This window comes from Streptomyces sp. NPDC029152 (assembly GCF_055564355.1).
In genome coordinates, this window is sequence record NZ_JBVHWR010000001.1 from 641456 (window position 1) to 697613 (window position 56158).

Here is a 56158-nt window from a genome sequence, read left to right on the forward strand (position 1 = left end):
GGCGACCCGATCCGGTATGCGGCCGTCGACGGCGCCCGTGAGGCGGGCGGAGGGTGGGAGGCCGAGCGGGGCGACGGCGCCGTCCACGGCGTGCTGGAGGTGCTGCGCAGGTCCAGGCCGGTGCCGGCGCCGAGGACGGCGTCGAGGGGGCGGGAGAGCCGGGACGCGGGCCGCGCGGCCGGGCCGTCGGCCTCCCCGTCGGGTCAGTCGGCCAGCGGGTCCAGTACGAGAGGCTCGATGCGGCCCTCCAGCATGGTGCCGAGACCCTGGACGGCGCACACGTCGGGCCGTTCCGCGATGTGCACCGGCATGCCGGTCGCCTGACGGAGCATCTGGTCGAAGCCGGGCAGCAGCGCGCTGCCGCCCACCATCATGATCCCGCGGTCGGCGAGGTCCGCGACCAGGTCCGGCGGGCAGTCGCGCAGCACCTTGCCGATGCCGTCGAGCACGGCCGTCAGCGGCGTCTGGATGGCGTGGCGCACCGCGGCGGTGTCGACCTTCACACTGCGCGCCAGGCCGGTCGCCACGTCCCGCCCGTGGATCTCGGTGGAGGCCGGGCCCTGCGGGGTGAGCCCGTTGCCGGACAGGGCGAGCTGCAGCGGGCGCACCGACTGGCTGGGCAGCACCAGCGCGTGCTGGTGGCGCAGGTGCTGCACGATCGCGTGGTCGACGGCCTCGCCGCCGACCGGGACGCGTTCGGCGGTCACGATGGAGCCGAGGGAGAGCACCGCGACCTGCGTGGCGTGGGCCCCGCACACCATGACCATCGTGGCCTCGGGCCGCTCCACGGGCAGCCCGCAGCCGACCGCCGCGGCGATCAGGGTGTCGACGAGCTCCACCCGCCGGGCGCCGAGCCCGACCAGCGTCTCGATCGCCGCCCGCTGGGCCAGCGGGTCGGCGTCGTGCGGCGTGCAGACGGCCGCGCGCAGCCGGGGCTTGCGGCGCAGCGTCCGGCGGATCTTGTCGCCGAGCAGGTGCCGCAGCATGCGCTGGGCCATCTCGATGTCGACGACCGTGCCGCCCGAGACCGGTCGCACGACGCGGATGTAGCCGGGGGTGCGGCCGGTCATCTTCTCCGCGAGCTCGCCCACCGCGATCAGCGCGCCGGTGCGGGTGTTGACCGCGGCGGCCGACGGCTGGTCGACGACGAGTCCGGTGCCCTTCACGTAGACCCGGGTCCTCGACGCGCCGAGATCGACGCCGAAATGGCAGCGGCGCAGCTGCTCCAGAGTGGCGGTCATGGCAGTTCCTCCCGAGAGCGCAGACCGTGCGGTGCCGGCGGGTGGCCGGTCTCCAGGCATCGTGCGCGCAGGCGGGAGCGGGCGCCTTCCGGAGGGGGCCGGGTGGGGGGCCGCTGAATGGGGGTCACCTGGAGGGCCCTGCCGGCGGCGGGCCGCCGCCGGCCGCAGGTCCGCCGGCCCCGTGGCGGGAACCCGCCGAGTCGCCGATCCGCCACGTCTGGACAACTCCTTTTCCGCACCTGGCTCCTGACACTCTTTCGCAGCACTCCACGAAGAGAGGCGATGATGAGCAGAGGACCAGTCAGACGCGGGGCGACCCTCCTGTCGGCCGGGCTTGTGATCGGGCTGCTGCCGGTCGGGCCGGCGGCGACGGCGCAGGAGGCCCCCGGGGGCACGCACGGCCAGGCGGTCACCCGCACCGTCACCCTCGTCACCGGCGACCGGGTGACCGTCACCGACCTCGGCGGCGGCAGGAGGACCGTCACCGTCGAACGGCCGGCGGGCGCCACCGGCGCCGTACGCACCCAGAACGCGAACGGCGGGATCAGCGTCGTACCGGACGAGGCCCTGCCCTACCTGCGCGACGGGCGGCTCGACGAACGACTCTTCGACGTCGACGGGTTGATACGCCAGGGGCTCGCCGACACCGAGACCGGCGAACTGCCGCTGATCGTGACGTACGAGAAGGACGCGCGGACCCTCACCCCGCGCGGCGCCGAGCGGACGCGGGCGCTGCCCAGCGTGCGCGGTGCCGCCGTCGAGGCCGACAAGGGGCGTACCTTCTGGCGGGCGTTCACCGGGCAGGCCGGCATCGACGGCGTGTGGCTCGACGGACGGGTCACCGCCGCGATGGCCGAGAGCAACGCCCAGATCGGCACCCCCGAGGCCTGGCGGACCGGGCTGACCGGCAAGGGTGTCACCGTCGCCGTGCTGGACAGCGGCGTGGACGCCGGCCACCCCGACCTCGCCGGACGGATAGCGCAGAGCCGCAGCTTCATCGCGGGGGAGGAGGTCGCCGACCGGCACGGCCACGGCACGCACGTCACCTCCACCGTCGGCGGCAGCGGCGCCGCCTCCGACGGCAGGGAGAAGGGCGTCGCCCCCGGCGCCACGCTCGCCGTCGGCAAGGTCCTGAACGACCAGGGCTCGGGCAGCGAGTCCGAGATCATCGCCGGGATGGAGTGGGCCGCCCGGGACGTGGACGCCGACATCGTCTCGATGAGCCTGGGGTCGACCGAGGCGAGCGACGGCACCGATCCCATGGCGCGGGCCGTGGACACCCTCTCCCGGGAGACCGGCGCGCTGTTCGTGATCGCCGCAGGGAACACCGGCGCGCCCTCCTCCATTGGCTCGCCGGGTGCCGCCGACGCGGCGCTGACCGTCGGCGCCGTCGACTCCGCCGACCGGGCGGCCTGGTTCACCAGCGCCGGCCCCCGCCACGGGGACAACGCCCTCAAGCCCGACCTCTCCGCCCCCGGCGTCGGCATCCTCGCCGCCCGGTCCCGGCTCGGCGAGGGCACCGGCGACTACACCTCCATGGACGGCACGTCGATGGCGACCCCGCACGTCGCCGGGGTGGCCGCCCTGCTCGCCGAGAAGCACCCCGACTGGACCGGCGCGCAGCTCAAGGACGCGCTGATGTCCACGTCGAAGCGGCTCGACGCCTCCGCCTACCAGCTCGGCGCGGGCCGGGTCAGCGTGCCGGACGCCGTCGGCGCGCAGATCACCGCGACGGGCAGCGCCGACCTCGGCTTCCACGCCTGGCCCTACGACGGCGACAAGCCGGTCACCCGCACCGTCACCTACACCAACTCCTCCGACGCCCCCGTCGCACTGAGCCTGTCCGTGCAGGGGGCGTCCGACGGTGTCGCCGTCCTCGCCGACACCGCCCTCACCGTGCCCGCGCACGGCACGGCGTCCACGACCGTGACCGGGGACGGCGCCGAGGCGCCGGTCGGCGGCACCAGCGGGCAGATCGTGGCCTCGGCCGCCGGCACACCCGTCGCGCACACCGCGTTCGGGCTGGTCAAGGAGGAGGAGCGGTACACGCTCACCGTCCACGTCAAGGACCGGTCGGGCGCGGCGACCCCCGCCGACCTCACCGTCCAGCGGCTGGCCGAGGGCGTCGACCCCGTGCCCGCCCACGTCGGCGACTCCGGCACCCTCACGATGCGGCTCGTCCCGGGGACGTACAGCCTCACCTCCTTCCTCGACGTGCGCGGCAGCCACGGCGCCGACTCGCTCGGCCTCGGCTTCCTCGCGGCGCCCGAGGTCGTCCTCGACCGGGACCGGGAGATCACCCTCGACGGCCGCGGGCTGCGCGAGCTCCGCGCGGACGTCGGCCGGCGCACCGAGACGCGTCAGCTGCTCATGGAGTACGACCGCAGCGCGAACGGCTCCGACCTGTTCGGCGCGGTGCAGGTGCCCCTGACGTACGACAGCGTCTTCGCCGCGCCCACCGGGAAGGTCACCCGGGGCGGCTTCGAGTACCGGACCGTGTGGCGGCTCGGCAAGCCGTTGCTGGAGGTCGAGGGGATCGGCGAGGCCGTCGTGCAGCCGGGCGGCACGCTCGCCGAGGGCCGGACCCGGCTGCCGCTCGTCGACGCCGGCACCGGCCCGTTCACCGGGGTGAGGGGCAAGGCGGTCCTCGCCCGGCTCACCGAGGGCACCGAACCGGCCGCCCTCGCCCGGGCCGCCCAGGACGCGGGCGCCGAGGCCCTGTTCGTGACGGACGACGAGCCGGGCCGGCTGACGGCGTGGTGGGGCACGGACGACAACGCCGACCGCCCGCTGACGATCGCCACGGTGAACACCGCGGACGCGGCACGGCTGCGGAGGGCGGGCCGGGTCGACATGACCGGCACGCGCAACACGCCGTACGTGTACGACCTGTCCGAGGGACACCCCGGCGCGGTGCCCGACCGGGACCTGACGTACGCGCCGGGGAAGCGGGAGCTGGCCGCCGTGCGCACGAGGTACCACGGCACCGAGCCGGCGAGCGGCGGCGAGTTCCGGTACTCGATCACCGGCACCTTCCCGGTCGGCCTCGGCTTCAAGGAGCGGATCGACTACCCCGTCGAGCGGACCGAGTACGTCTCGACCGGCCCCGGCCAGCTGTGGCACGAGTCCGTGGACTCCGCGGGCGGCGCCCTGGAGGAGCGCGGCGGACTGGTCCGGTACGAGGGCGGTTCGCGCCCGGAGCTGAACTGGTTCAAGCCCGTCTGGCACCCGTGGCTCGGCACCGGGCTCGGCTGGGGCCAGCAGCGTGCCGGCGACCGGCTCCGGTTCAACGCCCCCGGCTGGGGCGACTCCGGTCCCGACCACACCGGCTTCGGCGACGTGTGGAGCGAGGACAGCGGGATGACGCAGACCACGGCGGTGTACCTGGACGGCGAGCTGGTCGACGAGGGGCCGTCGTCCGCCGCGTACGTGTGGGACGCGCCCGCCGACGAGCGCACGTACCGGCTGGTCACGGACACCGCGCTGGACGCGGACCGCTGGGGGCTGGGGACGAGGGGCCACGCCGAGTGGACCTTCCGGTCGGCCGCGACCCCCGCGGACCGCTGGACCTTCCTGCCGCTGATCAACCTGTCCTTCGACGTCGGCACCGACCTCGCGGGCGAGGTGCGCGGCGGGCGGAAGCTGTCGGTCGGGATCGGCGCCGAGTACGTGGCCGGCGCTCCGGACACCGGGACGATCGGCGGCGGGACGCTCCAGGTGTCCTACGACGGCGGCACGTCCTGGACGTCCGTCCGGCTGACCGGCGAGGGCGCCTCCTGGCACGGGACGCTGGACGTGCCGCGCGGCGCCGGGCACGTCTCGCTGCGGGCCTCGGCGCGCGACGACCGGGGCGGCTCGGTCACGCAGGAGATCGTGCGGGCCGTGGGCGTCCGGTAGCACGCGGACGGCGCCGCCCCCCTGGGACGGGGAGGCGGCGCCGTCCGTTCTCCCGGACCGTCAGACCAGCCAGCCGACGAAGTGGGCGAGGCCGGCGAGGATGTCGGTGAGAAGGTTCATGTTCGTGCAGCTCCTTGCGTCGTGCATGGTGTGGGACCTGCGCTCGACCACGGTCTGCAGCCCGTCGCTCGCGCCCCGTAAGTGTCTCCGGGAACTCGGGCCCCATGCGATCTCATGACCGACGATCACCTGTTCCAGGGAACACCTGCTCCCCTGTTCGAAGCCGCAGTACGCCCAGTTCGGCCAAGTCCTGTGGTCTCACCCGTAGTTGGCACGCCGTCACCTCCACCTCGTCCGGTGGGCGCTTCAGGATCGCCGCGGCGAGCTCCGGCGCGATGACGGAGAAGTAACTGTCCGGCGTGGCCCAGGTGTTGCCGGGCGCGGCCAGCGCCAGCGCACCGCCCGAGCCGCCCTCCCCGACCACCAGCGTGGTCACCGGGGTCCGGGCCGAGGCCACGGCGTCGAACAGGTCGGCGATCGCGGCACCGGCCCCCTGCCGTTCGGCCTCCGCGTCGTTCGCCGCGCCCGGCGTGTCCACCAGGGTCAGCACCGGGACGCCGAGCCGGTCCGCGAGGCGGACCAGCCGGGCGGCGGTGCGGAACCCGGCGGGTCTGGTCGCCGTGCCGGTCTGGGCGGCGTACGCGACCGTCCGCCCCGCGTGCTCGCCGAAGCCGCACAGCATGCCCTCGGTGTCCGTGCCGCCGCAGCGGTCGCCGGACAGGGTGACGCGGTGGGTGAAGTAGGCGTCGAGGTAGGCCCCGGCGCGGGGCCGTTCGGGCGCCCGGGCCCGCCGGACCGCGTCCCACCCGGTGGCCGGCAGGTCCGTCGCGCCCAGCGGCTCGGGCACCGGCGCCGGGTCGTGGGACGGCGCCGTCAGCAGCCGCAGCCAGCGCCCCAGCGTGCCGCGCAGCTCCCCGGGCGGCACGACGGCGTCCGCGCTGCCCGCCGCCACCTGCGCCTCGGCCGTGTACGCCGCCGGGTCGGCGTCCGGCGGCCGGACCCGGGAACCGGCGAAGCCCACCTGGGCGCCGGGCAGCGCGAGGACCACGTCGGCGCCCGCGCCCAGCGTCGCCCAGCCGCCCCCGGTGGCCGGGTCCCGCAGGACGGCGACCTGGGCGAGGCCCGCCCGGCGGGTGAGGGCCGACTGCCGGGCCACGCGCTGGAGCTGGGTCAGCGCGAGCATGCCCTCCTGCATCCGGCTGCCCCCGGTGGCGACCAGCGGCACGACGGGCAGCCGGTGCTCCCGCGCGTACGCGTACGCCGCCTCCAGCCGGTCGCCCGTGCGCCGGCCGAGCGAGCCGCCGAGGAAGGCGAACTCGAAGGCGAGCAGCACGGCCCGGACCCCCTCGACGTGCCCGGTCCCGCAGACGACGGACTCCGTCTCGCCGGTGCGTCCGGCGGCGCGGGCGCGCTGGTCGTCGTAGCCGGGCCAGCCGAGCGGGCCGTCGGGTTCCGGGCCGTCGGGTCCCGGGTCGCCGTCCGGGCGGGGGAGTTCGGTGAAGTCGTCGGTGAGGAGCGCGAGGAACGCGCGCGCGGAGAGCCGTTCAGCCATGGGTCAGCGCCCGCTTCATGATCTTCCCCATGTCGTTGCGGGGCAGGGAGTCGAGGTGCCGGACGGCGCGGGGCCGCTTGTGCGGGGCGAGCCGGCCGGCGACGTGGTCCGCCAGCTCGCCGAGGGTGGGCGGCGACTGGGGGTCCGCCGGGACGATCCAGGCCACGATCCGCTCGCCCAGGTCCGGGTCGGGTTCCCCGGTGACGGCCGCCTCCCGCACCCCCGGGTGTTCCAGCAGCGCGTTCTCGATCTCCCCGGCCCCGATCTTGTACCCACCGCTCTTGATCAGGTCGGTGGCCTTGCGGCCGACGATGCGGACACAGCCGTCCGGGTCGCGCACCGCCATGTCGCCGGTGCGGAAGAACCCGTCCCCGGTGAACGCGGCGGCGGTGGCGTCGGGACGGTTCAGGTACTCCGTGAACAGGTTCGGGCCGCGCACCTGGATCTCGCCGACGCTCTCCCCGTCGTACGCCGTGACCGGCGTGCCGTCCTCCTCCACGAGCCGCAGCTCGACCCCGGGCAGCGGCACGCCCACGGTGCCGGGCCGGGACTCGCCGTCGGCGCGGACGCTGGTGTTCATGAGCGTCTCGGTCATGCCGTACCGCTCGATCACGCGCCGTCCGGTCGCGGCGGCGATCCGCTCGTGGTCGTGCACGGGCAGCGCGGCCGACCCGGACACCAGCAGCCGGGCGCCCGCGAGCGCCTTCGCCAGCTCCGCGTCGCCGGGCAGGGCCTCGGCGATGCGGTGGTACATCGTCGGCACCCCGAACAGCATGGTCGCGCCGCCGCTGAGCTCCCGTGCCGCGCCCCCGGTGCTGAACCCGCCGAGGTGCCGCACCGATCCGCCGCGCCGCAGCGGGCCGAGGACGCCGAGCACCAGCCCGTGCACGTGGAACAGCGGCAGCCCGTGCACCAGCACGTCGTCACCGGTCCACCGCCAGGCGTCGGCGAGCGCGTCCAGGGTGGAGGCGATGGCCCGCCGGGGGAGGACGGCCCCCTTGGGCGGGCCGGTGGTGCCGGAGGTGTAGACGATCAACGCGGGATCCTCCGGGCCGCCGTCGTCCTCGGGGACGGGCCCGGCGGCGCGCACGTCGACGTCCACGCGCGGCAGCCCGGCCACCGGCCCGGGCAGCTCGTCGCCGGGTGCGGCCAGCACCAGGGACGGGGCGCTGTCGGACAGGATGTGGCCGAGCTCCTTCCCGCCCGACCTCGGGTTGAGCGGCACGGCGGCGGCGCCGGCGAGCAGCGTGCCGACGACGGCGACGGCGGTCTCCGGCGACGGCGTCGCCCACACGGCGACCCGGCCGGCGCCCCGCACCCGCTCGCCGACGGCCCCGGCCGCCGCGGCCAGCTCCGCGTAGGTGAGGGAGCGCTCGCCGAACCGCAGGGCGACGTGGTCGCCCGGGGCGCGGGTGAGGGCGGGGAAGAGGGAGGACACGCGGCACTCCTGGGGATTCGGGGAACGGACATCCCGTTCCTACCCAGCCCCCGGGACGATCCGACGCCGCCGGAGGTTGACGCCGGTCACGTCCCTTGCCCGCTCTCGCCGGGCCGTCGCCGTGTCCCCACCAGCGCGGCCGGGTCCGGGGCCAGGGCCGGCTCGACCGTGCGCAGCGCCGGGTGCTCCAGCCGGTGCAGCCGTGTCCGGTCGATCCGGCCCTCGTGCGCCGGGGGCCGGCCGGTGGCCGGGGTGAAGTCGTCCAGGACCACCGCGCCGCCGGGGACGGGCAGCCGGCCCACGTCGGCGGCCGGGCCCCGTTCCGACCCGCCCTGCCCGCCGCCGTCCAGCGCCGGCAGGTCGTACGGGCCCCGCTCGCCGGTCCGCGTCCGGTCGCCGGTGAGCGTCTCCGCCCCGGGCCGGTCGGCGGACATCTCCCCGGCGGTCCGCGCGCGCCCGGGATCCCGTCCCGCGCTCACCAGCCGTACGCCCGCGCCCGCTCCGGACGCCGGTCAGGCGAGCCCCACGCCGCAGCCCGTGCCCGTTTCCCCGATCGTCCCGCGCGCCCCACCCGCCAGGGCGTGCAGCGGCCGTCCCTGCTCGGGCCGGCAGGAGTACGGGAACCCGTGGGCCCGGGCGGCGGCCGGCGCCCGTCCGGCCAGCGGCGGCAGCCTCCCGGCCACCGCGTCGCAGGCGTCCGTCCCGAAGACCGGCATGCCGCCGATCCTGCCGCAACGGGCTGTACCGGGTCACGGCCTCGGTCCCTCCTCGCCGGCATGTTGTTAGCCTGCCCGGCAGTCGCACTGCCGTACGAGCCGGTCGCAGCGCCCCAGGAGGAGTCCCCGTGCCGTCCGCCCCGCCCCGCATCGCTCTCGCCACCTGCCGCCCCGGTCCGCAGGTGAGTGTCGACCGTGATCTCCCGGTGCTGGTGGCGGCGTTGAGGGACGCGGGGGCCGACGCGTCGGCCGAGGTGTGGGACGACGACGCCGTGGACTGGGGCGCGTTCGATCTCGTCGTCATCCGGTCCACCTGGGACTACAGCTGGCGGACGGCCGAGTTCACGGCCTGGGCCGAGGCGTGCGGGAAGGTCACGCGGCTGGCGAATCCGGCGGCGGTGGTGCGCTGGAACACCGACAAGCGCTACCTCGGGGACCTCGCGGCGGCCGGGGTGCCCGTCGTCCCCACCCGGTACGTAGGGCCCGGCGAGCCGGTGGAGCTGCCCGGCGGCCACGAGTACGTCGTCAAGCCGGCCTCGGGCGCCGGCGCCCGGTTCGCCGCCCGCTACACGCCCGACCGGCACGCCACCGCCGTACGGCAGGTGGAGCGGATGCACGCCGAGGGCTTCACGGCGATGGTGCAGCCGTACGTGCGCGGCATCGACACGACGGGCGAGCGGGCCCTGCAGTACGTCGGCGGGGAGCTGCTGCACGCCGGCCGCAAGGGGGCCGTCCTGACGCCCGGCACGCCCTACGACGCGCGCAAGGTCGCGCATCCCGGCATCGAGCCCTGGTCGCCCACCCCGGCCGAACGCGCCGTCGCCGCACGCGCCCTGGCCGCCGTGCCCGGTGCGCCCGAACTGCTGTACGCCCGCGTCGACCTGGTGGACGGGGAGGACGGGCTGCCCCGGGTGATGGAGCTGGAACTGGTCGAGCCGAACCTGTTCCTGTGGCTGCACGAGGGCTCGGTGCCGCGTGTCGTCGAGGAGATCGTCAGGGCCGCCGGCCGTCGGTCGCCGTCCGCTGGAGCAGCCCCCAGGTGAACTCCGCGACCACCTCGTGCCGCTCGCCGGCCGCGTCCGGGGCGGTGAAGGCGAGCCCCCACCGGGTGGGCGCCGAGCCCTGGAGCGGACGGGCGGGGGCGAAGGCGCGGGCGGCCTCGTCGACCGTGCAGGACCAGGGGGCCAGGTCGTCCAGCGTGCGCAGCCGCGGGCCCTCGGCGCCGGGGGCGCGGACCAGCCACTCGTTCCAGACGGCGCCCTTCCCGGTCACGAGCACCTCGAAGCGCAGGTCCGGCCAGAGGGGGAGCGGCCACTGCCGGGCCTCGCACTCCAGGTCCCCGACGCGGCGCGGGACCGCCGACTCGGGCTCGCCCAGCACGGAGCGGTAGCGGGAGGCGGCCGAACGGGACCGGGGGGAGCGGACCATGGCCTGCCAGCGCCGGTTGGCCTCCCGCATGTCCGTGACCGAGGCGCCCAGTGCGCGGCGGGCGTCCTCGACCAGGCCCGGGTTGTGGTCGGCCATGCGGCGCAGCAGCACTAGCTGGAAGTCGACCGGCGTGAACGGGACGGCGGGGCGCGGGGAGGAGGACATGGGCCCATCGTCGCTCAGCCGGCCAGGCCGCACCCGCGTGCCCATTGCCCCGGCAAACGCAGTATGAGTAGCCTGTGTTCGCCATTCCGACCGCCTGTTGATATCTCGAACATCGGATATCGCCACCGCAGGCGCCCGAGACACCTAGGAGGGGGCCGGACATGGGACGTCTCGTACCAGCCGTGACCCGGGCTCTCGACATACTGGAGCTCTTCCTCGACGGGGACGGCACGCTCTCCGCCCCCGACATCGTGCGCCGGCTCCAGCTGCCGCGCACCACCGTGCACGAACTGGTCACCACGCTCGCCGCCCGCAAGTACATCGTCCCCGTGGCCGGCCAGCCCGGACGGTACCGGCTCGGCGTGCGTCCGTACCAGCTCGGCGCCCGCTACGCCGAGCACCTGGACCTGGCCGCCGAGGGCCAGCAGGTCGCCCGGAGCGTCGCCGAGACCTGCGACGAGACCGTGCACGTGGCGATCCTGGAGGACACCGACGTCATCTACATCGCCAAGGTCGACTCCACGCACGCGGTGCGCATGGTGTCGGCGGCCGGGCGGAAGCTGCCCGCCCACTGCACGTCCGTCGGCAAGATGCTGCTGGCCTCCCTGCCCGAGCAGGAGCTCGCCGCCCGCTTCCCCGACGGCGCCGCGCTGACCGCGATGACGCCGAACAGCATCACCGACCCGGCGTCGCTGCGCGCGGCCCTGGCCGGGATCCGCGAGCGCGGCATCGCGGTGGAGAACCGCGAGTCCAACCCCGACGTCTCCTGCGTGGCCGCCCCGGTCCGGGACCGCACCGGCAGGGTCGTCGCCGCGCTGTCGATCTCCGTGCCCATGATCCGCTGGAGCGAGGAGCGCCGCGCCGAGCTGGAGGAGCTCGCCGCGAAGGGCGCCGCCGACCTGTCCGAGCGCCTCGGCCACCGGAGCGCGGCATGACGTACGACGTGGCGGTACGGGCCGAGGCGGCCCTCGGCGAGGGACCGACCTGGGACGCGGACGCGGGCCTGCTGATCTGGGTGGACGTCCTGGGCTGCCGCGTGCACACCTACGACCCCGTCTCCGGGCGCCGGACGGTGCGCACGACCGAGCAGCACGTGGGCGCGGCCAAGCCGCGGGCCGGCGGCGGCCTCGTCCTGAACCTGCGGGACGGCGTCGGCGTCGTCGACCCCGACGGGACCTTCCGCCTGCTGCACCACGACCCCGTCCCCGGCCGCCGGGCCAACGACGCCGCCGTCGCCCCCGACGGCAGCCTCTGGGCCGGCACCATGCGCTACGACGAGGCCCCCGGCGGCGGCACGCTCTCCCGCCTCACGGGCGACGGCACCGTGACGACCGTCCTGGACGACGTGGCGGTCAGCAACGGCACCGGCTGGAGCCCCGACGGGCGGCTGATGTACTACGTCGACTCGCCGACCCGGCGGATCGACGTCTTCGACCACGACACCGGGGACGGCCGCGTCACCGGCCGGCGCCCGTTCGTCACCGTCGAGGAGGGCGCCGGCTTCCCCGACGGGCTCACCGTCGACGCCGAGGGCTGCGTGTGGGTGGCGCTGTGGGGCGGCTCGGCGGTCCGCCGCTACACGCCGGACGGCACGCTGGACCGGGTGATCGGCCTGCCCGTCCCGCTCGTCACGGCCTGCGCGTTCGGCGGCGCCGGCCTGACCGACCTGTACGTCACCACGGCCCGCACCGGCCTCACGGCCCCGCACCCGCTCGCCGGGTCGGTGCTGGTGGTGCCCGGAGCGGGCGGGGGGCTGCGGCAGCCGGCGTTCAGGGGCTGACCGGGCCGCCGCGCGGTGCGCGGTGCGCTCGGGTGCCGGTGCGGTCCAGGGCGCGCAGGACGTCCCGTTCGGACGGGGTCAGCGGTGGCTCGGTCGCCGGGGGCAGCGGGGGACCGGCCAGCGCGGCCAGCAGGACGGCCGGGCGCAGGACGCGGGCCGGGCCGGTCAGGATGCTGGCCACGTCCCACAGCGCGGCGGCCGCCGGGAGGGAACCGGCCGCCGTCCTCGTCAGGCGCCGGGTGTACGCGGTGACCAGGCGGTCGACGGCGTTCGGCCGCCCGCCGCGCGTGCCCGGGTACCTGAGGTCCTGGCCGACCGCCATGGCCCACGCCGCGTCGACCGGCCGGGCCGCCCCGCGCTGCACGCGGCGGGCGAGGCCGGGCGCGGTGACACCGGCCCGGCGCACCTCCCCGGCGAGCACCCGCGCGCCCAGCGCGGCCACCGACATGCCCTGCGCGTAGACCGGGTTGAAGGCGGCCAGCGCGTCGCCGAGGACGACGAGCCCCTCCGGCCAGTGCCGGGCCCTCTCCACGTAGCGCCGCACATTGCTGGTGCTGCGGCTGACGTGCACCCCGGTGAGCGGCTCGGCCCCCGAGATCAGCCGGCCCACGATCGGGTCGCGCAGCCCGAGCGTGTACTCCAGGAAGCCCTCCGGGTCCGCCGGCGGCTCGCCGCCCCGGGTGCCGCCGAGGCTGACCATCCAGCGGCCGCCCTCGACGGGCAGGACCATGCCGCTGCGGCCCGGCCGGGACGCGTACGGGTCGGCGTGCACGACCGTCAGCGGGAACCGCCCGGCGCCCTCGGGCACGCGGTAGACGCGGGTGGCGTTGACCAGGCCGGAGTCCACGGTCCGCTCCCGGACGCCGCTCACGCCGAGGCCGTCCAGCCAGGTGAGCAGGCGCGATCCGCGACCGCTCGCGTCGACGACGAGGCCGGCGTCCAGCACGTCCTCCCCGGCGCCGTCCGCCGCGACGCGGACACCCGTGACGCGGCCCGCACCGCCGGTCAGCCCCCGCACGTCGGCCTTGCGGACGCCGACCCCGGCCCGTTCGAGCACCGCCTCGCGCACCGTCCAGTCCAGCAGCGCCCGGCTGCACGTGATCATGACGGGGCCCTCGTGGCGCCAGCGCCGCAGCCAGCCGTCGGGCGTGAGCGCCAGCGTGCCCGAGCTCAGCGACACCTCGTGCGCCCCGGCGGCGAGCAGCCTCTCGCGCATCCCGGCGCCGGGGAGGAGGTCCTCCACGGCGGCCAGACCCCCGGCCATCAGCAGGTGCGCGTGCCGCCCCTGCGGCAGGCCCCGGCGGTGCTTCGGTCCGTCCGGCAGGTCGTCGCGCTCCAGCACGACGACCTCGTCCACCGCGGTGGACAACGCCGCCGCGGCCAGCATGCCGGCCAGCCCGGCACCGATGACGACAGCTCTGCGGGACACGGTTCTCCTCCGGTTCGGCCGGGCCGCGGCCGACTCCGCCGCGCCCGGGCGGGTTCAGCCGCGGGTCCGGCCGTGGGCGGCCCTCACCGTACCCGCACGCGCGGCGCCGCCGGTCAGGATCGGCCGCGGCCGCCCGTCGGCCCCCCGCGGTCACCGGACGCGCACGGCGCGCGTCACCGGCGTCGCGACGCCGACGGGATCCGCGGCGGCCGGGCGCGTCGGCGGGGCGGCGCATCCGCCCGCCCGTGCGCACCGCCTCTCCCCCCGGCCCCGTTCCGCTCTCGCCGGGTGCCGCGCCGTTCGCCGTGCGCCATGCCGGGACCCCGCCCGGCTCGGCCGCCTCCGCTTCCCGTGGCGGCCGCGTACGCGCGCCGGTGCGCGGACCTCTCTCCGCACGGCGCGTGGCACCGCGGGCGGACGCGTCCGTCCCCGCCGGCGTCCGGTGGTCCGGAGATTCTCATTCCCTGAGAAAAGACCGCCCCCGCTCGAAAGTCCTGCGCGACTTATTGACGTGAACGTGCTCCCACCCTACGTTTCCCGTTCGAAGTTACGAGCGAGATTCGATATTTCGAACAGTCGGAGTCGTCCTCCGCTCCCCGGCGGGAACGGCACCGGCAGATGGGGCGGGGCATGGGACGACCTGGCCTGAATCGCAGGCACTTTCTGGCCGCGGCGGGCGGCCTGACGGTCGCGGGCAGCTTCGGCTTCGCGGCCCTGGGCACGGGCGCCGACGCGCTCGCCTCCGGAGCGGACACCCGCGTGCGCTACTGGAATCTCTTCAGCGGCGGCGACGGCTACAACATGATCGCGATGCTGGACTCCTTCCGTGAGGACAACCCCGGCATCGACGTGAAGGACTCCACCCTCCAGTGGGGCAGCCCCTTCTACACCAAGCTCGCCATGGCGGCGGCCGGCAACCGCGCGCCGGACCTGGGCGTCATGCACCTGGGCCGGGTGCCCGGCTTCTCGCCGGGCCGCCTCCTGGACCCCTGGGACGTCGGACTGCTCGCCGAGTACGGGGTGCGGGAGAAGGACTTCAACCCCGACCTGTGGAAGCGCGCCGTCATCGACGGCAAGCTCTACGCCCTGCCCCTCGACATCCACGTCCAGCTCTGCTTCTACCGCAAGGACGTGCTGAGGAAGGCGGGGCTGCTCGGGACCGACGGCCGGATGGTCCCGGTGACCTCCACCGAGGAGTGGTTCGAGGTGCTGAAGGAGGCCAGGAAGGCCACCGAGAAGGGTCTGCAGACCCTCGGCCTGCACGTCAACGACCTCAACATCCAGTGGTGGATGTTCGTCGCCTTCTACACCCAGCTCGGCGGCACCTGGTTCGACGCGGCCGCCACCGAGGCCACCTTCGACACCGACAAGGCCACCGAGGTCCTGGAGTTCCTGCGACGGCACATCACCGACGGCTACTCCGTCGCGGGCGCCGCGGACGCCGAACAGTTCGTCAACGGCGCCCCCTTCACCTGGGAGGGGAACTGGTCGGTGCCGGTCTTCGACACCGCCGGGCTGGACTACGGCGCCACCCCGCTGCCGCCCGTCTTCGGCAAGCAGGCCACCCACGCCGAGTCCCACGCCTTCGTCCTGCCGCACCAGTCCGGCCGGGGCGGTGCCGAGAACGACGCCGCCCACCGGCTCGCCGCCTACGTCGTGCGGCACGCCCGGCAGTGGGCCGGCGGCGGGCACATCCCCGCGTACACGCCGACCCTGTCCTCGGCCGCGTACCGAAAGCTCCAGCCGCAGAGCGAGTACGTCTCCGCGATGGACCACCAGGCCACCGAGCCGAAGGTGTGGTTCGCGGGCTCGACCGGGCTGCTCGCCCAGCGCCTCGGGCCCGTGGTGATGGCCTCGACCGCCGGGTCCGCGGGGCCGGGGACCGTCGCCCGCCGGATGAAGGGCGTGCTCACCGAACTGCTCGCCATGAAGAACCCGATGGACGGCAGGACCGCCGCGCAGGGAGGTGCGGTCGCATGACGACGACCAGCGCTGAGACGATCATCCGCCCGGCGCGCGCGGAGACCGCCGCGGACAGCGCCGCCGTCCGGCACCGGCAGGGCTTCCAGCACGGCGGCTGGTTCGTCGCCCCCTTCCTCGCCCTGTTCGCGCTCTTCGTCGTCTGGCCGCTGCTGCGCGGCCTCTACCTCAGCCTCACGGACGCCAACATCTCCGGCGACGGCGCGAACCTCATCGGCCTGGACAACTACCGCGAGGCCCTCCAGGACCCCCTGATGTGGGACTCGCTCGGCCACAGCGCGTACTTCACGCTGCTCGTCGTGCCCTGCATCACGGTCCTCGCCTTCCTCCTGGCGATGCTCGCCCACCACATCGAGCGCGGCAAGTGGCTGTGGCGGCTGTGCTTCTTCCTGCCGTTCCTGCTGCCCTCCACCGTCGCCGCCAACCTGTGGCAGTGGCTGTTCAACCCCGGCACGGGCATGGTCAACCACGTCTTCGGCATCGAGACGCCGTGGCTGAGCGACAAGTCGTACGCGATGCTCGCGGTCGTCGTCACCACCCTGTGGTGGACGGTCGGCTTCAGCTTCCTGCTCTACCTCGCCGCCCTCCAGGGCATCCCCGCCCACCTCTACGAGGCCGCCAGGCTCGACGGCGCGAACGCCTGGCACCGCACGGTCCACATCACCCTGCCGATGCTGCGCAACATCACCGGGCTCGTCGTCGCCCTGCAGATCCTCGCCTCGCTCCAGGTCTTCGACCAGGCCGTCGTGATGCAGGACTTCGGCCCCGGACCCGAGGAGTCGACCCGCACCTTCGTGCAGTACACCCTCGAACAGGGCTTCACCAGCTACCGCGTGGGCTACGCCTCCGCGGTCTCCGTCATCTTCTTCGTGATCATCGCGGCCGTCGCCCTCGCGCGGATGTGGCTGCTGCGCAACCGTGAGGAGGGCGGCCGATGACCACCGCCGCAGCACCGGTACGGACCGCACCCCGCAGGGCCCGGACGACCGGCCAGATCGTGCTCACCCTGCTCGGCGCGGCCGTCTCCGCGGTGTTCCTGGCGCCCCTGGCCTGGGCGCTGTTCACCTCCCTGAAGTCGGAGACCGAGGCCGTCGAGGTGCCGCCGCACTGGCTCCCGAAGGACTGGACCGGCCATGCCTGGACGGCCGTGTTCGAGAACGGCGACATCACCGACTGGTTCGTCAACTCCCTGGTCGTCTCCGTGTGCGTGACGACGATCGTGCTGCTGGTGAGCGCCCTGGCCGGTTACGGCTTCGCCCGCACGGAGTTCCGGGGCAAGGGCTTCCTGATGGGCCTGGTGATGGCGGGCCTCATGATCTCCCCGGCCGTGCTCGGCGTGCCCCTGTTCACCACGGTCCAGCAGATGGGGATGGTCGACACCTACTGGGGCATGATCCTGCCGCAGTGCGCGCCCGCCGCGATGGTCTACATCCTCTACAAGTTCTTCCAGGGCGTCCCGCGCGAACTGGAGGAGGCCGCCTTCATCGACGGCGCGGGCCGCTGGCGCGTCTTCTTCACGATCATCGTCCCGCTCTCGCGCCCCTCGCTGGCGGCGGTCGGCATCTTCACCTTCATCAGCTCGTGGAACAACTTCCTGTGGCCGTACATGGTGACCAACAACCCCGACCTGATGACCATGCCGAACGGCATCGCGACCGTCATGAACTCCTACGGCATCCAGTGGGCCCAGCTCATGGCCGGCGGTCTCATGGCGGGCCTGCCGCTGATCGTCGTCTTCGTCTTCTTCCAGCGCCAGATCGTGGCGGGTGTCGCCCACACCGGTCTGGCCGGCCAGTAGCCCCGCGAGGAGGAACCGACGTGAAGCGCCTCGGACTCGTCACGCTGCCGGCGGCCGCCGCCCGGGCCCTGCTGCCGTCCACGGCCCGGGCGGACGTGACGTACCCCGACCCCCAGCCGGCCACGGGCCGGCGGATCATCCACGACCCGACCGTCATCCGCCTCGGATCCGGTGGCTACGTCGCCTACTCGACCGGGGGCGTCATCGGCGCCCGGACGTCGAGGGACCGCGTCCACCGGACGGACGCGGGCAACGCCTTCGCCGAGCCCCCGGGCTGGTGGTACGAGTACAACGACACCGGCGACCCGTGGGCCCCCGACATCTCGTACCGCGACGGCCGCTACTGGCTGTACTACGCGGTCTCCTCCTGGGGCACCAACCACTCCGCGATCGGCGTGGCCACCTCCCGCACGGGCCTGCCCGGCACCTGGACCGACCACGGCAAGGTCTTCTCCTCCGGGACGACCGACACCTGGAACGCCATCGACCCGTCCGTGATCCGCGCCGACGGCAGGCTGTGGATGGCCTTCGGCTCCTACTGGTCCGGCATCCGCATGGTCGAACTGGACCCGGGGACGGGCAAGGCCGTCGAGAACGCCACGGTCCACCACCTGGCGTCCCGTCCGGACGAGCCCTACGCCGTCGAGGGCCCGGCCGTCGTCAAGCACGGCCGCCACTACTACCTCTTCGCCTCCTACGACGCGTGCTGCTCGGGCGTGAACAGCACGTACAAGATCCGCGTCGGCCGCTCGACCTCGGTGACCGGCCCGTACACCGACAGCACGGGCAGGCCGATGCCGGAGGGCGGCGGCGACCTCCTCCTCGCCGGCCACGGCCGCTACCTCGGCACCGGCGGGCAGTCCGTCTTCCGCGACCGGGGCCGGGACTGGCTGGCCTGCCACTACTACGACGCCGAGGACGAGGGCACGCCCAAGCTCGGACCGAACGCCCTGACCTGGACCGGGAACGGCCGGCCGGCCCTGCGCCGGTGACGCGACCCGCCCCGCCCCCGCAGCAACGGACCCCCGAAAGGAAGCAATGCGCACCGCCCGCTTCACCCTCGACCCCGCCTTCACCGTCGGCGACGTCAACCCCCGCCTCTTCGGCTCCTTCGTGGAACACCTCGGCCGCTGCGTCTACACCGGCATCTTCGAACCCGGCCACCCCGCCGCGGACGCGGAGGGCATCCGGCAGGACGTGCTGGAGCTGGTCCGGGAACTCGGCGTGACCGCCATCCGCTACCCCGGCGGGAACTTCGTCTCCGGCTACAGGTGGGAGGACTCCGTCGGCCCGGTGGAGGACCGCCCGCGCCGCCTGGACCTCGCCTGGCGCTCCACCGAGACCAACCGCTTCGGCCTGTCCGAGTACATCGGCTTCCTCAGGAAGGTCGGCCCCCAGGCCGAGCCGATGATGGCCGTCAACCTCGGCACCCGGGGCGTCGCCGAGGCCCTGCAACTCCAGGAGTACGCCAACCACCCCTCCGGCACGGCACTCTCCGACCTGCGCGCCGAGCACGGCGACAAGGACCCGTTCGGCATCCGGCTCTGGTGCCTCGGCAACGAGATGGACGGCCCCTGGCAGACCGGCCACAAGACCGCCGGGGAGTACGGCCGCCTCGCCGCCGAGACCGCCCGTGCCATGCGCCAGATCGACCCGGACCTCGAACTCGTCGCCTGCGGCTCCTCCAGCCAGTCCATGGAGACCTTCGCCGAGTGGGAGGCGACGGTCCTCGAGGAGACGTACGACCTCGTCGACCACATCTCCCTGCACGCCTACTACGAGCCGCTCGACGGCGACGTCGACTCCTTCCTGGCCTCCGCCGTGGACATGGAGTCCTTCATCGAGAACGTCGTCGCCACCTGCGACCACGTCGGCGCCCGCCTCAAGTCCAAGAAGAGGATCAACCTCTCCTTCGACGAGTGGAACGTCTGGTACCTGTCCCGGGCCGACGCCGAGGTCAGCGCCCTGGACTGGCCCGAGGCGCCCCGCCTGCTGGAGGACAACTACAGCGTCACCGACGCCGTCGTCTTCGGCTCCCTGCTCATCGCCCTGCTGCGGCACGCCGACCGCGTCACCGTCGCCTGCCTCGCCCAGCTCGTCAACGTCATCGCCCCGATCATGACCGAGCCGGGCGGCCCCGCCTGGCGCCAGACGACGTTCTTCCCCTTCGCCCAGGCCTCGAAGCACGGCCGCGGCGAGGTCCTCGACGTCCGGGTGGACTCGCCGACGTACGAGACGAAGAAGTACGGCGAGACCGACCTGCTGCACGCCACCGCCGTGCGCGCCGGGGACGGCACCGTGACCGTCTTCGCCGTCAACCGCTCCCGCACCGAGCCGCTGCCGCTCGACGTCGCCCTGAACGGCCTCGACCTGAGCGAGGTCGTGGAGCACAGCGCCCTCGCGGACGCCGATCCCGACGCCCGCAACACGCTCGCCGAGCCCGAGCGGGTCCTCCCGCACCCGGTCGGGGGCACGACGCTGGAGGACGGCCGGCTGAGCGCCGTCCTGGAGCCGCTGTCCTGGAACGTGATCCGGCTCGGCTGAGCCGGCGTCAGGTCCCCGGGCGTCAGGTCCCCGGGCGTCAGGTCCCCGGGCGTCAGGTCCCCGGGCGTCAGGGCTCCCGGCGGCCGGGGGAGGCGACCGGTTCCACCGGCACCCCTCCGGCCGCGCCGCCCAGCACGGTGAGCCGCACCGACCCCGGCCCCGCCGGGGTGCCGCCGCCGGCCAGCACCGCCAGCGCGAGGGTGTTGGCGGCGGCACGTGTGCGCAGGACGCCGTTCGGCAGGACCAGCGTGTGCTGCGTGCCCGCCGCGCCGTTGACGTACTCGCCCATGTTCCAGCCGTTCAGGAAGACCTGGACGCGGTAGTCGCGGTCCGGGTCGTCGTCGAGGGTGAGCCCGACCGAGGCGTCGACGTCCGGCGGCACGTCCAGCCGGAAGGTCGTCCGGTACCACGTGACGCCCTGCCGCCGGCTCGCGCGGGGGAAGGACACGGGCTCCCAGCCGCCGTCGTCGTACCCGGGCAGGTGCCAGCCCTTCCGCTCCCCGTACAGCCCGCCGTTGTTGAGCGGCCCGCGCACGGGGTCGGGGGCCGCCGCGCCCCGCACCCGCCAGCGCACCTCCGGCGAGGCGCCCCGGAAGGAGACCGACATCAGCCCCCGGGCCGCCCGGTGGTCGTCCTGGCCGTGCTGCGTGCGCCGGACCAGGACGGACAGGACGGGGGAGTCCGGCCGCCCCTCGCGCAGCCGCCTCCGCAGCCCCTCCGGCAGGCGGAAGCCGGCCGTGGCGGTCCACGTGCCCCTCCCCGTCTCCCGGCCCACGTGGTGGGTGCCCAGCGGCTCCCCGTCCAGCCAGGCCATGAGCATCCCCCGCGCGCCCGTGCCGTACGCGAGGGAGACGGACTCCAGACCGGCGGCGCCGGTGAGCCGGCCCCGGTACCAGACGTCGCCGTAGTGGAAGCCGTAGTCGTCGGCGAAGAGCACGGGCTGCTCCTCGGGCACGGGCGTCGTGCCCGCCGACGTCCTGCGGTCGGCGACCGTCCAGCCCGAGTCGTCGTAACCGGGCCGGGCCTCCGGGTTCTCGTCCCGGCACCGCCAGCCGCCGAGCGCGGGCGGCACCAGTTCCGGCACGCCCGGCAGCGGCTGCCTCGACCGCAGGCTCCGGGCACGGCCGACCGACGTGGCGACCGGACGGCCGTTCCACGTGACGCCGGTGATGCCGCGCGGCGCCCACACCTCCAGCCCGCACGCGTCGACCGTGTCACCGGTCAGCCGCACCGTGTCGCCGTCCAGGACGGCGTCGCGCAGCAGCGCCGGACCGTACACGAGTCCCTTGCCCGACGGCGTCTCGTACGGCCACAGCCGAAGGGAGACGGCGTCGTCGGCGAAGAGCAGCAGCAGCGTGCGGTCGGAGCCGGCGCTGCGCACCCGCACCCGGGTCAGATCGGCCGCCCCGAGCGGCGCCGTCACGTGCAGCTGGTCCTTGTCGTACGCCCAGGCGGCCTCCTCGTCCAGCCGGGTGGGCCACGGCTCGTCGGGGCAGTCCAGCACGAGGTGGGCCATCTCGCCGGTCCGGCCCACGAAGGCGGCGATGTCCAGCCGTCCGACGCTCAGGGTCAGCATGGGCTGCACGGTGGCGTAGGCCAGCTTCCGCCCCCCGCCCAGGTCGAGCCCGGCGGCGAGCAGCCTGGCGTCCCGCGCGGGCACGGTGACCGGCACGTCCGTCCCGCCCAGCGGCAGCGTGGACGTCACGTCCCCGGCGGAGTCGTTGCGCAGGACGTACAGGTGGGCGCCGGTGTCCGGGTTGGTCAGGTGCCGCACCTGGATCCGGGCGTCGCCGGCCCGGACCCCGGGGGCCGCGTCCAGCCGCGCCACGTCGGGGACGTGGCGCAGGAGGTGCCCGATCTGGTGGAGCGGGGCGAGCCTGCCGGTGGGCCTGCGCGCCTCGTCGATCGCCGCCGCGGGGTCGTACGTGGGCGCGGGCGCCGACGACGCGGCCAGCCAGCCCCACGAGGTGCCGCCGAACACCGTGCCGGCGCCGTGCAGCGTGATGCCGTCGGCGAGGTGGGTGAGATGGACCCGCCGCGCCCCGGCCGCGTCCGCGGACCGGTGCGCCGTCCCCCGGGCGAGCGGGGTGCCGTCGTGGAGGAGGGGCACGTCGATGCCGTCCGCGCGGACCTTCTGCCGCAGGCGGTCCGGCGTGCCGGACCGCGGGGCGCCGAACCGGTAGAGCAGGACCGTGCCGGTGCCCCGCGTGTACTGGTGCCGGGCGGCGATGGCGTTGACGCGGGACAGCCACTCGTCGGCGTGCCGGAGGTACGCCGGGCCGGAGGTCCGGGCCGTGTCCCCGGCCGTCGCCAGCCAGCCCGGCAGCCCGCCGGCGTCGACGTCCGCGCCGATGTACGGGCCCGGCCGCAGGACGACGTACAGACCGGTCTCGGCGGCCGTGCGCAGGAACAGGTCCAGGTCCCGGACGCCGGTGAAGTCGTACCGGCCCGGGGCGGGGGAGTGCTGGTTCCAGGCGACGGGCACGTCGACCGCGTTGAAGCCGTGCGCCCGCATCCTCTGGAGCACGTCCCGCCACAGGGACGGGCTCGGCAGCCGGAAGGGGTGCAGCTCGCCGGCCCACAGCGCGAGGCGCCTGCCGTCGACCAGCAGGGAGTGCCGGTCGAGGGCGATCCGGTGGCGCACCCCGTCGGCGCGGGGCGGCGCGGGCGGCGGCCCGGTCGGTACGGGGCCGGGTGCGCCGGAGGCCCTCACCGCCCCGCCGCTCATGCTGCCGCCGAGGGCGAGACCGAGGACGGTGGTGCCCGCCAGGGCGCTGAAAACTCGTCTGCTGAGCTCCAAGGGAGCCTCTCCTGTTGCCCGTACCGCTGGTGCCGGTGCGTCCGCCGGGACACCTGTGCCGGGCCCATTGTCCACAACGCCCCGCACAATGGGCGTATGAGGATCTCGGCACGGGCGGACTACGCGGTACGGGCGGTTCTGGAACTCGCCGTCCGGCAGGGCGAGAGCCCCGTGAAGGCGGAGGCCCTCGCCACCGCCCAGGACATCCCGCACAAGTTCCTGGAGGGCATCCTCGCGGACCTGCGCCGGGGCGGCGTCGTGGAGAGCCGGCGCGGCGGGGGCGGCGGGTACCGGCTGGCGCGCGAGGCGTCCGCGGTCACGGTGGCGGACGTGATCCGGGCGGTGGACGGCCCGATCGTCTCGGTGCGCGGCGAGCGGCCGACGGGCCTCGTGTACACGGGCACGGCGGGGCCCCTGCTGCCCCTGTGGGTGGCGCTGCGCGCCAACGTCCGCCGGATCCTGGAGGGCGTGACCATCGCGGACCTGGCGGCGGACGCGCTGCCGGAGCCGGTACGGGAGCTGGCGGCGGAACCGGCGGCGTGGGAGAACCCGTAGGGGCACGGGGCACGGGGCACGGGGCACGGGGCACGGGGCACGGGGCACGGGGTACGGGGCACGGGGTACGGGGTACGGGGCACGGGGCACGGGGCACGGGGCACGGGGCACGGGGCACGGGGCACGGGGCACGGGGCACGCAGGCCCGTCCCCGGACGCCGGGGCGTCGGCGGCTACGGCGCGGACCCGTGCGGCCGGCGGTGGGCGCGCCGGCCGTCCGTCGCGGATCCACCGGGGCGTCGTCCGCGGCCCGGCGGTGTTCCCCGGACGTCGGCAGCGGTCGCCGTCCGCCCCTGGGGTCCGGGGCCGCGGTCAGCCGGTGCGGCCCATGCCCGCCGGGGCCGGCCAGGACCCCGGCCCCGGCCGGCCCGTGGCCGGGACCGGGTCCAGGCCGTCGGTGCCCCGGACCTGGGCGGCGGTGAGGCCCCCGCGGGCCGGGACGCCGGGCGGGGTGGGGCCGGCGGGCACCGGACACCCGGCCGCCGCGGCAGCCGGGGCCGGGGCGGGTACGGGCGCCGGTGCGGGCACGGGCCGCGGGACCGGTGCCGGGTGGGGGACCGGCACCGGCTGGGCGTACGGCGCCGGCCACGGGACCTGCTGAGGCGCCGTCGGCCCCGGCGTCGGGCCGGGGGCCGCCGCCGCGGGGGCGGCGGGCACCGCGGCGGGGAGCGGCATGCCGGTGCCGACGGCCGGAGCGGCGAGCCGCCGCGGGCCCGTCCCGTCGGTCCCGCTCATCAGGCGGTCCACCGCCGCCGTGCCCGAGCTGTAGCCGGTCCCCGTGGCGGACCCGGGCACGGCGGCTCCCCTCCCGCTCCCGTGGAGCACCTGTTCCAGGCCGGACACCAGGCGACGCACGTCCGCCCGGGGGCGCACCACGAGACGCAGGAAGCGGCTGGAGGAGCCGATCTTGTCGCCGCACTCGCGGACCAGGACCCGGTGCTCGGTGAGCATGCGGTCCCGGACGACGGTGCCCTCGGCGCCCACGGGAAGGCGGACGAGGAGGAAGTTGCCCTGGGAGGGATACACCGTCAGGCCGGGCAGCGCGGACAGCAGGCCGGCCATCTCCAGGCGGTCGCGGCGCACCTGGTCCAGGCTCCGCGCGTACGCGGGACCGTGGTCGCGCAGCATGAACACCACGTGCTCGGCCAGGGAGTTGAGGTTCCACCTGGGGAGCACGGCGCGCACCCGCCCGGCGAGCGCGGGGTTGGCGACCAGGTAGCCGAACCGGATGCCGTGCAGCCCGAAGTTCTCGCCGAGGCTGCGCAGCACGACGACGTTGGGCCGCAGCACCGCCTCCCGCACCACGCTGGGTTCCGCCTCCGCGTCGGCGAACTCCAGGAAGGACTCGTCGACCACGACCAGGTCCCGGTCGGCCATCGCGTCCATGAACCGCACCAGTTCCCGCTTGTGCAGACAGCCGCCGTCGGGGCTGTTGGGGTTGCAGACCACCACCGCCCGCGTCCCCCTGGCCCGGACGAACTCGGCGTACCGCGCGAGGTCGAGGGCGAAGCCGTCGGCCTCCTGGAGCGGGAACATGTCGACCCGCTTGCCGGTCTTTACCGGCTGGTCGGTCCAGCGGCCGAGGGTGGGGACGGGCACGGCGAGGGAGTCGCGGACCAGGAGGTGGTCGAGCCAGGTGATCAGCTCGGTGGAGCCGTTGCCCATCGCCACGCACTGCGGCGGCAGCTGGAGCAGGCCGCACAGCTCGGCGGTGACGGTGTCGGCGCCGCTCGGGTAGGACGTGAGGATCTCCCGCAGCCGGCCCGCCATCTCGTCGAACATCGCCGGGGTGGGGAAGTAGGGATTGCAGGGGACGCAGAAGTCCACCGGCCCCGCCCCGTCGCCGCTCTCCCGCGCCGGCGCCGCCATCGAGGGGCCGTGCGCCGCGGTGCTGCGGAACAACGAGGTGACGTTGCCGGACAAGAGGACCTCCGTGGGAAAGGGCGGCCCGCGCCGGGGGAGCGCGGGCCGCCCTGTAGTACGGAGACGGACGGGTCGCCGTTCAACGCGTGTGAAGGAAGTGTGCCTTCCTCGCGGTGTCGCGGTTCACGCGCCGAACGAGTGCACCGTCGTCGTCCGGTACGTCTGCCCGGGCCGCAGCACGGTCGACGGGAACGACGGGTGGTTCGGCGAGTCCGGGAAGTGCTGCGTCTCCAGGCACAGCGCGTCGCCCTGCCGGTAGACGGAGCCGCCGGGGCCGGTCAGGGTGCCGTCGAGGAAGTTGCCGGAGTAGAACTGGAGCCCGGGCTGGTCGGTGGCGATGCGCAGGGTGCGGCCGGAGGCGCCGTCGCGCAGGGTGGCGACGTGCTCGGGGCGGGAGGTGATGCCCTTGTCCAGCACCCAGTTGTGGTCGAAGCCCTTGGCGGTGACCAGCTGCGGGTGGCCGTCGCGGATGTCCCGGCCGATCGGCTTGGCGCGGCGGAAGTCGAACGGGGTGCCCGCGACCTTCGCCAGCTCGCCGGTGGGGATCAGACCGGCGTCGGTGGGCGTGAACCGGGAGGCGGCGATCGACAGCTCGTGGTCCTCGATGGTGCCGCTGCCCTCGCCGGCCAGGTTCCAGTAGACGTGGCTGGTGAGGTTGACGACGGTGGCCTTGTCGGTGGTGGCCTCGTAGTCGATGCGCCACTCGCCGCGCCGGGTGAGCGTGTACGTCACCTTCGCCCGGAGCGTGCCCGGGTAGCCCATCTCGCCGTCGACGCTGGTGTAGTGCAGGACCAGACCCACGTCGGAGCCCGCGGCGAACGGTTCGACGTCCCACACCCGGTAGTCGAAGCCCAGGGCGCCGCCGTGCAGGGAGTTCTCGCCGTCGTTGACGGAGAGCTGGTACTCCTTGCCGTCCAGGGTGAAGCGGCCCTTGGCGATGCGGTTGCCGTACCGCCCGATCAGGGCGCCGAAGTGCGGGCTGCGGGCCACGTAGTCGTCGAGGTCGTCGAAGCCCAGCGAGACGTTCGCGTAGCGGCCCCGGCGGTCGGGGATCTCCAGGGACTGCACGACGCCGCCGTACGACAGCACCTTCATCCGCGTGCCGCCGTTCTCCAGCGACCAGCGGTACACCTTCGTGCCGTCGGCGAGCCTGCCGAAGAGCTCCTTCACCGGCTTCCTGCCTCCCGTGGCGTGTGCCGTGCCGCCGAGCGTGGTGGCGGCGATGCCCGCGGCCGCGGCGGATGCCATGACCGTGCGTCTGCTCAGTTCCATTGCGGCTCCTGTACTTCCGTGGAAGAAGCGGGCCCCGCACGGAGCGGGGCCCGGAGTGACTACGAACCGACCTTGCGCTTGTTCCACACGTCGAACCCGACCGCCGCCAGCAGCACCAGGCCCTTGATGACCTGCTGCCAGTCGGTGCCGATGCCGACGAGGTTCATGCCGTTGTTCAGCACGCCCAGGACCAGGCCGCCGATGATCGCGCCGAGGACCGTGCCGACGCCGCCGCTCATCGACGCGCCGCCGATGAACGAGGCCGCGATGGCCTCCAGCTCGAAGTTGAGGCCGGCCTTGGGCGAGGCCGCGTTGAAGCGGGAGGCGAAGACGAGACCCGCCAGGGCCGCGAGCACGCCCATGTTCAGGAAGACCAGGAAGGTGACCTTCTTGTCCTTCACGCCCGACAGCTTGGCCGCGGGCAGGTTGCCGCCGATGGCGTAGATGTGACGGCCGATGATCGCGTTGCGCATCAGGTAGCCGAAGCCGACGACCAGCACGCCCAGGATGAGCAGCACGATCGGGGCGCCCTTGTAGCTGGCCAGCAGCAGCGTGACCACGAGGACGGCGGAGACCAGCGCGACCAGCTTGAGCAGGAACAGCTTGGCCGGCAGCACCTCCAGCGAGAACTCCTGCTGGCGCTTGCGGTCGCGGACCTCCTGGAGGACCACGAAGGCGATCAGCGCGAAGCCGAGCAGCAGGGTGAGGTTGTGGTAGTTGGTGTCCGGGCCGACCTCGGGCAGGAAGCCGTTGGCGATCTTCTGGAGGTCCTTCGGGAACGGGCCGAGCGTCTGGCCCTTCAGGAAGATCTCCGTCAGACCGCGGAAGAGCAGCATGCCCGCGAGGGTCACGATGAACGACGGTATGCCCAGGTAGGCGATGAAGAACCCCTGCAGGGACCCCGCGACCGCGCCGATGGCCAGGCACAGCACCACCGCGAGCGGCCAGGACAGATCGTGCTCGACCATCAGGACGGCGGCCGTCGCGCCGATGAACGCCGTCAGTGAGCCGACCGACAGGTCGATGTGGCCCGCGATGATGACGAGCATCATGCCGATCGCGAGGATCAGGATGTAGCTGTTCTGCAGCACCAGGTTGGAGACGTTGCGCGGCAGCAGCAGGTCGCCGTCGGACCACACGGCGAACAGCGCCACGATCAGGCCGAGGGCGATCAGCATGCCGTACTGCCGCATGTTGCGGCGCATGCCGTCGAGCATCAGCCGCAGCAGGCCGCCCCCGTCGGCCGAAGCGCCTTTGCCCGGTGGTGCGGGGGCCGGGGTCTTGGCGGTCACGTCCGTGCTCATCGGGTTACCTCTTTGTCCTTCGTCATCTGACGCATCAGCGCTTCCTGCGACGCCTCGGCCCGCGAGAACTCACCCGTCAGCCGCCCCGCGGCCATCGTGTAGATGCGGTCGCACATGCCGAGCAGCTCCGGCAGTTCGGAGGAGATGAAGACGACCGCCTTGCCCTGGGCGGCCAGTTGGTCGATGACCGTGTAGATCTCGTACTTGGCGCCCACGTCGATGCCGCGGGTGGGCTCGTCCAGGATCAGCACCTCGGGACCCGCGAAGATCCACTTGCTGAGGACGACCTTCTGCTGGTTGCCGCCGGACAGCTTGCCCACCGGCTCGAAGACGGTCGGCGCCTTGATGTTCATGGAGGTGCGGAACCCCTCGGCGACCTGCCGCTCCCCGTGCTCGTCGACGACACCCCGCCTGGCGACCTTGCCCAGCGCGGTCAGCGAGATGTTCCGGTTGATGGTGTCGATGAGGTTGAGGCCGTAGTGCTTGCGGTCCTCGGTGACGTACGCGATGCCGTGCCGGACCGCCTCCGGGACGGTCTTGGTGCGGACCTCGACGCCGTCGCGCAGGACGGTGCCGCCCGCGTACCGGCCGTAGGTGCGGCCGAACACGCTCATCGCCAGTTCCGTGCGGCCGGCGCCCATGAGGCCGGCGATGCCGACGATCTCGCCGCGCCGGACCTCGATCGACACGTCGTCGACGACCTTGCGCTGCTGGTCGAGGGGGTGGTGCACGGTCCAGTTGCGGACCTCCAGGGCGGGCGAGGCGCCCTCCTCCGGCCGGTGCGGGGTCCGCTCCGGGAAGCGGTTCTCCAGGTCGCGGCCGACCATCCCGCTGATGATCCGGTCCTCGGTGGTCCCCGCGTCCTTCACGTCGAGCGTCTCGATGGAGCGCCCGTCGCGGATGATCGTGACCGAGTCGGCGACCCGGCGGATCTCGTTGAGCTTGTGGGAGATGATGATCGAGGTCATCCCCTGTTCCTTCAACTGGAGGATCAGGTCGAGGAGCTTGCCGCTGTCCTCGTCGTTGAGCGCCGCCGTCGGCTCGTCGAGGATGAGCAGCTTCACCTTCTTCGACAGCGCCTTGGCGATCTCCACCAGCTGCTGCTTGCCCACGCCGATGTCGGCGACCCGGGTCTCCGGGTGCTCGTCGAGACCGACCCGCCGCAGCAGTTCGGTGGCGTGCCTGAGCGTGTCGTTCCAGTTGATCAGGCCGCGCCGCGCGTGCTCGTTGCCGAGGAAGATGTTCTCCGCGATGGAGAGGTACGGCACCAGCGCCAGCTCCTGGTGGATGATCACGATGCCGTGCTGTTCGCTCGCCCGGATGTCCTTGAACCGGCAGGTCTCCCCCTCGAAGAGGATCTCCCCTTCGTAACTGCCGTGCGGATGGACGCCGGAGAGCACCTTCATCAAGGTCGACTTCCCGGCGCCGTTCTCGCCGCAGATGGCGTGGACCTCGCCCTGGTGAACGGTCAGCGTGACGTCCGACAGCGCTTTGACACCGGGGAAGGTCTTGACGATCGAGCGCATTTCCAGGACGGGTCCCGCCATGGTCGTGCCTTCCAATCCTTGGGTGGGCCCGGTTACTTGAGGTCGTTCTCGGTGTAGTAGCCGCCGTCGACCAGGACCTGCTTGTAGTTGGACTTGTCGACGCTGACCGGCTGCAGCAGGTAGGCGGGGACGACCTTGGCACCGTTGTCGTAGGACTTGGTGTCGTTGACCTCGGGCTTCTTGTCGTTCAGCACCGCGTCGACCATGTTCGAGGCGACCTTGGCGAGCTGGCGCAGGTCCTTGTAGACGGTCTGCGTCTGCTCGCCCGAGATGATCGACTTCACCGAGGCGACCTCGGCGTCCTGTCCCGTGACGACCGGCATGGCCTTGCCGGCGGAGCCGTAGCCGTCCGACTTCAGGGCGGACAGGATGCCGATGGAGATGCCGTCGTACGGCGAGAGCACGGCGTCGACGCGGGCGCTGCGGTAGCTGGAGGTCAGCAGGTCGTCCATGCGCTTCTGCGCGGTGCCGCCGTCCCAGCGCAGGGTGGTGACCTGGTTGAGGGCGGTCTGCTTGGACCGGACGACGAGCTGGCCCTTGTCCATGTACGGCTTCAGGACGTTCATCGCACCCTGGAAGAAGTACTTGGTGTTGTTGTCGTCGTTGGAGCCGGCGAACAGCTCGATGTTGAACGGGCCCTTCTCGCCCGCCTTCAGACCGAGCTTGTCGACGATGTAGCCGCCCTGGAGCTCGCCGACCTTCTCGTTGTCGAACGAGGCGTAGTAGTCGACGTTCTCGGTGCCGAGGATCAGCCGGTCGTAGGAGATCACCGGGATGTCGGCGTCCTTGGCCTGCTGGAGCACGTTGTTCAGGGACTTGTTGTCGATCGCGGCGACGATCAGGGCGTCCACGCCCTGCGTGATCATGTTCTCGATCTGGGAGACCTGCTGGTCGGGGTCGTCCTCGCCGTAGACGAGCTTGGTCTTGTACCCCTTGGCCTTCAGCTCCTTCTCGACGTTGGCGCCGTCGGCGATCCAGCGCTCGGAGGACTTGGTCGGCATCGCGATGCCGATGGTGGCGCCTTCGCTGCCGCCCTTCTTGTCCTCGCCGCCGCCCTCGCTGTCCTGGCCGCAGGCGGTCAGGGTGAGGGCGAGGGTGGCGGCCGAGGCGATGGCGGCGAGTGCGGCTCTGCGGTTGCGCATGGTCATCATCCTTGATGTGGGTGCAGGGCTCGGTCTGGTGGTACCGGCACGCTGGAGAAGCTGGGGGTGGATCGACCGAGAGCAGGTGTGTGGGATTGTGCGCGGACCTGTCGTCTTTTGTGAAGGGGGTTTCCGGAACGTTATGACGGGATCCGGAACCGGTTGAGATCGCCCGGCAGCCGTGAGCCCAGCGGGGCCATGTCCCCGTCCGCGCCGTGCCGCTGGAGGAGGTCCAGGGCCAGCCGGCCGCGCCGCACCCGCTCCTTGGCGGTCGCCAGCGTCAGTTCCCGCAGGTGGTGCCCGTAGGGGTAGATCCCCGGCGACTTGGAGAGGCCGAACTTCAGGTACAGCGGGGCGCCGCGCCGGATCAGCTCGGCCACCTCGTACATGCGCACGTAACCGCCGAGGTCGTCCGGCGCCTCGATGTACATGTCCATCGGTGCGGCCGACACCCGCCGGATCTCGGTGAGGTGATCCAGCGTCAGGTCGCTGGGCACGTTGATCGAGTCGGCGCCCAGCTGCTCGTACACCGCGTACGCGGCCGGGTTGACGGGGCCCACGAGCGCGGAGAGCTTGAGCGTGGTGTCGGCCGGGACGAGGCCGGCCGCCCGCGCCCGGTGCAGCGTCCACAGCACGCCCTCGTCGGCGACGAGCAGGCACTTGACGCCCAGCTCCGTGGCCCGCACGGCGTCTTCGACGCATCCGGCGACCGCGTCGTGGCCGCGTGCCCGCAGACCCGCGCCGCCGGAGTCGGTCCGGGTGGAACCGCCGATGTCCCAGGTGCCGCGCGGACCGGTGAACAGGCAGAGCTCGATGTCGCGTTCGGCGGTGGACTCGACCATCTCGGTGATCTCGGCGTCGGTCAGCATCCACACGCCGCTGCCCTGGCTGATCCGGTGGATCGGCACGTCCAGTCGCGAGGCCTCCTTGAGGACCACCGCCAGTGCCTCCGGCCCCTCGCAGGAGGGGATCTCGGTGCGCCAGCGGCCACCGCCCGGGAAGGAGTGCGGCGAGGCGTCGGCGGGGTCCAGGGCGGGCGCGGCCAGGCCGAGGTCGGTGAGCGCCTGCTCGCCGGGCCGGCGGACGGCTGCCTGGGCGGAAGAGTCGGTCACGGGCTGTCCTTCGTGTTCGATGGGCCGCCCCGATGTGCCGGTTCGACATACCGGACAAGGTTCGCGGCGAAAGGTACGGAAAGCTCGGTTCGGTCGGGGTGTGCGCCGGCACGGAAGCCGTCAGGTCGCTCCCGTGCCGGCGCACGGCTTCAGGGGCGCAGCAGCACCTTGCCGACCTTCGGGTCGCCGGCGCCCACCAGCTCGATGGCCCGCGCGAACTCGCCGAGCGGCAGCTCGTGCGTCACCAGCGGCAGCGGATCGAGCAGACCGGCGGCGAAGACCCGCACGGCGTGCGCCCAGGCGTCCGGCGGTGCCCCGAAGACGGTGTGCACCTCCAGCTGGCGCACCACCAGGTCCGTCGGGTCCAGCCCGTCGGCGCCCGGCGCCGGGATGCCGGTCAGGACCAGGCGCCCGCCCCGGCGCAGCAGCGCGGCGGAGGTGCGGGCCGCGTCCGCGGACCCGGCGGTCTCGATCACGACGTCGAAGTCGTCCGGCAGGGACTGGCCCTTGGTGCGGAAGCCGGTCGCCCCGTACCGCCGCGCCAGCGCCTCCCGGTCCCCGCGCGTGCCGACCACCAGCAGCTCGGCCGGGGAGGCGGCGCGCAGGAACTGCACGGCGAACATGCCGAGCGTGCCGGTGCCGACGACGGCGACCCGCTCGCCGGGGCGGGCGTTCGCCTTGAGCGCGGCGGCGGCGATGCAGGCGGCCGGCTCCAGCAGGGCGGCGGCCGTGAGGTCGGCGTCGTCGGGCAGGACGTGCAGGAGGCGGGCGGGAAGGGTCAGCGTGGGTGCCATCGCGCCCGGCTGGGTGAACCCGGTCTCCTCGTACCCGGCGCCGCACAGCGTGGTCTCGCCCGCGTGACAGCGGTCGCACACCTGGCAGTTGCGGAAGCCCTCGCCGACGACCTTGCGGCCCACGAGGGACCCGGGCACCCCGGCGCCGACCGCCTCGACGGTCCCGGACCACTCGTGACCGGGGGTGAGCGGGTACCGCACGTACCCCTCGGGCCGGTTGCCCTGGTAGACCTCGCGGTCGCTGCCGCAGATCCCGGCGGCGTGCACCCGCACCAGCGCCTCGCCGGGACCGGGATCGCGCGGCTCGTGCGCCACGAGCCGGTGCTCGCCGGGCGCCTCGACGACGACCGCGCTGCTCATGCCCGCGTCCCCTTGGGGTTGCGCTGCTCCCAGCCCTCGGCCCACAGGTCGAACCGCGCCTGCTGCTGCGGGAACTCGGCCGCCGCGTCGGTGTCCAGCTCCACGCCGAGACCGGGGGCGTCGGACAGGTGGAAGCACCCGTCCTCCGGGTCCACCACCGGCGCGCCCTTGACCACCTTCTTGATCTCCGCGTCGGCGAAGTCGTTGAAGTGTTCCAGGATCTTGAAGTTCGGCGCGGTGAAGCCGACCTGGAGGGAGGCGGCGGTCAGCACCGGCCCGCCCACGTTGTGCGGGGCGACGAGCATGTAGTGGGTCTCGGCGGTGGCGGCGAGCTTGCGGGTCTCCCAGATGCCGCCGATGTGGCCGACGTCGGGCTGGATGATGTCGACGGACTGGTCCTCGAACAGCTCGCGGAACTCGATCCGGTCGTGGATGCGTTCACCGGTGGCGACGGGGAGGTCCACCTTCTCGGCGACCTTCTTCAGCGCGCGCAGGTTCTCCGGCGGCACCGGCTCCTCCAGCCAGGCCGGCTTGAAGGGCGCCATCTCCTTGGCGAGCCGCACGGCGGTGGCGGGGGAGAAGCGGCCGTGCATCTCCAGCATCAGCTCGGCGTCGGGGCCGATGGCGTCGCGCACGGCCTCGATCAGCGACACGGCGTACAGGGTCTGCTCGTGGTCGAGCTCGAAGTGCCCGGTGCCGAACGGGTCGATCTTCAGCGCCCGGTAGCCGCGCTCCATCACGCCCTGCGCGGCCTTGTGGTACGCCTCCGGGGTGCGCTCGGTGGTGTACCAGCCGTTGGCGTACGCCTTGACCTTGTCGGTGACCTTGCCGCCCAGCAGCTGCCAGACCGGGACGCCGAGGGCCTTGCCCTTGATGTCCCAGCAGGCCATCTCGACGACGGCGACACCGGACATCACGATCTCGCCGGCGCGGCCGTAGTCGCCGTACTTCATGCGGCGGGTCAGATCCTCGACAGCGAACGGGTCGGAGCCGAGAATGTGGTTGACCTCGGCCTCCTTCAGGTAGCCGAGGAGGGCGTCGGTGTGGCCCAGCATCCGGGTCTCACCGACTCCGGTGATGCCCTCGTCGGTGTGCACCTGGACGTACGTCAGGTTGCGCCACGGCGTCCCGACCACGTGTGTGCTGATTCCGGTGATGCGCACGGCGGTTGCCCTTCGCTCTGTTCGGTATTTCGTCACTCGTTCGAAATGCTGGCGTGACAGTAAGGAGGGGGCGGCGGGGGTGTCAATGGGTCGGACACATAACGGTTTCGGCGGCTACGGCGGCGCGGGGTCACGGGGGCCGGAGGCTTTCGCACACAACCTTCACAGGAGTCTCTGGGATCACGCCCGCCGCGGAACTTAACCTTCCCGCGTCATGGACTACTGCCACCCGTGCCGACGGCACCTCAACGGCGCCCTCGCCTGCCCTGGGTGCGGCACCCCTGCCGAGCGGCTCCCCGCGTCCGAAGGCTCTCCAGGGGGCGAGGAGGCGTGTCCTCCGCGGGCCGCCGACGGGCCCGGCGATGCCTCCGGCGCCGCGGGCCCGGCAGGCGGCGGCAGGGCGGACGGCGGCAGGGCGGGTCGCCGGGACCGCAAGGCCGCCGCGCACCGCCGGCGGCGCCGGCGGACGCTGCTCGTCGCCACGGGCTTCGTCCTCGCGGCCGGCGGGCTGAGCCTCGCCGAACTCGGCCTGGACGCCCCGGACTCCACGGCGCGGCCGGCGGCCGCCGGCGGCGAGACGGCGGACGGGGCGTCGACGCGGGAGGTGGGGGAGACGGGAGAGACAGGAGAGACAGGAGAGGCGGAAGAGGTGGGAGGGGCATCGGCGGTGCCGGCCGACGGCGCGTCGGCGACGACACCGCCCTCGGCCACCGCGTCCCCGGGCGCCACCGCCTCGGCGTCACCGTCCGCGTCGACGCCGGCCTCGGCGTCCCCGGACGCGGACGGGTCGCGGCCGCCGGCCGGTCCGGACTCCCCGTCGGCCTCCCCGCCGCCGGAGTCGGCCCCGCCTTCGGAGCCCCCGCCCACCCCCTCCGGCGCCCCGCCCCCGACCACGGCACCCACCCCGACGACCTCACCGGACCCGACCCCGACGAAGACGTGCGACCGCTTCCTGTGGTGGTGCACGTAGCCGCCCCCACCAGCCGTGGTCAGTCGTGCATTCCCCGGTGCCTGGACGGCCTGGGAGGCCCAGGGTCGGCACGGGCGGGCGGTGGGGGTCCCCCCGCGCGAGCGAAGCCGGGCCTGGGGGAGGCGCCCCCTCGGCGCCGGGCCGCGCGTCCCGTCCCCTGGCGGCAGCGCAGGGTCACGGGGAAACCCGGGCCCACCCCGCTCCCTCCGCCCCCGCTCAGTCCCCCAGCATCCGGCGCAACGCGTCCCGCAGGGCGACCCGCTCCCCCTCCGACAACCCCGCCAGCGGCTCCCGCGCGAACCGCAGCGACTCCCGCAGTCCCCGCGCCACCCGCCGCCCCTCCTCCGTCGCCGCCGCCACCTTCACCCGCCGGTCGGCCGGGTCCGGGCGTCGCTCGACCAGACCCCGCGCCTCCAGCCGGTCCACGATCCCCGTGACGTTCGACGGCTCGCACTTCAGCCTCTGCGCCAGCTTCCGCATCGGCAGCGGCTCCAGCGTGAGCAGGCTCAGCAGCTTGGCCTGCGCCCCCGTGAGGGAGCGCTCCGCCGCGGCCTCCTCGTAGTCCGCGTGGAAGCGGGCCACGACCTCGCCGATCAGTTCGACGACCTCCAGGGTGAGCGCGTCGGGCCGGCGGGGGGTGTCGCGTGGTGTGGGCATGGAATCCAGGGTACCCAGTTGTTTGACAACCTGAAATGTTCAGTCGCATGGTTGTTTCAGACCCTGAAGCATCTCCCCGTGTCCAGGAAGGCGTCCCATGGCCGACTCCCCCGTTCTCCCCGCCGTCAACCGCGAATGGCACCTGCTCAGCCGCCCGGTCGGCTGGCCCGAGCCGAAGGACTTCGCCCTCGTCGAGGCCGAGGTCCCCACCCCGGGTGAGGGCCAGGTGCTGGTCCGCAACCTGTACCTCTCCGTCGACCCGTACATGCGCGGCCGCATGAGCGCGGCCAAGTCCTACGTCGCCCCCTTCGAGCTCGGCAAGGTCATGCAGGGCGGCGCGGTCGGCGAGGTCGTCGCCTCCCATGCCGAGGGCATCGCCGTCGGCGACCACGTCCTGCACTTCTTCGGCTGGCGCGAGTACGCCGCCGTGGACGCGAAGAACGCCGTCAAGGTGGACCCGGAGGCCGCGCCGCTGTCGACGTACCTGGGCGTGCTCGGCATGACCGGCCTGACCGCCTACGCCGGTCTGCTGCGCACCGCCGCCTTCAAGGAGGGCGACGCGGTGTTCGTCTCCGGCGCCGCCGGCGCGGTCGGCAGCCAGGTCGGGCAGATCGCGAAGCTCAAGGGCGCCTCGCGCGTCATCGGCTCGGCCGGCTCCGACGAGAAGGTCAAGCTGCTCACCGACGAGTACGGCTTCGACGCCGCCTTCAACTACAAGGCCGGCCCGGTGAGCGAGCAGCTGCGCGCCGCCGCCCCCGACGGCATCGACGTCTACTTCGACAACGTGGGCGGCGACCACCTGGAGGCCGCCATCGGGTCGCTCAACCAGGGAGGCCGCATCGCGGTCTGCGGCATGATCTCGGTCTACAACAACACCGAGCCCGCCCCGGGTCCGAAGAACCTGGCCCGCCTGATCCAGACCCGCGGCCGCATCGAGGGCTTCCTCGTCGGCGACCACTACGACCTCCAGCCGCAGTTCGTCCAGGAGGTCGGGCCCTGGGTCCGCGAGGGCCGGCTGAAGTACCGCGAGACGGTCGTCGAGGGCATCGAGAACAACCTCGAGGCCTTCCTCGGCGTCCTGCGCGGCGACAACACCGGCAAGATGATCGTCAAGCTCTGAGCCGGAAGGCGGACCTTCACGGAGTTTCCGGCATGCGGTAGCGTCATTCCGAAATCCGTCGTGATCGTGGGCGCGAGTCACGGCGGACCGAGGAGGAAGACACCCGCATGCCCATCCAGCAGTCCGAGGTCCTGTACACCGCCGTCGCCACCGCCGAGAACGGCCGCGACGGGCGCGTCGCCACCGATGACGGCAAGCTCGACGTGGTCGTGAACCCGCCCAAGGAGATGGGCGGCAGCGGCGCCGGCACCAACCCCGAGCAGCTGTTCGCCGCCGGCTACAGCGCCTGCTTCCAGGGCGCGCTCGCCGTCGTCGCCCGCCAGGAGGGCGCCGACGTCTCCGGTTCGACCGTCACCGCGAAGGTCGGCATCGGCAAGAACGACGACGGCTTCGGCATCATCGTGGAGATCTCCGCCGAGATCCCCGCCGTGGACGCCGCCACCGCGCGGTCCCTGGTGGAGAAGGCCCACCAGGTCTGCCCGTACTCCAAGGCGACCCGCGGCAACATCACCGTGACGCTCGTCTGACCGGGCCCCTCACGCACGACGGAGGCCGCACCCCCGAAAGCCCGGGGGTGCGGCCTCCGTCGCCCGGTAGAGTGCCGTCCATGCGTGATCTCGGGGCGGGATTCGGCCATCTCCTGAAGGGCCAGCGGTGGGTGGCCCGGCACGGCAAGAGCTACGGCTTCGGGCTCCTGCCGGGTCTGATCACCCTCGTCCTGTACGCCGGGGTGCTGGTCGCGCTGGCGCTGTGGGGCGAGGACGCCGTCGCCTGGGCGATCCCCTTCGCCGACGACTGGCCGAGCCCCTGGTCCGGCCTCTTCCGCGGCTTCCTCACCGCCGTCCTGTTCGCCCTCGCCCTGCTCCTGGCCGTCCTCACCTTCACCGCGGTCACGCTGCTGGTCGGGCAGCCCTTCTACGAGAGCCTCTCCGAGCGGGTCGACCGGGACGTCTCCCCGGACGGCACCGCGCCCGAGTCGGACCTCCCCCTCTGGCGCGAGCTGTGGGTCTCCGGCCGCGACAGCCTGCGCATCGTCCTGCGCGCCGCCGTCTGGGGCGTGCTGCTCTTCGCCGCCGGTTTCGTCCCGGTCGTCGGCCAGACGGCCGTGCCGGTGATCGGCTTCTTCGTCACCGGCTTCTTCCTCACCGAGGAGCTGACCGCCGTCGCCCTCCAGCGCCGCGGGGTCGAGCTGCGCGACCGCCTCGCCCTGCTCCGTTCCCGCAAGACGCTGGTCTGGGGTTTCGGCACACCGCTGGGCCTGGCCTTCCTGGTGCCGTTCGTCGCGGTGTTCCTGATGCCGGGCGCGGTCGCGGGCGCCACGCTCCTCGCCCGCGAGCTGCTGGGCGAGGAGACCCACGAGGGCGGCACCGGGCCCTTCGGCGACGCCCCCTTCGGCCCCGCACCGGCGTCCGGCGGCGCGTTCACCGGCCCCGCCGGGCGCGACGGGCGTTTGTGAAGGGTTCGTGGGAACCGCCCGCCGAAGGCTCCCGCGCGGGCCTTCGGACCACCGCGGCGATTACCGTCGGACCGGGACGGCACGCGGCGTCCCCCGCGGGACAGCCCCGGCCCGGGACCTGACGGCCGGGCCGGGGCTCACGCGGGCTGCCGCGTCGAGAACCCGTACACCGTCTCCGAGCGGAACACCTCGCCCGGACGCAGCACCGTGCTCGGGAAGTCCGGCCGGTTCGGGGAGTCGGGGAAGTGCTGCGTCTCCAGCGCGATGCCGTCCCCGGGGGCGAACGGCTCGTCCAGGTGGTCCGCGGTGTACAGCTGGAGACCGGGCTCGGTGGTCGCCACCGTCAGCACGCGCCCGGACACCGGGTCGTACAGCTCGGCGACCGGCACGGCGGTGTCCGTCACGCCCTTGTCGAGGACGAAGTTGTGGTCGTAGCCCGCACCGACCTTGCGGGCCCGGCGGAAGTCGAAGCGCGTGCCCGCCACCTCGACGGGCGCACCCGCCGGGATCAGGTCCGCGTCCACCGGCGTGATCCGGGACGCGGCGATCCGCAGCTCGTGGCCGCCCGTGTGACCGGAGCCGCCCAGGTTGAAGTAACTGTGGTTGGTGGGGTTCAGCACGGTCGGCGCGTCGGTGACCGCCTCGTAGGCGATCCGCAGCGCCCCGGTCCCGTCCAGCGTGTACGTCGCCGAGACCTCCAGACGGCCCGGGAAGCCCTCCTCGCCGTGCGGGCTGACCCGGCTGAGGCGGACGCCGTGCCCGACGGGTTCCGCGTCCCACACGCGCTTGTCGAAGCCCCGCTCGCCGCCGTGCAGCGAGTTCGGCCCGTTGTTGAGCGCCAGCGCGTACGTCCGCCCGTCCAGCGGGAAGCGGCCGCCCGCGATCCGGTTGGCGTAGCGCCCCACCAGCGCGCCGAAGTACGGCTCCGGGTGCGCCACGTAGCCGTCCAGGTCCGCGAACCCCAGCACCACGTCCGCGGCGCGCCCGTCCCGGTCCGGGACCTCGGCCGACTGCACGATCCCCCCGTACGACAGGATCCGCACCCGCACGCCGGCCCGCTCCAGGGTCCAGCGGTGGACCGGCGTGCCGTCGGAAAGTGTGCCGAAGAGTTCGTTCATGTGCGGAACTCTAGGACACGCCGGGAACACGCCGGGGCGTGGTCGCGTCAGGGACTCTTCGAGGTGACGACGCGGTAGGCGATCTCCGCCAGCCGGGCCTGCCCGTTCACGCTCGGGTGGAACCAGTCCCACTGGCTGAGCTGCCCGGTGCCGAACCGGAAGTCGTGCACCGCGCCCCCGTCGGTACGGCACTTGCGGTCCTTCGCGCAGACCTCCTGCAGGACCTCGTTGTAGTCCTCCACCCGGTCCCGCACCGTGTTGCGCCGCAGCGTCGCCGCCGGATCCACGGCGTCCGCGTCGGCCAGCATCGTCGGGCAGATGCCCAGCTTCCACACCTGCTTGCCCAGCGGGTCGGCGCGGCCCTCGGACCACAGCCGCTTCAGGTCCGGGATGCTCGCCACGAACACCTGGGCCCTGGGCAGTTCCCTGCGCAGCGTACGCATCGCGTCCTCGAACTGGGCCCGGAAGTCGGCCACCGGCGTCATCGCCTCGGTCGTGGTCCGGCAGGCGTCGTTCGCCCCGGCCATCACCGTCACCAGCTCCGGTTTCCGTGCCGCCGCGCGTCTCACCTGTCCCGTCAGATCCGCCATCCGGGCCCCGGTGACCGCGTAGTTCCAGCTCCGCCCGGCCGCCTTCGCCCCCAGCAGCCGTACGGCCAGGCTGTCGACCTCGGCGCTGCTGCCGGTCGCCCACGACACCTCGGGGCAGTCCGACAGGACCGCGCAGGCGTCGAAGCCGCGGGTGATGGAGTCGCCCACCGCGGCGATCGACCCCGGGCTGGTGTCCCAGACCGGGGTGGGCTTCGGGGACGGCCGCCCGGACCCGGTGCCGGACGCGCCGGGGGAGTCGCCGCCGGCGGCGTCGCAGCCGGCCGCGCCCAGGACGGCGGCGGTCAGGACGGCGAGCACGGCACGCGAACGGCGCCGCCGGTCCCGCGTCCCGCGGTCCGTCCCCTGCCCCATGCCGACACCGTCCCTCGCCTCGTGCCTCCACCGTCCTCAACCCATGGCACCGCACCAGGGTTCCCGGGGACGGCGGTGCGACGGCTCACATCCGCACAGGCGTCCTGCCGGGTGAATGCCGGGAGTTTCCCGGCACCAGGACCGACGGTACGTCACACTCCTTGCCCCGTCGCACGGTAGCCTCGCCCTCATGTGGCCCGCCCGGCCACGGCCGTTCCACCCGTTCCGAGATGTCCCGCTCAGCCCGGAGGTTCCGGTGACGACCCGTGGAGTCCTGTACGTGCACTCCGCGCCGCGCGCGCTCTGCCCGCACGTCGAGTGGGCCGTCGCCGGGGTGCTCGGCACGCGCGTCGGCCTGGACTGGATCCGGCAGCCCGCCTCGCCCGGCACCTGGCGCTCGGAGTTCTCCTGGCAGGGCCGGCCCGGCACCGCCTCCAAGCTCGCCTCCGCGCTGCGCGGCTGGCAGATGCTGCGCTTCGAGGTCACCGCGGAGCCGTCCGCCGGAGCCGAGGGCGAGCGCTACAGCTGCACCCCCGACCTCGGCATCTTCCACGCCGTCACCGGCGTCCACGGCGACATCCTGATCCCCGAGGACCGGCTGCGCGCCGCCCTCGTCCGCTCCCAGGCCGGCGAGACCGACCTGGAGAAGGAGATCGCCAAGCTCCTCGGCAAGCCCTGGGACGACGAACTGGAGCCGTTCCGGTACGCCGGCGAGGGCGCCCCGGTGCGCTGGCTGCACCAGGTGGTCTGAGGCCGCGCCCCGGCGGTGGGACGCGCGAGCGCACGGGAAAGGGCCCCCACCGGCCGGTGGGGGCCCTTTCAGGCGCGTGAGGACGCCGCTCAGACCGTCCGGAACGCCAGCACGACGTTGTGCCCGCCGAAGCCGAACGAGTCGTTCAGCGCGGCGATGCGGCCCTCGGCGGGCAGCTTGCGGGCCTCGTCGCGCACGATGTCCGCGTTGGCCTCGGCCTCGGGGTCGAGGTCCTCGACGTTGATGGTCGGCGGCGCCACCCGGTGGTGCAGGGCGAGCACGGTGGCGACGGACTCCACGCCGCCCGCGCCGCCGAGGAGGTGACCGGTCATCGACTTGGTGCCGGAGACCGCGATGTGGTCCACGTCGTCGCCGAGGACCTTGCGCAGCGCCTTCAGCTCGGCGATGTCCCCGGCCGGCGTCGAGGTGGCGTGCGCGTTGACGTGCACGATCTCCGCCGGGTCCAGGTCGGTGCCGTCCAGCAGGTGCTGCAGGGCGGCGGAGATGCCGCGGCCCTCGGGCTCCGGCTGCACGATGTCGTGGCCGTCGGCGGAGATGCCCTGGCCGACCGCCTCCGCGTAGACGCGGGCACCGCGCTCGGCGGCGTGCTCGGCCGACTCCAGCACGAGGACGCCGGCGCCCTCGCCGAGGACGAAGCCGTCCCGGGCGGTGTCCCAGGGACGCGAGGCGCCCTGCGGGTCGTCGTTGTTCTTGGACATCGCCATCATGTTGCCGAACGCGGCGATGGGCAGCGGGTGGATCGCCGCCTCCGTGCCACCCGCGACGACGACGTCGGCACGGCCGGTACGGATCATCTCGATGGCGTAGCCGATGGCCTCGGCGCCCGACGCGCAGGCGGAGACCGGCGTGTGCACGCCCGCCCGGGCGCCCACGGCCAGGCCCACGTTGGCGGAGGGGCCGTTCGGCATCAGCATCGGCACGGTGTGCGGGGAGACGCGGCGGACGCCCTTCTCCTTGAGCACGTCGTACTGGTCCAGCAGGGTCGTCACGCCGCCGATGCCGGAGGCGATGACCGCGCCGAGCCGGTCGGGGTCGATGGAACCGTCCTCACCGGCCCTGCCGGTGAAGCCGGCGTCCTTCCACGCCTCCTGGGCCGCGATCAGCGCGAACTGCGCCGAACGGTCCAGCCGGCGGGCCTGGGGGCGCGGGATGACCTCGGAGGGGTCCACGGCCACCGGGGCGGCGATGCGGACCGCCTGGTCGGCGGCCCACTCCTGCTCCAGGGGCTTGACGCCGGACCTGCCGGCCACCAGACCCTCCCAGGTAGAGGCTGCGTCGCCACCCAGCGGTGTGGTTGCGCCGATACCGGTGACGACCACGGTGCGATTGGTCGAGCTCACGGGAATTCTTTCTCCAACGGGATACGGATTCGTACGGCGCCACCGCCGGGTGGCGGGGCAGTCAGCCCAGAGGCTGTGATCGGTCGATCAGCTCTGGTGCTTGAGGATGTAGTCGGTCGCGTCGCCGACGGTCTTGAGGTTCTTGACGTCGTCGTCCGGGATCTTGACGTCGAAACGCTCTTCGGCGGCGACGACGACCTCGACCATGGACAGCGAGTCGACGTCCAGGTCGTCGGTGAAGGACTTGTCCAGCTGGACGTCCTCAACCGGGATACCGGCGATCTCGTTCACGATCTCGGCGAGACCGTCGACGATCTCCTTCTGAGTGGCGGCCATGGCGGCGCTCCTTCGTAGATGTTCCAGAGGGTGTGGCTCTTGTGCTCCGCCCCGGACCGCATGATCCGGCACGGAGTGCCTAGGGGAGAGTAACGACCGTCGCGGCGTAGACGAGACCCGCCCCGAAGCCGATGACGAGCGCGGTGTCGCCGCTCTTCGCCTCACCGGTCGCCAGGAGCCGCTCCATGGCGAGCGGGATCGAGGCGGCCGAGGTGTTGCCGGTGGTGCGGATGTCACGGGCGACCGTGACGTGCTCCGGCAGCTTCAGCGTCTTCACCATCGAGTCGATGATCCGCACGTTGGCCTGGTGCGGGATGAAGACGTCCAGGTCGTCCGAACTGATCCCGGCCGCGTCCAGCGCCTGCTGGGCGACCTTCGCCATCTCGAACACGGCCCAGCGGAACACCGCCTGGCCCTCCTGCGTGATCGCAGGAAACTTGACGTTGCCCTCGTCGTCGACCGGCAGCTCGGAGACGTCGCCGATCCGGAACCGGTCCCAGGTGACCGTCTGCTTGATCGTCTCGGACTTGTCGCCCTCCGAGCCCCAGACGGTCGGGCCGATCGCCGGCTCCTGGGACGGGCCGACCACGACCGCGCCGGCGCCGTCGCCGAACAGGAAGGCCGTGGCCCGGTCCGTCAGGTCGGTCAGGTCCGACAGCCGCTCCACGCCGATGACGAGGACGTACTCGGCGGAACCTTCCACCACCATGCCCTTGGCCAGGGTCAGGCCGTAGCCGAAGCCCGCGCAGCCCGCGGAGATGTCGAACGCCGCGGCCTTGTCCGTGCCCAGCTGGTCGGCGATCAGGGTGGCGATGGCCGGGGTCTGGCTGAAGTGCGACACGGTCGAGACGACCACCGCGCCGATCTGCGAGGCGTCGATCCCGGCGTCCGCGATGGCCTTGCCGGACGCCTCGATCGACATCGCCGCGACGGTCTCCTCGGGCGACGCCCAGTGCCGCGTCTCGATGCCGGAGCGCGAGCGGATCCACTCGTCGGACGAGTCGATCTTCTCGAGGATCACCTCGTTGGGCACGACCCGCGTCGGGCGGTAGCCGCCCACGCCGAGGATGCGCGCGTACGGGGCGCCCTTGCTGGGCTTGATCTTCGGCATGCTCTCGGGCTCCTTGTCAGGCCTGCTCGGCGACGAGCGCGCGGGCCGCGTCGAGGTCGGCGGGGGTCTTCAGCGCCAGCGTCCTCACGCCGGGCAGCGCGCGCTTGGCCAGGCCGGTCAGCGTGCCGCCGGGGCAGACCTCGATCAGCGCGGTGACGCCGAGCTCCTTGAAGGTCTCCATGCACAGGTCCCAGCGGACCGGGTTGGCGACCTGGCCGACCAGACGCTCCAGCACCTCGGTGCCGGCGGTGACGGCCCGTCCGTCCTTGTTGGAGACGTACGTCACCTTCGGGTCGGCCGGCGCGATCTCCGCGGCGGCCTCGGCCAGCTTGTCCACCGCGGGCGCCATGTGGTGCGTGTGGAACGCACCGGCGACCTTCAGGGGCACGACCTTGCGGACGCCCTCGGGCTTGTCCTCGTTCAGCGCGGCCAGCTGCTCCAGGGTGCCGGCCGCCACGATCTGGCCCGCGCCGTTCATGTTCGCCGGGGTCAGGCCGAGCTTCTCCAGGTGCGCCACGCTCACCTCGGGGTCGCCGCCGAGCAGCGCCGACATGCCGGTCTCGGTGACCGCGGCGGCCTCGGCCATGGCCAGGCCCCGACGGCGCACGAGGGTCAGCGCGGCGGTGTCGTCGAGGACGCCCGCGAAGGCGGCGGCGGTGATCTCGCCGACGCTGTGGCCCGCGACCGCGCCCGGCGTGACGGCACCGAGTGCCGAGGCTGAGAGGAGTCCGGCGGCGACCAGCAGCGGCTGCGCCACGGAGGTGTCGCGGATCTCGTCCGCGTCGGCCTTCGTGCCGTAGTGGGCGAGGTCGAGTCCGATGGCGTCGGACCACGCGGCGACGCGGTCGGCGGCGCCGGGGAGTTCGAGCCATTCAGTCAGGAAGCCGGGCGTCTGGGCACCCTGGCCGGGAGCGACGAGTACGAGCACTCTCACACTCTCTCTTGAGGACGGGCACGACCGCCCGTGGGGACAGGGACGAAGAACACGGAGGGGTTTTGTGGGGCCCCGACAAAAGACTAGAGTTGCGGATCTCCGTCGGCCAGACGCCCCAGGATGAGCGCGATCCGCAGTGTGAACGCAGACCGTACATCAGAGGGCGACCACCCGGTGACGTCAGTCACACGTCGGAGCCGGTAGCGCACGGTGTTCGGGTGAACGAAGAGCATCCGCGCGGCGCCTTCGAGGCTGCTCGCCTGCTCCAGGTAGACACTGAGCGTCTCCAGGAGCGCGGCGCCGGCGTCCTCCAGCGGTCTGTAGATCTCCTCCACCAGCTGCTCGCGGGCCGAAGGGTCGGAGGCGATCGCCCGCTCCGGCAGCAGATCGTCCGCCAGCACCGGGCGCGGAGCGTCCTGCCAGGCGGTGCAGGCCTTCAGCCCGGCCGCGGCGGCCTGCGCGGACCGGGTCGCGGCCAGCAGGTCCGGCACCACCGGCCCGGCCACCACCGGCCCCTGCGCGAACGGCCCGATCAGCGACCTGGCCACGGCCAGCGGGTTGTCGCTGCCGCCCGCGATCACCACCAGCCGGTCGCCGAGCACCCCGGTCAGCACCTGGAGCTTGGCGTGCCGGGCCGCACGCCGGATGGCCTCCACGGTCAGCTCGGAGTCCCCGTCGGGGGCGGTGCCCAGCACCACGCACACGTGCTCGGGCGAGTTCCAGCCCAGCGCCGCCGCCCGGGACACGGCCCCCTCGTCGGCCTCGCCGCTGAGCACGGCGTTCACCACGAGCGACTCCAGCCGCGCGTCCCAGGCACCGCGTGCCTCGGCGGCCTGCGCGTACACCTGGGCGGTCGCGAAGGCGATCTCCCGGGCGTACACCAGCAGCGCCTCGCGCAGCACGGACTCGTCGCCGGGGGCGGCGACCTCGTCGATCGCGGACTCCATGACCTCGATCGTGGTCCGCACCATCTCGACGGTCTGCCGCAGCGTGATCGCCCGGGTCAGCTCGCGCGGGGCGGTGCCGAACACGTCGGTGGAGATGGCCTGCGGGGCGTCCGGGCGCCGGAACCACTCGGTGAAGGCGGCGATACCGGCCTGGGCGACGAGCCCGATCCAGGAACGGTTCTCCGGCGGCATCGCCCGGTACCACGGCAGCGTCTCGTCCATCCGCGCGATCGCCTGCGCGGCGAGCGATCCGGAGGACCGCTCCAGCCGCTTCAGGGTCGCGGAATGCGGATGGACGACGCGCGCCGTGGGCTCGGGCTTGCTGGTTTCGGGTTCGGGCACGGGGACAAGACTGCCTTATCCGGACGGGTGGGCGTGCGGCCGGGGCTACGGTGGACGGCGTGATGGACGTACGGCGCGCCGACGAGCGCTACCCGGGAGGCGACCGGTCGGCCGGCATCGAGTCGCGGCACGCCTTCTCCTTCGGCCCCCACTACGACCCCGACAACCTCCGCTTCGGCGCGCTGATCGCCTGCAACGAGGAGCGCCTCGCCCCCGGCGCGGGCTTCGACGAGCACCCGCACAGCCACACCGAGATCGTCACGTGGGTGGTGGAGGGCGAGCTGACCCACCGGGACACCGCGGGCCACGAGACGCTGGTGCGCGCCGGGGACGTGCAGCGCCTCGGCTCGGCGAGCGGCGTCCGCCACGTCGAGCGCAACGACGGCTCCGCCCCCCTGACCTTCGTCCAGATGTGGCTGGCCCCGCGCGAGCCCGGCGGCGAGCCGTCCTACGAGGTCGTCCGCGGCATCGCCGACTCCACCCCGTACGCCGTCCCGGAGGCGGGCGCGGTGCTCCACGTGCGGCGCCCGGCGGCCGGCGGCCGGACGGCGTTGCCGGACGCGGCGCACGTCTACGTCCACGTCGTGCGCGGCACCGTGCGCCTGGACGGCGAGGAACTGGGGGCGGGCGACGCGGCGCGGATCACGGACGCCGAGGGGAGGGCCGCGGTGGCGGTGACCGCGGCCGAGCTCCTGGTGTGGGAGATGTCCTAGACCTCCGCCAGCACCGCGTCCGTGAACGGCGGCCACGCCTCGACCGCCCACGGTCCGAAGGCGCGGTCGGTCAGCGCCACGCAGGCGAGCCCCGCGTCGGGGTCGATCCACAGGAACGTGCCCGACTGGCCGAAGTGCCCGAAGGTGCGCGGCGAGGACGAGGCGCCCGTCCAGTGCGGGGACTTGGAGCCGCGGATCTCGAAGCCGAGGCCCCAGTCGTTGGGGTTCTGGTGGCCGTAGCCCGGCAGGACGCCCTTGGTGCCCGGGTACTGGACCGTCATCGCCTCGGCGACCGTGCGCGGGTCGAGCAGCCGCGGCGCCTGCACCTCGGCGGCGAACCGCAGCAGGTCCTCGACCGTGGAGACGCCGTCCTTCGCCGGGGATCCCTCCAGGGTGGTGCCCGTCATGCCCAGCGGCTCCAGCACCGCCTGCCGGGCGTACTCGGGGAACGGGATGTCCGTCGCCTTCGCGATGTGGTCGCCGAGCTGTTCGAAACCGGCGTTGGAGTACAGCCGGCGTTCCCCGGGCGGGGCGGTCGTCCGGTGCTCGTCGAAGGCCAGACCCGAGGTGTGCGCGAGGAGGTGACGGACCGTCGAACCGGCCGGACCGGCGGGCTCCTCCAGCTCGATCGCGCCCTCCTCGTACGCGACGAGCGCCGCGTACGCCGCGAGCGGCTTGGTGACCGAGGCGAGGGGGAAGCGCCGCGAGACGGGCCCGTGGGACCCCAGGACCGTGCCGTCGGCGCGCACGACACCCGCCGCCGCGGTGGGGACGGGCCAGTTCTCGATCGACGCGAGGCTCTTCAAGGACATGCCACCGAGCCTAAGCGGCTCACAGGTGCAGCCGCATCGAGGGGGTCGTGTCCCGGGTGAAGCCCATGGCCGCGTACAGCGGCTCCGCGTCGGGGGACGCGGTCAGCATGACGTGCCCGGCGCCCCGTTCGCGGAACCACGCCAGCAGCGCGTCCATGCACCGGCGCGCGTACCCGCGGCGCCGGGCGTCCGGGGCGGTCGCGACGCTGAAGACGTAACCGATCAGCCCGTTCGGGGACCGGCCCGGCCCGCCGATCCGGTACTCCAGGGTTCCCACCACCAGCGCCGCCAGCGCTCCCGGCCGGTCCGGATGGTCGACGACGAACGCCGCGAAGTCCCCGTCCGGGTCGGCCAGCCGCTTCCGCAGCGTGGGCAGGGCGGCGTCCTGCCAGTCGGTGGGTGAGGCGGGGGACATCGCGTCGATCATCACCTGGCGCAGGCGCAGCACTTCCCGCGCGTCCTCAACCACGGCACGGCGTACGAGACTCATGCCGTGCACGCTAGTGACCGGGCCCGTCGGCTGTCCCGCCCATTTCCCGCCCGCCGTGCTTGCCTGGAGTGCACTCCAAGGTCATAGCGTGGGGGCCATGACGGTGATGCAGACCACGGCCGGGCCCGTCCAGCCGGACGCCACCAGAACGGACATCTGCTCCGCCCCGCCCCGGCGCCATCCGCGCCCCGACGGGCAGGACCGCTACACCATCAGCGAGGTCGTCGCCTTCACCGGCCTCACGGCCCACACCCTGCGCTGGTACGAGCGGATCGGCCTGATGTCCACCATCGACCGCTCGCACACCGGGCAGCGCCGCTACAGCAACCGCGACCTCGACTGGCTCGACTTCGTGGGCAAGCTGCGCATGACCGGCATGCCGGTGGCCGACATGGTCCGGTACGCGGAGCTGGTGCGCGAGGGCGAGAGCACGTACCTCGACCGGCGCGAACTCCTGGAGTCGACCCGCCGCGACGTCCTGGCGCGGATCGCGGAGCTCCAGGACACCCTCGCCGTGCTCGACCGCAAGATCAGCTTCTACGGGGACGCGGGACGCGTCCGGGAGGGGGAGAGGGCCCGATGACCGACAGCAGGATCCCGACGGCACGGCTCGGCGACGGCGGCCCGGAGGTGGGCGTCCAGGGCCTGGGCTGCATGGGCATGAGCTTCGCCTACGGCCCCTCGGACGCGGACCGGTCCCGGGCGACCCTGGAGCGGGCGCTCGAGCTGGGCGTCACCCTCTACGACACGGCGGACGTCTACGGGCTCGGCGAGAACGAGAAGTTCCTGGCGCCGTTCCTCCGGGCGCACCGCGACGAGGTCGTCCTCGCGACCAAGTTCGCCCTCTCCCTGGACCACGTCGACCCGACGAGGCGGACGATCCGGGGCGACCCGCCGTACGTCCGCCAGTGCGCCGAGGCGAGTCTCGAACGCCTCGGCACCGACGTGATCGACCTCTACTACATGCACCGGCGCGACGTGAACGTGCCGATCGAGGAGACCGTCGGCGCCATGGCCGAGCTGGTCCGCGAGGGCAAGGTCAAGCACCTGGGCCTGAGCGAGGTCACCGCCGCGGAGCTGCGGGCCGCGCACGCCGTGCACCCGATCGCCGCCGTCCAGTCGGAGTGGTCGCTGTTCAGCCGGGACATCGAGGCGGGCGTGGTGCCGGCCGCCGCCGAGCTGGGCGTCGCCCTGGTGCCGTACTCACCGCTGGGCCGGGGCTTCCTCACCGGCGCCGTCACCGGCACCGACGGCCTGGCCGACGACGACTTCCGCCGCCAGCAGCCCCGCTTCACCGGCGACAACGCGGCGGCCAACGCGGTCCTGCTCGACCCGGTCCGCACGGTCGCCGACGCGCACGGCGCCACCCTCGGCCAGATCGCCCTGGCCTGGGCCCAGCAGCGGGCGCAGGTGCACGGCCTGCCGGTGGTCCCGATCCCGGGCACCCGCGAGCCGGCCCGGGTGGAGGAGAACACGGCGGCGACGGGGATGACCCTGACGGACGAGGAACTCTCCCTCCTGGAACCGATCGCGTCCAAAGTCGCAGGAGACCGCTACGCGGACATGACGTTCACGTCGGCGGGCCGGGAGTAGGGGCGACCACGGCCGGACGCCGGGTACAGCAGCGTCCCCCAGGGGCGCGGGGCTGTGTCGACATGCGGCTCCGCCGCGTGGGCGCGACCGGCCACGGACGGCCGCGTCCGCGAACGCGCCCCCGCCCGGCAGCCGCTAGAGCTGCGCCAGCAGCTCGGCCTTCTTCGAGGAGAACTCCTCGTCCGTCACCAGCCCCTGCCGGTGCAGCTCCCCGAGGTGCCGGATCCGCTCGGCGATGTCCGCGGGGTCCCGCCGGGGCGCCGGTACCGGCACCGGTGCCCCACCACCCTGCTCCCGCACCGCCGCCAGCACCGCCGCGGCGAACGGCAGCGACTCGTGCACCGGCCCGTACCCGAGCCCGAACACGACCGACGCGGGGTCCTGGTCGACCTGCGGAGCGAGTGCCGCGGCGTCCCGCGGCAGCAGCCGCAGGTACCCCTCGAGCGCCTCGGGGGACCGCCACTCCACCCCGCCCAGTCCGGCGACCGGGAAGCTCTGGTCGCCGGCCTTCCACTTCGCCGACGACGCGCCCGTCCAGGACCAGCGGAACGTCACCGTCGTGCCGTCGAAGGACGCCTTCCCGTCGTACGCCTTGAACTGCAGCGGTGCCTCGGGCGCCGCCACCAGGAACCGCTCGGTCCTGCCGGACTCGCCCAGCAGCCCGCGCAGTTCGTCGGCGTAGTACTCCGCGAGGGTCTCCCGCTCGGCGGGCAGCACCAGCCGGTACGGGTCGCAGCCCTCCTTGAGCTGACCGGCCGCCGCCTCCATCAGCGGATCGGCACCGGGGCGCGGCTCGGCGCGCAGCACGACGGTGCCGCGTCTCCCGGGCGTCAGCGTCACTCCGGCGAGCGCCTCCAGCGGGACGCGGCGTCTCCCCAGAGCCTGGAACAGCTTGGGCGTTCGTATCCCCCGTTCGTAGCGGATGAGCACGGAGTCGGACTCGAACTCCCAGGCGGCATGAAATCCGGCCAGTACGTCACCCATGCGGCTCATCGTATGCGGCACGAGCTTCTTCGTCCCCTCCCTGTGCAAACCGGAGTTTCTGCTCTTCTACGCGCGTCCGGCCGCCACTGCTGCGGACAAATCCGCCCGGCATGTGTCGTCCTCGTGGGCGCAGGCGAGCGCGCGGTACGCGCCGACGCCGATCTCGGCGAAGTTCTCGAGGCTCTCCGTGCCCGGCACGAAGTACCCGGCGTGCCCCTGGGCGCCCCGCGCCGACAGCACCCGCGCCCCGAACGCCGCGGACACCGGGTCGGCGCCGTGGCCCAGTCCGCCGAACTCCAGGTTCGGCACGTCCTGGATCCAGTCGTCGGCGTCCCGCATCGACCACACGTGGGCGGAGGTGCGCAGCTGGGAGGCCTTCTCGACCCGCATGCCGGGGCTGCCGGCCACGGCGATGTCGCTGACCCGGCCGGGCAGCGCGTCGGCGGCGACGCCGCACACGACCGAGCCGTAGCTGTGGCAGAACAGCGCGACGGGCGCGCGGCCGGGCAGCGCCCGCAGCAGGGCGTTCAGCCGGACGGCGCCCTGCTCGGCGCGCGACGCCGTGGCCGCCTCCATGCCGAGGCCGCTGGGGGAGGTGTAGTCGGCCCAGGCGATCACCGCCGTGCGCGTGGTGGGGCTCGCCGCGCGTTCGGCCGCGTACAGCGACTCGGCCATGCCGGCGGGCGCCGCGTACTTGCGGCCGGTGCGCTGGAAGGTGAGCAGTTCGGTGTCCACGCCGGGGACGACGACGGACACGCGGTCGGCGCGGTCCAGGTCCCCGAACACCTCGGCGATCCGGCCCGAGCCCGCCGGGTCGAAGGCGAGGACGTGGCGGCCGGGGCCGAGCAGCGACTCGTAGCGCTGCGCGCGCCGGCCCGCCTCCCGCTGCCCGGAGGGGGAGAGGCGCTTGTCGTGCATGCGCTGCCGCTCGACCGCGCGCGCCTCGCGGAGCGCCGCGCGGTTGGCCCGGTAGCGCAGCTCGACGGGCGCGCCGTTCATGTTGCCGACGGCCAGGGGGTAGCGGCGGGCCAGGCCGGCGCGCTGAGCGGCGGTGAGCGAGGCGAAGAAGCGGGACAGCCGGGCGGGATCCGCCTGTGCGTCGGGCAGCCGGCGTCCGTCCATCCGGCCGTGTTCCCAGGCCGTGACCGATGCTTCGAGCGCCGTGGGGCCCCGCTGGTTGCGCAGGGCGGTCCAGCCGGTGGTCGCCAGCATCACGAACACCACGGCCAGGGCGAGCAGGGCGCGCCAGACATTCGATTGCGGGGAGGTGTCGAAGGAAGTCACTGGGAGGACACACTAGGAGAACGGTGGGGTCTCGCGTGAACCAAGTGACACGGATCACGTTTCGCCCGCGTGTTACGGGGTTGTCCGCCAGCTCCCGGCGATCGCCGGCTCCACCTGGTCGAGGTACGAGGCCGTCAGATCGCGCAGCGCCGCCAGGCCCGCGTCGTCCCGCTCCGACCAGATCCGCTCGGTCACCCGCATCACCGCGCCGAAGACGGCCACGACCACGCGCGGCCGCGGGTCCGCGTCCGGGTCGAGGTCCTCGCGGGCGGCGACGATGCGGGCGACCTCCTCCTCCAGCTCGTTCGCGCGCCGCAGATGGGCGGCGAGCAGGGCGGGCGTCGACTCGATCACCCGGTAGAAGCGCATGTGCAGGTCGAGGGGCACCAGCTGCTCGACGGCGACGCCGATGGTGTCCCAGCTCTCCACCAGGGCGCCGCGCAGCGCGTCCAGCGGCGCCTCGCCGGGCGGGCGGCGGCGCACGGCGTCGACGAAGTGCGCCTCGGCGAGCCGCGACACGAAGAACGCCGCCTCCTCCTTGCTCGCGAAGTAGCGGAAGAAGGTGCGCTGCGAGACGTCGGCGGCCTCGGCGATGTCGTCGACGGTCGTCTCCTCGTAGCCGCGCTCGGTGAACAGCTCCAGGGCGGAACGCAGCAGCGTGTCCCGGGTGCGCCGCTTCTTGCGTTCGCGCAGGCCCGGTCGGGGAGCCGCCCGGGCGTCTTCCGCCGCCACCGGCGTGTCCGCCGTCTCCAAAAGGTGTCTCCTCGTCTCCCGCGCGTCCCCGTTTCCGCAGATCAGGCTACGTTCAGGCTATACGGGGATGTCGTGTCAGTTACTGACTGATGAATTGGTTTGTCAACTGTCAGTGGCTGTCACTAGCCTCGACGGTATGACTAGTCAGACCACCATCGACAAGACCGGGCCGGAGGGCGGACCGCCCACGCCGTCGGACGCGACGCCCGCCTCGGGGCTGCGCGGCCACCCGTGGGTCACCCTCGTCACCGTCGCGGTAGGCGTCATGATGGTGGCCCTGGACGGCACCATCGTGGCCATCGCCAACCCGGCCATCAAGGACGACCTGCACGCGACCCTCGCCGACGTGCAGTGGATCACCAACGCCTACTTCCTCGCCCTCGCGGTGTCCCTGATCACCGCGGGCAAGCTCGGCGACCGCTTCGGGCACCGGCAGACCTTCCTCATCGGCGTGACCGGCTTCGCCGCCGCCTCCGGGGCGATCGGCCTGTCGGACAGCATCGCGATGGTGGTGGCGTTCCGCGTCCTGCAGGGCCTGTTCGGGGCGCTGCTGATGCCCGCCGCGCTCGGCCTGCTGCGGGCCACCTTCCCGGCCGAGAAGCTCAACATGGCCATCGGCATCTGGGGCATGGTCATCGGTGCCTCGACGGCGGGTGGTCCGATCCTCGGCGGTGTCCTGGTCGAGCACGTCAACTGGCAGTCGGTCTTCTTCATCAACGTGCCGGTCGGCGCCCTCGCGCTGGTCCTCGGTCTGCTGATCCTGCGCGACCACCGGGTGGAGAACGCGCCGCGCTCCTTCGACATCCTCGGCATCGCGTTGCTCTCCGGCGCGATGTTCTGCCTGGTGTGGGCCCTCATCAAGGCGCCGGTCTGGGGCTGGGGCGGCGGCAGGACCTGGTTGTTCATCGCCGTCTCCGTCGTGGCCTTCGCCGCCTTCGCCTTCTGGGAGACGAAGGTGAGGGAGCCGCTGATCCCGCTGGCGATGTTCCGTTCGGTACCGCTGTCGGCGGGTGTCGTCCTGATGGTGCTGATGGCCATCGCCTTCATGGGCGGCCTCTTCTTCGTCACCTTCTACCTCCAGAACGTGCACGGCATGAGCCCGATCGACGCCGGCCTGCACCTGCTGCCGCTCACCGGCATGATGATCGTCGGCTCGCCGCTGGCCGGGGCGATGATCACCAAGGTCGGCCCGCGCATCCCGCTCGCGGGCGGCATGGCGTTCACCGCGGCCGCCATGTACGGCATGTCCACGCTGGAGACGGACACCGGCAGCCTGACGATGTCGATCTGGTTCGCCCTGCTCGGCCTCGGTCTCGCGCCCGTCATGGTCGGTGCGACCGAGGTCATCGTCGGCAACGCGCCGATGGAGCTGTCCGGCGTGGCCGGCGGCCTCCAGCAGGCGGCGATGCAGATCGGCGGCAGCCTCGGTACGGCGGTGCTGGGCGCCGTCATGGCCTCCAAGGTCGACAACGACCTGGCGGGCAACTGGGTGGACGCCGGGCTCCCCGAGCTGACGCCGGAACAGCTCGGCCGGGCATCCGAGGCGGTCCAGGTCGGCGTGGCCCCGGTGACCGAGGGCACCCCCGCCCCGATCGCCGCGAAGATCGCGGACGTCGCGCACGACACCTTCATCTCCGGCATGAGCCTGGCGTCGCTCGTCGCCGCGGGCGTCGCCGCCGTGGCGGTGCTGGTCGCGTTCCTCACCAAGCGCGGTGACAACGCCGAGGCCGGCGCGGGCGTGGGCCACATCTGACGGAGGGTCCGGTCCCGTCGCCCGGTTCGTCCATCAGGGTGACAGGACCGGCGAACCCTCCCCTCCGGAGGGCCTCGCAGGTCACAGTGGGTCAAGTCCTCCGCAGGGCATGGGGACGAGAGGCTGCGGCGCGCTGCTGGAGGGGGGCAGCGCGCAGGCAGCACGCCGCAAAGGGATGGTCCACCCGGCCGCGGGTACTCGCACATCAACCCGAGATGAACCCGAACTCGACGAGTGGTTCAGGGAGTTGACGATGGCGAGCTTCGGACACGGAACACGCAGGAACCCCCGGTCGCCCGGCCGGACGTGGTCAGGGACCGGGCCGGACCGCGCGACGCTCGGCATCATCGGAGTCGTCTGCGCCGTCGCGGGATTCTTCACGCTGGGGATCGTCCTCGGCCCCGCCGCGATGGTCTGCGGATGGCTCGCCATGGGGCGCGGCCGGGCGGGGTCCCGCCCGGTGCCGGCGGTGGTCGCCCTCGCCCTGGGCGCCATCGACACGCTCCTGGCGATCATCTGGCTCGCCGGATCGGCCGGCATGGGCAACGGCATGCTCTGACCGGCCGGCGGGCCCGGACCCGAGCGCGAACGAGGAGGGCCCCCGGCACCGCCGGGGGCCCTCCTCGTTCCGTGTCGGCCGGCTCGCCCGCCGCTACGCGTCACCGCCCGCGACCCCGGGGTCGGCCGCCGTCACGTCCAGCAGCCGGTACCGGTCGACCGCCTGCTTCAGTGCCGACCGGTCGATCCTGCCCTCCCGGGCCAGCTCGGTCAGCACGCCCACCACGATCGACTCGGCGTCGATGTGGAAGAAGCGCCGGGCCGCACCGCGCGTGTCCGCGAAGCCCCAGCCGTCGGCGCCCAGCGACTGGTACGGCCCCGGCACCCACCGCGCGATCTGGTCCGGCACCGACCGCATCCAGTCGGACACCGCCACGAACGGCCCCTCGGCGCCGGCCAGCTTCCGCGTCACGTACGGCACCCGCTGCTCCTCCTCGGGGTGGAGCAGGTTGTGCTCCTCGCACGCCACCGCCTCGCGACGCAGCTCGTTCCAGGAGGTCGCCGACCACACGTCGGCCCGTACGTTCCACTCGTCGGCGAGGATCCGCTGCGCCTGAAGGGCCCACGGCACCGCGACACCGGACGCCATGATCTGCGCCGGGATCGCGCCGCCCGTGCCCTCGCTGAAGCGGTGGATGCCCTTGAGGATGCCCTCGACGTCCACGTTCTCGGGCTCGGCCGGGTGCCGGATCGGCTCGTTGTAGACGGTGAGGTAGTAGAAGACGTCCTCCCCGTGCGGGTGCTGCTCGTCCGCGCCGTACATCCGGCGCAGGCCGTCCTCGACGATGTGCGCGATCTCGAAGCCGAAGGCCGGGTCGTACGCCACGCACGCCGGGTTCGTGGAGGCCAGCAGCTGCGAGTGGCCGTCCGCGTGCTGGAGGCCCTCACCGGTCAGCGTCGTGCGGCCCGCGGTGGCGCCCAGCACGAAACCGCGCGCCAGCTGGTCGCCCATCTGCCAGAACTGGTCGCCGGTGCGCTGGAAACCGAACATCGAGTAGAAGACGTAGACCGGGATGAGCGGCTCGCCGTGCGTGGCGTACGCCGAGCCCGCCGCGATCAGCGAGGCCGTGCAGCCGGCCTCCGAGATGCCGTCGTGCAGCATCTGGCCGTTCGGCGCCTCCTTGTAGGCGAGCAGCAGATCCCGGTCCACGGA

General features: G+C 73.4%; 50 protein-coding genes (1 of these 50 only partly in view). 20 read left to right on the forward strand and 30 right to left on the reverse strand.

Going from position 1 to position 56158, the window contains the following annotated elements; translation table 11 throughout:
• Positions 1 to 203 precede the first annotated feature (203 nt).
• Entirely contained in the window at positions 204 to 1241 is a 1038-nt protein-coding gene (locus ACZ4V6_RS02760) for a rod shape-determining protein (protein WP_467821939.1), read from the reverse strand.
• A gap of 285 nt (positions 1242 to 1526) precedes the next feature.
• Here ACZ4V6_RS02760 and ACZ4V6_RS02765 point away from each other — a divergent pair, with 285 nt between their 5' ends.
• Complete coding sequence (locus ACZ4V6_RS02765) at positions 1527 to 5138, forward strand: S8 family serine peptidase (RefSeq protein ID WP_467821940.1); 3612 nt, start codon at positions 1527 to 1529, stop codon at positions 5136 to 5138.
• Between the two features lie 232 nt (positions 5139 to 5370).
• Here the strand turns inward: ACZ4V6_RS02765 and ACZ4V6_RS02770 are convergent, their stop codons facing one another.
• The 4 genes from ACZ4V6_RS02770 to ACZ4V6_RS02785 form a co-directional block, all read right to left on the reverse strand.
• Complete coding sequence (locus ACZ4V6_RS02770) at positions 5371 to 6750, reverse strand: carboxyl transferase domain-containing protein (RefSeq protein WP_467821941.1); 1380 nt, start codon at positions 6748 to 6750, stop codon at positions 5371 to 5373.
• Entirely contained in the window at positions 6743 to 8188 is a 1446-nt protein-coding gene (locus ACZ4V6_RS02775; RefSeq protein ID WP_467821942.1) for an acyl-CoA synthetase, read from the reverse strand. The genes ACZ4V6_RS02770 and ACZ4V6_RS02775 overlap by 8 nt, the downstream gene beginning before the upstream one ends.
• 86 nt (positions 8189 to 8274) lie before the next feature.
• The gene (locus tag ACZ4V6_RS02780) at positions 8275 to 8622 is read right to left on the reverse strand and encodes a hypothetical protein (protein ID WP_467821943.1); all 348 of its coding nucleotides are present in this window, start codon (positions 8620 to 8622) and stop codon (positions 8275 to 8277) included.
• Between the two features lie 78 nt (positions 8623 to 8700).
• Positions 8701 to 8904 (reverse strand): hypothetical protein, encoded by a 204-nt coding sequence (locus tag ACZ4V6_RS02785; RefSeq protein WP_467821944.1) that lies wholly within the window; start codon positions 8902 to 8904, stop codon positions 8701 to 8703.
• 128 nt (positions 8905 to 9032) lie between these two features.
• Here ACZ4V6_RS02785 and ACZ4V6_RS02790 point away from each other — a divergent pair, with 128 nt between their 5' ends.
• Complete coding sequence (locus tag ACZ4V6_RS02790) at positions 9033 to 9947, forward strand: ATP-grasp domain-containing protein (RefSeq protein WP_467821945.1); 915 nt, start codon at positions 9033 to 9035, stop codon at positions 9945 to 9947.
• Here the strand turns inward: ACZ4V6_RS02790 and ACZ4V6_RS02795 are convergent.
• Positions 9898 to 10497, reverse strand: coding sequence for a hypothetical protein (locus ACZ4V6_RS02795; RefSeq protein WP_467821946.1), 600 nt, complete (start codon positions 10495 to 10497; stop codon positions 9898 to 9900). The two genes, ACZ4V6_RS02790 and ACZ4V6_RS02795, sit on opposite strands and share 50 nt — an antisense overlap.
• 161 nt (positions 10498 to 10658) lie before the next feature.
• Here ACZ4V6_RS02795 and ACZ4V6_RS02800 point away from each other — a divergent pair, with 161 nt between their 5' ends.
• Positions 10659 to 11432 carry an IclR family transcriptional regulator gene (locus ACZ4V6_RS02800; RefSeq protein ID WP_467821947.1) on the forward strand — a complete coding sequence of 258 codons (774 nt, stop codon included), beginning with the start codon at positions 10659 to 10661 and terminating at the stop codon, positions 11430 to 11432.
• On the forward strand, positions 11429 to 12277 hold the full coding sequence (locus tag ACZ4V6_RS02805) for an SMP-30/gluconolactonase/LRE family protein (RefSeq protein ID WP_467821948.1): 849 nt from the start codon (positions 11429 to 11431) through the stop codon (positions 12275 to 12277). The genes ACZ4V6_RS02800 and ACZ4V6_RS02805 overlap by 4 nt, the downstream gene beginning before the upstream one ends.
• On the opposite strand, the gene ACZ4V6_RS02810 is transcribed toward ACZ4V6_RS02805, so the two are convergent.
• Entirely contained in the window at positions 12267 to 13706 is a 1440-nt protein-coding gene (locus ACZ4V6_RS02810; RefSeq protein WP_467821949.1) for an NAD(P)/FAD-dependent oxidoreductase, read from the reverse strand. The two genes, ACZ4V6_RS02805 and ACZ4V6_RS02810, sit on opposite strands and share 11 nt — an antisense overlap.
• A gap of 630 nt (positions 13707 to 14336) precedes the next feature.
• Here ACZ4V6_RS02810 and ACZ4V6_RS02815 point away from each other — a divergent pair.
• Genes ACZ4V6_RS02815 through arfA form a run of 5 tightly spaced genes read left to right on the forward strand, consistent with a single transcriptional unit; the run spans position 14337 to position 20028 of the window.
• Positions 14337 to 15686, forward strand: a complete 1350-nt coding sequence (locus ACZ4V6_RS02815; protein WP_467821950.1) for an extracellular solute-binding protein — start codon at positions 14337 to 14339, stop codon at positions 15684 to 15686.
• Entirely contained in the window at positions 15683 to 16624 is a 942-nt protein-coding gene (locus ACZ4V6_RS02820; RefSeq protein ID WP_467821951.1) for a carbohydrate ABC transporter permease, read from the forward strand. The genes ACZ4V6_RS02815 and ACZ4V6_RS02820 overlap by 4 nt, the downstream gene beginning before the upstream one ends.
• Entirely contained in the window at positions 16621 to 17484 is an 864-nt protein-coding gene (locus ACZ4V6_RS02825; RefSeq protein ID WP_467821952.1) for a carbohydrate ABC transporter permease, read from the forward strand. The genes ACZ4V6_RS02820 and ACZ4V6_RS02825 overlap by 4 nt, the downstream gene beginning before the upstream one ends.
• A gap of 20 nt (positions 17485 to 17504) precedes the next feature.
• Positions 17505 to 18476, forward strand: a complete 972-nt coding sequence (locus ACZ4V6_RS02830) for an arabinan endo-1,5-alpha-L-arabinosidase (RefSeq protein WP_467821953.1) — start codon at positions 17505 to 17507, stop codon at positions 18474 to 18476.
• A gap of 46 nt (positions 18477 to 18522) precedes the next feature.
• The gene (gene arfA / locus ACZ4V6_RS02835) at positions 18523 to 20028 is read left to right on the forward strand and encodes an arabinosylfuranosidase ArfA (RefSeq protein WP_467821954.1); all 1506 of its coding nucleotides are present in this window, start codon (positions 18523 to 18525) and stop codon (positions 20026 to 20028) included.
• 67 nt (positions 20029 to 20095) lie between these two features.
• Here arfA and ACZ4V6_RS02840 read toward each other — a convergent pair whose 3' ends face one another.
• A complete protein-coding gene (locus ACZ4V6_RS02840) occupies positions 20096 to 22828 on the reverse strand; it encodes a beta-galactosidase (RefSeq protein ID WP_467821955.1) in 2733 nt (910 codons plus the stop codon).
• A gap of 96 nt (positions 22829 to 22924) precedes the next feature.
• Here ACZ4V6_RS02840 and ACZ4V6_RS02845 point away from each other — a divergent pair, with 96 nt between their 5' ends.
• Entirely contained in the window at positions 22925 to 23383 is a 459-nt protein-coding gene (locus tag ACZ4V6_RS02845; protein ID WP_467821956.1) for an RrF2 family transcriptional regulator, read from the forward strand.
• Positions 23384 to 23695: 312 nt separating this feature from the next.
• Here the strand turns inward: ACZ4V6_RS02845 and ACZ4V6_RS02850 are convergent, their stop codons facing one another.
• The 8 genes from ACZ4V6_RS02850 to ACZ4V6_RS02885 form a co-directional block, all read right to left on the reverse strand.
• The gene (locus ACZ4V6_RS02850) at positions 23696 to 25306 is read right to left on the reverse strand and encodes a pyridoxal phosphate-dependent aminotransferase (protein ID WP_467821957.1); all 1611 of its coding nucleotides are present in this window, start codon (positions 25304 to 25306) and stop codon (positions 23696 to 23698) included.
• Between the two features lie 123 nt (positions 25307 to 25429).
• Complete coding sequence (locus ACZ4V6_RS02855; protein WP_467821958.1) at positions 25430 to 26578, reverse strand: aldose epimerase family protein; 1149 nt, start codon at positions 26576 to 26578, stop codon at positions 25430 to 25432.
• Between the two features lie 59 nt (positions 26579 to 26637).
• Entirely contained in the window at positions 26638 to 27882 is a 1245-nt protein-coding gene (mmsB, locus tag ACZ4V6_RS02860; protein WP_467821959.1) for a multiple monosaccharide ABC transporter permease, read from the reverse strand.
• Entirely contained in the window at positions 27879 to 29429 is a 1551-nt protein-coding gene (mmsA, locus tag ACZ4V6_RS02865) for a multiple monosaccharide ABC transporter ATP-binding protein (protein ID WP_467821960.1), read from the reverse strand. Before mmsA ends, mmsB begins: the two co-directional genes overlap by 4 nt.
• Positions 29430 to 29461: 32 nt before the next feature.
• Positions 29462 to 30571, reverse strand: coding sequence for a multiple monosaccharide ABC transporter substrate-binding protein (gene chvE / locus ACZ4V6_RS02870; RefSeq protein WP_467821961.1), 1110 nt, complete (start codon positions 30569 to 30571; stop codon positions 29462 to 29464).
• Positions 30572 to 30711: 140 nt separating this feature from the next.
• Complete coding sequence (locus tag ACZ4V6_RS02875; RefSeq protein ID WP_467821962.1) at positions 30712 to 31683, reverse strand: hypothetical protein; 972 nt, start codon at positions 31681 to 31683, stop codon at positions 30712 to 30714.
• 149 nt (positions 31684 to 31832) lie between these two features.
• Positions 31833 to 32837: a zinc-dependent alcohol dehydrogenase gene (locus tag ACZ4V6_RS02880; protein WP_467821963.1), complete on the reverse strand. Its 1005-nt coding sequence runs from the start codon at positions 32835 to 32837 to the stop codon at positions 31833 to 31835.
• Complete coding sequence (locus ACZ4V6_RS02885; RefSeq protein ID WP_467821964.1) at positions 32834 to 34000, reverse strand: mandelate racemase/muconate lactonizing enzyme family protein; 1167 nt, start codon at positions 33998 to 34000, stop codon at positions 32834 to 32836. The genes ACZ4V6_RS02880 and ACZ4V6_RS02885 overlap by 4 nt, the downstream gene beginning before the upstream one ends.
• Before the next feature lie 214 nt (positions 34001 to 34214).
• Here ACZ4V6_RS02885 and ACZ4V6_RS02890 point away from each other — a divergent pair, with 214 nt between their 5' ends.
• The gene (locus tag ACZ4V6_RS02890; RefSeq protein WP_467821965.1) at positions 34215 to 34970 is read left to right on the forward strand and encodes an SCO2400 family protein; all 756 of its coding nucleotides are present in this window, start codon (positions 34215 to 34217) and stop codon (positions 34968 to 34970) included.
• A 216-nt stretch (positions 34971 to 35186) separates the two neighbouring features.
• On the opposite strand, the gene ACZ4V6_RS02895 is transcribed toward ACZ4V6_RS02890, so the two are convergent.
• Positions 35187 to 35627 carry a MarR family winged helix-turn-helix transcriptional regulator gene (locus tag ACZ4V6_RS02895; protein WP_467821966.1) on the reverse strand — a complete coding sequence of 147 codons (441 nt, stop codon included), beginning with the start codon at positions 35625 to 35627 and terminating at the stop codon, positions 35187 to 35189.
• A 97-nt stretch (positions 35628 to 35724) separates the two neighbouring features.
• Between ACZ4V6_RS02895 and ACZ4V6_RS02900 the strand changes: the two genes are divergently transcribed.
• The 3 genes from ACZ4V6_RS02900 to ACZ4V6_RS02910 all read left to right on the forward strand — a co-directional run bounded on the left by ACZ4V6_RS02900 (position 35725) and on the right by ACZ4V6_RS02910 (position 38203).
• Complete coding sequence (locus ACZ4V6_RS02900; protein WP_467821967.1) at positions 35725 to 36747, forward strand: NADP-dependent oxidoreductase; 1023 nt, start codon at positions 35725 to 35727, stop codon at positions 36745 to 36747.
• Between the two features lie 107 nt (positions 36748 to 36854).
• Positions 36855 to 37274 (forward strand): organic hydroperoxide resistance protein, encoded by a 420-nt coding sequence (locus tag ACZ4V6_RS02905; RefSeq protein WP_189227980.1) that lies wholly within the window; start codon positions 36855 to 36857, stop codon positions 37272 to 37274.
• 80 nt (positions 37275 to 37354) lie between these two features.
• Complete coding sequence (locus tag ACZ4V6_RS02910; RefSeq protein WP_467821968.1) at positions 37355 to 38203, forward strand: EI24 domain-containing protein; 849 nt, start codon at positions 37355 to 37357, stop codon at positions 38201 to 38203.
• A 137-nt stretch (positions 38204 to 38340) separates the two neighbouring features.
• On the opposite strand, the gene ACZ4V6_RS02915 is transcribed toward ACZ4V6_RS02910, so the two are convergent.
• Together ACZ4V6_RS02915 and ACZ4V6_RS02920 are read right to left on the reverse strand one after the other, a co-directional pair.
• Positions 38341 to 39321, reverse strand: coding sequence for an aldose epimerase family protein (locus tag ACZ4V6_RS02915; RefSeq protein ID WP_467821969.1), 981 nt, complete (start codon positions 39319 to 39321; stop codon positions 38341 to 38343).
• Positions 39322 to 39368: 47 nt separating this feature from the next.
• Entirely contained in the window at positions 39369 to 40283 is a 915-nt protein-coding gene (locus tag ACZ4V6_RS02920) for an SGNH/GDSL hydrolase family protein (protein WP_467821970.1), read from the reverse strand.
• A gap of 256 nt (positions 40284 to 40539) precedes the next feature.
• On the opposite strand from ACZ4V6_RS02920, the gene ACZ4V6_RS02925 reads away from it, so the two are divergent.
• Positions 40540 to 41034, forward strand: coding sequence for a DUF3145 domain-containing protein (locus ACZ4V6_RS02925; RefSeq protein ID WP_467821971.1), 495 nt, complete (start codon positions 40540 to 40542; stop codon positions 41032 to 41034).
• 89 nt (positions 41035 to 41123) lie between these two features.
• On the opposite strand, the gene ACZ4V6_RS02930 is transcribed toward ACZ4V6_RS02925, so the two are convergent.
• The 5 genes from ACZ4V6_RS02930 to fasR form a co-directional block, all read right to left on the reverse strand.
• Complete coding sequence (locus ACZ4V6_RS02930; protein WP_467821972.1) at positions 41124 to 42395, reverse strand: beta-ketoacyl-[acyl-carrier-protein] synthase family protein; 1272 nt, start codon at positions 42393 to 42395, stop codon at positions 41124 to 41126.
• Between the two features lie 87 nt (positions 42396 to 42482).
• Positions 42483 to 42731, reverse strand: coding sequence for an acyl carrier protein (locus ACZ4V6_RS02935; RefSeq protein ID WP_077795951.1), 249 nt, complete (start codon positions 42729 to 42731; stop codon positions 42483 to 42485).
• 79 nt (positions 42732 to 42810) lie between these two features.
• A complete protein-coding gene (locus ACZ4V6_RS02940) occupies positions 42811 to 43842 on the reverse strand; it encodes a beta-ketoacyl-ACP synthase 3 (RefSeq protein WP_467821973.1) in 1032 nt (343 codons plus the stop codon).
• Between the two features lie 16 nt (positions 43843 to 43858).
• A complete protein-coding gene (locus ACZ4V6_RS02945) occupies positions 43859 to 44770 on the reverse strand; it encodes an ACP S-malonyltransferase (RefSeq protein ID WP_467821974.1) in 912 nt (303 codons plus the stop codon).
• A gap of 89 nt (positions 44771 to 44859) precedes the next feature.
• Positions 44860 to 46065, reverse strand: coding sequence for a fatty acid biosynthesis transcriptional regulator FasR (gene fasR, locus ACZ4V6_RS02950; RefSeq protein ID WP_467821975.1), 1206 nt, complete (start codon positions 46063 to 46065; stop codon positions 44860 to 44862).
• Between the two features lie 62 nt (positions 46066 to 46127).
• On the opposite strand from fasR, the gene ACZ4V6_RS02955 reads away from it, so the two are divergent.
• Positions 46128 to 46778: a pirin family protein gene (locus ACZ4V6_RS02955; RefSeq protein WP_467822229.1), complete on the forward strand. Its 651-nt coding sequence runs from the start codon at positions 46128 to 46130 to the stop codon at positions 46776 to 46778.
• Here the strand turns inward: ACZ4V6_RS02955 and ACZ4V6_RS02960 are convergent.
• Positions 46775 to 47590: a serine hydrolase domain-containing protein gene (locus tag ACZ4V6_RS02960; protein ID WP_467821976.1), complete on the reverse strand. Its 816-nt coding sequence runs from the start codon at positions 47588 to 47590 to the stop codon at positions 46775 to 46777. The genes ACZ4V6_RS02955 and ACZ4V6_RS02960 overlap by 4 nt on opposite strands.
• 19 nt (positions 47591 to 47609) lie before the next feature.
• Positions 47610 to 48080 carry a GNAT family N-acetyltransferase gene (locus tag ACZ4V6_RS02965; protein ID WP_467821977.1) on the reverse strand — a complete coding sequence of 157 codons (471 nt, stop codon included), beginning with the start codon at positions 48078 to 48080 and terminating at the stop codon, positions 47610 to 47612.
• Between the two features lie 97 nt (positions 48081 to 48177).
• On the opposite strand from ACZ4V6_RS02965, the gene ACZ4V6_RS02970 reads away from it, so the two are divergent.
• Both ACZ4V6_RS02970 and ACZ4V6_RS02975 read left to right on the forward strand, forming a co-directional pair.
• Complete coding sequence (locus ACZ4V6_RS02970) at positions 48178 to 48663, forward strand: MerR family transcriptional regulator (RefSeq protein ID WP_467821978.1); 486 nt, start codon at positions 48178 to 48180, stop codon at positions 48661 to 48663.
• The gene (locus tag ACZ4V6_RS02975) at positions 48660 to 49673 is read left to right on the forward strand and encodes an aldo/keto reductase (protein ID WP_467821979.1); all 1014 of its coding nucleotides are present in this window, start codon (positions 48660 to 48662) and stop codon (positions 49671 to 49673) included. Before ACZ4V6_RS02970 ends, ACZ4V6_RS02975 begins: the two co-directional genes overlap by 4 nt.
• Before the next feature lie 135 nt (positions 49674 to 49808).
• On the opposite strand, the gene ACZ4V6_RS02980 is transcribed toward ACZ4V6_RS02975, so the two are convergent.
• The 3 genes from ACZ4V6_RS02980 to ACZ4V6_RS02990 all read right to left on the reverse strand — a co-directional run bounded on the left by ACZ4V6_RS02980 (position 49809) and on the right by ACZ4V6_RS02990 (position 52694).
• Positions 49809 to 50657: a DUF4429 domain-containing protein gene (locus ACZ4V6_RS02980; RefSeq protein ID WP_467821980.1), complete on the reverse strand. Its 849-nt coding sequence runs from the start codon at positions 50655 to 50657 to the stop codon at positions 49809 to 49811.
• Between the two features lie 66 nt (positions 50658 to 50723).
• Positions 50724 to 51941, reverse strand: a complete 1218-nt coding sequence (locus tag ACZ4V6_RS02985) for an alpha/beta hydrolase (RefSeq protein WP_467821981.1) — start codon at positions 51939 to 51941, stop codon at positions 50724 to 50726.
• A 72-nt stretch (positions 51942 to 52013) separates the two neighbouring features.
• Complete coding sequence (locus ACZ4V6_RS02990) at positions 52014 to 52694, reverse strand: TetR family transcriptional regulator (protein WP_467821982.1); 681 nt, start codon at positions 52692 to 52694, stop codon at positions 52014 to 52016.
• Between the two features lie 136 nt (positions 52695 to 52830).
• Between ACZ4V6_RS02990 and ACZ4V6_RS02995 the strand changes: the two genes are divergently transcribed.
• Both ACZ4V6_RS02995 and ACZ4V6_RS03000 read left to right on the forward strand, forming a co-directional pair.
• Positions 52831 to 54447, forward strand: a complete 1617-nt coding sequence (locus tag ACZ4V6_RS02995; RefSeq protein WP_467821983.1) for an MFS transporter — start codon at positions 52831 to 52833, stop codon at positions 54445 to 54447.
• Between the two features lie 253 nt (positions 54448 to 54700).
• Positions 54701 to 55006, forward strand: coding sequence for a small hydrophobic protein (locus ACZ4V6_RS03000; protein ID WP_467821984.1), 306 nt, complete (start codon positions 54701 to 54703; stop codon positions 55004 to 55006).
• Between the two features lie 93 nt (positions 55007 to 55099).
• On the opposite strand, the gene aceE is transcribed toward ACZ4V6_RS03000, so the two are convergent.
• Positions 55100 to 56158 carry the final stretch of a pyruvate dehydrogenase (acetyl-transferring), homodimeric type gene (gene aceE / locus ACZ4V6_RS03005; protein ID WP_467821985.1) on the reverse strand. 1689 nt of this gene lie beyond the right edge of the window, so only the last 1059 of its 2748 coding nucleotides appear in the window; the start codon falls outside the window, past its right edge — the gene reads right to left on this strand; the stop codon is at positions 55100 to 55102.

What these genes read in the sequence shown, in the direction of transcription:
- ACZ4V6_RS02770 (WP_467821941.1), bottom strand. Translation starts at nt 6,750, where the DNA reads ATGGCTGAACGGCTCTCCGCGCGCGCGTTCCTCGCGCTCCTCACCGAC.
- ACZ4V6_RS02800 (WP_467821947.1), top strand. Translation starts at nt 10,659, where the DNA reads ATGGGACGTCTCGTACCAGCCGTGACCCGGGCTCTCGACATACTGGAG.
- ACZ4V6_RS02935 (WP_077795951.1), bottom strand. Translation starts at nt 42,731, where the DNA reads ATGGCCGCCACTCAGAAGGAGATCGTCGACGGTCTCGCCGAGATCGTG.
- ACZ4V6_RS02760 (WP_467821939.1), bottom strand. Translation starts at nt 1,241, where the DNA reads ATGACCGCCACTCTGGAGCAGCTGCGCCGCTGCCATTTCGGCGTCGAT.
- ACZ4V6_RS02920 (WP_467821970.1), bottom strand. Translation starts at nt 40,283, where the DNA reads ATGGGGCAGGGGACGGACCGCGGGACGCGGGACCGGCGGCGCCGTTCG.
- ACZ4V6_RS02795 (WP_467821946.1), bottom strand. Translation starts at nt 10,497, where the DNA reads ATGTCCTCCTCCCCGCGCCCCGCCGTCCCGTTCACGCCGGTCGACTTC.
- ACZ4V6_RS02910 (WP_467821968.1), top strand. Translation starts at nt 37,355, where the DNA reads ATGCGTGATCTCGGGGCGGGATTCGGCCATCTCCTGAAGGGCCAGCGG.
- ACZ4V6_RS02915 (WP_467821969.1), bottom strand. Translation starts at nt 39,321, where the DNA reads ATGAACGAACTCTTCGGCACACTTTCCGACGGCACGCCGGTCCACCGC.
- ACZ4V6_RS02940 (WP_467821973.1), bottom strand. Translation starts at nt 43,842, where the DNA reads ATGCCGAAGATCAAGCCCAGCAAGGGCGCCCCGTACGCGCGCATCCTC.
- arfA (WP_467821954.1), top strand. Translation starts at nt 18,523, where the DNA reads ATGCGCACCGCCCGCTTCACCCTCGACCCCGCCTTCACCGTCGGCGAC.
- ACZ4V6_RS02890 (WP_467821965.1), top strand. Translation starts at nt 34,215, where the DNA reads ATGGACTACTGCCACCCGTGCCGACGGCACCTCAACGGCGCCCTCGCC.
- ACZ4V6_RS02845 (WP_467821956.1), top strand. Translation starts at nt 22,925, where the DNA reads ATGAGGATCTCGGCACGGGCGGACTACGCGGTACGGGCGGTTCTGGAA.
- ACZ4V6_RS02970 (WP_467821978.1), top strand. Translation starts at nt 48,178, where the DNA reads ATGACGGTGATGCAGACCACGGCCGGGCCCGTCCAGCCGGACGCCACC.
- mmsB (WP_467821959.1), bottom strand. Translation starts at nt 27,882, where the DNA reads ATGAGCACGGACGTGACCGCCAAGACCCCGGCCCCCGCACCACCGGGC.
- ACZ4V6_RS03000 (WP_467821984.1), top strand. Translation starts at nt 54,701, where the DNA reads ATGGCGAGCTTCGGACACGGAACACGCAGGAACCCCCGGTCGCCCGGC.
- ACZ4V6_RS02965 (WP_467821977.1), bottom strand. Translation starts at nt 48,080, where the DNA reads ATGAGTCTCGTACGCCGTGCCGTGGTTGAGGACGCGCGGGAAGTGCTG.
- ACZ4V6_RS02820 (WP_467821951.1), top strand. Translation starts at nt 15,683, where the DNA reads ATGACGACGACCAGCGCTGAGACGATCATCCGCCCGGCGCGCGCGGAG.
- ACZ4V6_RS02780 (WP_467821943.1), bottom strand. Translation starts at nt 8,622, where the DNA reads ATGTCCGCCGACCGGCCCGGGGCGGAGACGCTCACCGGCGACCGGACG.
- chvE (WP_467821961.1), bottom strand. Translation starts at nt 30,571, where the DNA reads ATGCGCAACCGCAGAGCCGCACTCGCCGCCATCGCCTCGGCCGCCACC.
- ACZ4V6_RS02825 (WP_467821952.1), top strand. Translation starts at nt 16,621, where the DNA reads ATGACCACCGCCGCAGCACCGGTACGGACCGCACCCCGCAGGGCCCGG.
- ACZ4V6_RS02895 (WP_467821966.1), bottom strand. Translation starts at nt 35,627, where the DNA reads ATGCCCACACCACGCGACACCCCCCGCCGGCCCGACGCGCTCACCCTG.
- ACZ4V6_RS02905 (WP_189227980.1), top strand. Translation starts at nt 36,855, where the DNA reads ATGCCCATCCAGCAGTCCGAGGTCCTGTACACCGCCGTCGCCACCGCC.
- ACZ4V6_RS02955 (WP_467822229.1), top strand. Translation starts at nt 46,128, where the DNA reads ATGGACGTACGGCGCGCCGACGAGCGCTACCCGGGAGGCGACCGGTCG.
- ACZ4V6_RS02855 (WP_467821958.1), bottom strand. Translation starts at nt 26,578, where the DNA reads ATGGAACTGAGCAGACGCACGGTCATGGCATCCGCCGCGGCCGCGGGC.
- ACZ4V6_RS02995 (WP_467821983.1), top strand. Translation starts at nt 52,831, where the DNA reads ATGACTAGTCAGACCACCATCGACAAGACCGGGCCGGAGGGCGGACCG.
- mmsA (WP_467821960.1), bottom strand. Translation starts at nt 29,429, where the DNA reads ATGGCGGGACCCGTCCTGGAAATGCGCTCGATCGTCAAGACCTTCCCC.
- ACZ4V6_RS02765 (WP_467821940.1), top strand. Translation starts at nt 1,527, where the DNA reads ATGAGCAGAGGACCAGTCAGACGCGGGGCGACCCTCCTGTCGGCCGGG.
- ACZ4V6_RS02960 (WP_467821976.1), bottom strand. Translation starts at nt 47,590, where the DNA reads ATGTCCTTGAAGAGCCTCGCGTCGATCGAGAACTGGCCCGTCCCCACC.
- ACZ4V6_RS02785 (WP_467821944.1), bottom strand. Translation starts at nt 8,904, where the DNA reads ATGCCGGTCTTCGGGACGGACGCCTGCGACGCGGTGGCCGGGAGGCTG.
- ACZ4V6_RS02805 (WP_467821948.1), top strand. Translation starts at nt 11,429, where the DNA reads ATGACGTACGACGTGGCGGTACGGGCCGAGGCGGCCCTCGGCGAGGGA.
- ACZ4V6_RS02815 (WP_467821950.1), top strand. Translation starts at nt 14,337, where the DNA reads ATGGGACGACCTGGCCTGAATCGCAGGCACTTTCTGGCCGCGGCGGGC.
- ACZ4V6_RS02900 (WP_467821967.1), top strand. Translation starts at nt 35,725, where the DNA reads ATGGCCGACTCCCCCGTTCTCCCCGCCGTCAACCGCGAATGGCACCTG.
- ACZ4V6_RS02980 (WP_467821980.1), bottom strand. Translation starts at nt 50,657, where the DNA reads ATGGGTGACGTACTGGCCGGATTTCATGCCGCCTGGGAGTTCGAGTCC.
- ACZ4V6_RS02975 (WP_467821979.1), top strand. Translation starts at nt 48,660, where the DNA reads ATGACCGACAGCAGGATCCCGACGGCACGGCTCGGCGACGGCGGCCCG.
- ACZ4V6_RS02880 (WP_467821963.1), bottom strand. Translation starts at nt 32,837, where the DNA reads ATGAGCAGCGCGGTCGTCGTCGAGGCGCCCGGCGAGCACCGGCTCGTG.